45 protein-coding genes and 1 pseudogene are annotated in these 55,648 nt (G+C 69.2%); 19 read left to right on the top strand and 27 right to left on the bottom strand.

Annotated elements, in window-relative coordinates; genetic code table 11:
- Nucleotides 1-185: 185 nt before the first annotated feature.
- From IPV10_RS11970 to rsmA, 8 genes are all read right to left on the bottom strand, one after another.
- A complete protein-coding gene (locus tag IPV10_RS11970; RefSeq protein ID WP_207484152.1) occupies nt 186-1,301 on the bottom strand; it encodes a sugar-binding protein in 1,116 nt (371 codons plus the stop codon).
- A gap of 61 nt (nt 1,302-1,362) precedes the next feature.
- Nucleotides 1,363-2,730: a multiple monosaccharide ABC transporter permease gene (gene mmsB, locus IPV10_RS11975; protein ID WP_207484154.1), complete on the bottom strand. Its 1,368-nt coding sequence runs from the start codon at nt 2,728-2,730 to the stop codon at nt 1,363-1,365.
- Entirely contained in the window at nt 2,727-4,247 is a 1,521-nt protein-coding gene (gene mmsA, locus IPV10_RS11980; protein WP_242684922.1) for a multiple monosaccharide ABC transporter ATP-binding protein, read from the bottom strand. The genes mmsB and mmsA overlap by 4 nt, the downstream gene beginning before the upstream one ends.
- 151 nt (nt 4,248-4,398) lie before the next feature.
- The gene (locus tag IPV10_RS11985; protein ID WP_207484156.1) at nt 4,399-5,412 is read right to left on the bottom strand and encodes a LacI family DNA-binding transcriptional regulator; all 1,014 of its coding nucleotides are present in this window, start codon (nt 5,410-5,412) and stop codon (nt 4,399-4,401) included.
- A gap of 144 nt (nt 5,413-5,556) precedes the next feature.
- Complete coding sequence (locus IPV10_RS11990) at nt 5,557-5,982, bottom strand: hypothetical protein (RefSeq protein WP_207484158.1); 426 nt, start codon at nt 5,980-5,982, stop codon at nt 5,557-5,559.
- Nucleotides 5,983-6,083: 101 nt separating this feature from the next.
- A complete protein-coding gene (locus IPV10_RS11995) occupies nt 6,084-7,016 on the bottom strand; it encodes a 4-(cytidine 5'-diphospho)-2-C-methyl-D-erythritol kinase (protein ID WP_207484160.1) in 933 nt (310 codons plus the stop codon).
- Nucleotides 7,017-7,029: 13 nt separating this feature from the next.
- Complete coding sequence (gene mgrA / locus IPV10_RS12000; protein WP_307861120.1) at nt 7,030-8,097, bottom strand: L-glyceraldehyde 3-phosphate reductase; 1,068 nt, start codon at nt 8,095-8,097, stop codon at nt 7,030-7,032.
- 9 nt (nt 8,098-8,106) lie between these two features.
- Entirely contained in the window at nt 8,107-8,964 is an 858-nt protein-coding gene (gene rsmA, locus IPV10_RS12005; protein ID WP_207484162.1) for a 16S rRNA (adenine(1518)-N(6)/adenine(1519)-N(6))-dimethyltransferase RsmA, read from the bottom strand.
- A 36-nt stretch (nt 8,965-9,000) separates the two neighbouring features.
- Here rsmA and IPV10_RS12010 point away from each other — a divergent pair, with 36 nt between their 5' ends.
- Nucleotides 9,001-10,278, top strand: a complete 1,278-nt coding sequence (locus tag IPV10_RS12010) for an MFS transporter (RefSeq protein WP_207484163.1) — start codon at nt 9,001-9,003, stop codon at nt 10,276-10,278.
- On the opposite strand, the gene IPV10_RS12015 is transcribed toward IPV10_RS12010, so the two are convergent.
- The 5 genes from IPV10_RS12015 to rsmI form a co-directional block, all read right to left on the bottom strand.
- The gene (locus tag IPV10_RS12015; RefSeq protein WP_207484165.1) at nt 10,257-11,153 is read right to left on the bottom strand and encodes a TatD family hydrolase; all 897 of its coding nucleotides are present in this window, start codon (nt 11,151-11,153) and stop codon (nt 10,257-10,259) included. The two genes, IPV10_RS12010 and IPV10_RS12015, sit on opposite strands and share 22 nt — an antisense overlap.
- Nucleotides 11,154-11,184: 31 nt before the next feature.
- Nucleotides 11,185-12,762: a methionine--tRNA ligase gene (gene metG / locus IPV10_RS12020; RefSeq protein ID WP_207484167.1), complete on the bottom strand. Its 1,578-nt coding sequence runs from the start codon at nt 12,760-12,762 to the stop codon at nt 11,185-11,187.
- Nucleotides 12,763-12,828: 66 nt separating this feature from the next.
- Nucleotides 12,829-14,367: a molybdopterin-dependent oxidoreductase gene (locus tag IPV10_RS12025; protein WP_207484169.1), complete on the bottom strand. Its 1,539-nt coding sequence runs from the start codon at nt 14,365-14,367 to the stop codon at nt 12,829-12,831.
- A gap of 47 nt (nt 14,368-14,414) precedes the next feature.
- A complete protein-coding gene (locus IPV10_RS12030; RefSeq protein ID WP_307861121.1) occupies nt 14,415-15,059 on the bottom strand; it encodes a class I SAM-dependent methyltransferase in 645 nt (214 codons plus the stop codon).
- Nucleotides 15,056-15,877 (bottom strand): 16S rRNA (cytidine(1402)-2'-O)-methyltransferase, encoded by an 822-nt coding sequence (gene rsmI / locus IPV10_RS12035; RefSeq protein ID WP_207484171.1) that lies wholly within the window; start codon nt 15,875-15,877, stop codon nt 15,056-15,058. The genes IPV10_RS12030 and rsmI overlap by 4 nt, the downstream gene beginning before the upstream one ends.
- A 48-nt stretch (nt 15,878-15,925) precedes the next feature.
- On the opposite strand from rsmI, the gene IPV10_RS12040 reads away from it, so the two are divergent.
- On the top strand, nt 15,926-17,509 hold the full coding sequence (locus IPV10_RS12040; RefSeq protein ID WP_207484179.1) for a dolichyl-phosphate-mannose--protein mannosyltransferase: 1,584 nt from the start codon (nt 15,926-15,928) through the stop codon (nt 17,507-17,509).
- Nucleotide 17,510: 1 nt separating this feature from the next.
- On the opposite strand, the gene IPV10_RS12045 is transcribed toward IPV10_RS12040, so the two are convergent.
- Genes IPV10_RS12045 through IPV10_RS12055 form a run of 3 tightly spaced genes read right to left on the bottom strand, consistent with a single transcriptional unit; the run spans nt 17,511 to nt 20,512 of the window.
- On the bottom strand, nt 17,511-17,996 hold the full coding sequence (locus IPV10_RS12045; protein ID WP_207484181.1) for an Lrp/AsnC family transcriptional regulator: 486 nt from the start codon (nt 17,994-17,996) through the stop codon (nt 17,511-17,513).
- A gap of 3 nt (nt 17,997-17,999) precedes the next feature.
- Entirely contained in the window at nt 18,000-19,424 is a 1,425-nt protein-coding gene (locus IPV10_RS12050) for an amino acid permease (RefSeq protein WP_207484183.1), read from the bottom strand.
- The gene (locus tag IPV10_RS12055) at nt 19,421-20,512 is read right to left on the bottom strand and encodes a histidinol-phosphate transaminase (protein ID WP_207484185.1); all 1,092 of its coding nucleotides are present in this window, start codon (nt 20,510-20,512) and stop codon (nt 19,421-19,423) included. Before IPV10_RS12055 ends, IPV10_RS12050 begins: the two co-directional genes overlap by 4 nt.
- A 70-nt stretch (nt 20,513-20,582) precedes the next feature.
- Here IPV10_RS12055 and IPV10_RS17205 point away from each other — a divergent pair, with 70 nt between their 5' ends.
- Nucleotides 20,583-20,708, top strand: a complete 126-nt coding sequence (locus IPV10_RS17205; RefSeq protein WP_278249341.1) for a hypothetical protein — start codon at nt 20,583-20,585, stop codon at nt 20,706-20,708.
- Here the strand turns inward: IPV10_RS17205 and IPV10_RS12060 are convergent.
- The 4 genes from IPV10_RS12060 to IPV10_RS12075 form a co-directional block, all read right to left on the bottom strand.
- Nucleotides 20,692-22,491 (bottom strand): thioredoxin domain-containing protein, encoded by a 1,800-nt coding sequence (locus IPV10_RS12060; protein ID WP_207484187.1) that lies wholly within the window; start codon nt 22,489-22,491, stop codon nt 20,692-20,694. The genes IPV10_RS17205 and IPV10_RS12060 overlap by 17 nt on opposite strands.
- A 47-nt stretch (nt 22,492-22,538) precedes the next feature.
- Nucleotides 22,539-23,108, bottom strand: a complete 570-nt coding sequence (gene msuE, locus IPV10_RS12065) for an FMN reductase (RefSeq protein WP_207484189.1) — start codon at nt 23,106-23,108, stop codon at nt 22,539-22,541.
- A 92-nt stretch (nt 23,109-23,200) separates the two neighbouring features.
- A complete protein-coding gene (locus IPV10_RS12070; protein WP_207484191.1) occupies nt 23,201-24,037 on the bottom strand; it encodes an aldo/keto reductase in 837 nt (278 codons plus the stop codon).
- The gene (locus IPV10_RS12075; RefSeq protein WP_207484193.1) at nt 24,034-25,188 is read right to left on the bottom strand and encodes a heparan-alpha-glucosaminide N-acetyltransferase domain-containing protein; all 1,155 of its coding nucleotides are present in this window, start codon (nt 25,186-25,188) and stop codon (nt 24,034-24,036) included. Before IPV10_RS12075 ends, IPV10_RS12070 begins: the two co-directional genes overlap by 4 nt.
- A gap of 52 nt (nt 25,189-25,240) precedes the next feature.
- Here IPV10_RS12075 and hrpA point away from each other — a divergent pair, with 52 nt between their 5' ends.
- From hrpA to IPV10_RS12095, 4 genes are all read left to right on the top strand, one after another.
- Nucleotides 25,241-29,185: an ATP-dependent RNA helicase HrpA gene (hrpA, locus tag IPV10_RS12080; RefSeq protein WP_207484195.1), complete on the top strand. Its 3,945-nt coding sequence runs from the start codon at nt 25,241-25,243 to the stop codon at nt 29,183-29,185.
- Nucleotides 29,182-30,099: an EamA family transporter gene (locus tag IPV10_RS12085; protein ID WP_207484197.1), complete on the top strand. Its 918-nt coding sequence runs from the start codon at nt 29,182-29,184 to the stop codon at nt 30,097-30,099. The genes hrpA and IPV10_RS12085 overlap by 4 nt, the downstream gene beginning before the upstream one ends.
- Nucleotides 30,096-31,040, top strand: coding sequence for an NADP-dependent oxidoreductase (locus IPV10_RS12090; RefSeq protein ID WP_207484199.1), 945 nt, complete (start codon nt 30,096-30,098; stop codon nt 31,038-31,040). The genes IPV10_RS12085 and IPV10_RS12090 overlap by 4 nt, the downstream gene beginning before the upstream one ends.
- Nucleotides 31,041-31,163: 123 nt before the next feature.
- Nucleotides 31,164-32,456 carry an O-acetylhomoserine aminocarboxypropyltransferase/cysteine synthase family protein gene (locus IPV10_RS12095; protein ID WP_207484201.1) on the top strand — a complete coding sequence of 431 codons (1,293 nt, stop codon included), beginning with the start codon at nt 31,164-31,166 and terminating at the stop codon, nt 32,454-32,456.
- 358 nt (nt 32,457-32,814) lie between these two features.
- Here IPV10_RS12095 and IPV10_RS17395 read toward each other — a convergent pair whose 3' ends face one another.
- The 3 genes from IPV10_RS17395 to IPV10_RS12105 form a co-directional block, all read right to left on the bottom strand.
- Nucleotides 32,815-33,324, bottom strand: coding sequence for an Imm26 family immunity protein (locus tag IPV10_RS17395; protein ID WP_374192234.1), 510 nt, complete (start codon nt 33,322-33,324; stop codon nt 32,815-32,817).
- Nucleotides 33,288-40,232 (bottom strand): polymorphic toxin-type HINT domain-containing protein, encoded by a 6,945-nt coding sequence (locus IPV10_RS12100; protein ID WP_207484203.1) that lies wholly within the window; start codon nt 40,230-40,232, stop codon nt 33,288-33,290. The genes IPV10_RS17395 and IPV10_RS12100 overlap by 37 nt, the downstream gene beginning before the upstream one ends.
- A 74-nt stretch (nt 40,233-40,306) precedes the next feature.
- Entirely contained in the window at nt 40,307-42,016 is a 1,710-nt protein-coding gene (locus IPV10_RS12105; protein WP_207484205.1) for a LamG domain-containing protein, read from the bottom strand.
- Here IPV10_RS12105 and IPV10_RS12110 point away from each other — a divergent pair.
- Nucleotides 42,003-42,203 carry a hypothetical protein gene (locus tag IPV10_RS12110; protein WP_207484207.1) on the top strand — a complete coding sequence of 67 codons (201 nt, stop codon included), beginning with the start codon at nt 42,003-42,005 and terminating at the stop codon, nt 42,201-42,203. The two genes, IPV10_RS12105 and IPV10_RS12110, sit on opposite strands and share 14 nt — an antisense overlap.
- A 541-nt stretch (nt 42,204-42,744) precedes the next feature.
- Here the strand turns inward: IPV10_RS12110 and IPV10_RS12115 are convergent.
- On the bottom strand, nt 42,745-43,392 hold the full coding sequence (locus tag IPV10_RS12115; RefSeq protein ID WP_207484209.1) for a hypothetical protein: 648 nt from the start codon (nt 43,390-43,392) through the stop codon (nt 42,745-42,747).
- 273 nt (nt 43,393-43,665) lie between these two features.
- On the opposite strand from IPV10_RS12115, the gene IPV10_RS12120 reads away from it, so the two are divergent.
- Genes IPV10_RS12120 through IPV10_RS12140 form a run of 5 tightly spaced genes read left to right on the top strand, consistent with a single transcriptional unit; the run spans nt 43,666 to nt 47,790 of the window.
- On the top strand, nt 43,666-44,661 hold the full coding sequence (locus IPV10_RS12120; protein ID WP_207484211.1) for a Gfo/Idh/MocA family protein: 996 nt from the start codon (nt 43,666-43,668) through the stop codon (nt 44,659-44,661).
- Nucleotides 44,654-45,700 (top strand): NYN domain-containing protein, encoded by a 1,047-nt coding sequence (locus IPV10_RS12125; protein ID WP_207484213.1) that lies wholly within the window; start codon nt 44,654-44,656, stop codon nt 45,698-45,700. Before IPV10_RS12120 ends, IPV10_RS12125 begins: the two co-directional genes overlap by 8 nt.
- A gap of 19 nt (nt 45,701-45,719) precedes the next feature.
- Nucleotides 45,720-46,196: a heme-degrading domain-containing protein gene (locus IPV10_RS12130; RefSeq protein ID WP_207484215.1), complete on the top strand. Its 477-nt coding sequence runs from the start codon at nt 45,720-45,722 to the stop codon at nt 46,194-46,196.
- The gene (locus IPV10_RS12135; protein WP_207484217.1) at nt 46,193-46,828 is read left to right on the top strand and encodes a DUF4166 domain-containing protein; all 636 of its coding nucleotides are present in this window, start codon (nt 46,193-46,195) and stop codon (nt 46,826-46,828) included. Before IPV10_RS12130 ends, IPV10_RS12135 begins: the two co-directional genes overlap by 4 nt.
- Entirely contained in the window at nt 46,825-47,790 is a 966-nt protein-coding gene (locus IPV10_RS12140) for an epimerase (RefSeq protein ID WP_207484218.1), read from the top strand. Before IPV10_RS12135 ends, IPV10_RS12140 begins: the two co-directional genes overlap by 4 nt.
- Before the next feature lie 14 nt (nt 47,791-47,804).
- Here IPV10_RS12140 and IPV10_RS12145 read toward each other — a convergent pair whose 3' ends face one another.
- Both IPV10_RS12145 and IPV10_RS12150 read right to left on the bottom strand, forming a co-directional pair.
- Entirely contained in the window at nt 47,805-48,212 is a 408-nt protein-coding gene (locus IPV10_RS12145; protein WP_207484220.1) for a PLD nuclease N-terminal domain-containing protein, read from the bottom strand.
- 33 nt (nt 48,213-48,245) lie between these two features.
- Nucleotides 48,246-49,175 (bottom strand): aldo/keto reductase family oxidoreductase, encoded by a 930-nt coding sequence (locus tag IPV10_RS12150; protein WP_207484222.1) that lies wholly within the window; start codon nt 49,173-49,175, stop codon nt 48,246-48,248.
- A 53-nt stretch (nt 49,176-49,228) separates the two neighbouring features.
- Here IPV10_RS12150 and IPV10_RS12155 point away from each other — a divergent pair, with 53 nt between their 5' ends.
- Nucleotides 49,229-49,831 (top strand): GNAT family N-acetyltransferase, encoded by a 603-nt coding sequence (locus IPV10_RS12155; RefSeq protein ID WP_207484224.1) that lies wholly within the window; start codon nt 49,229-49,231, stop codon nt 49,829-49,831.
- A 3-nt stretch (nt 49,832-49,834) separates the two neighbouring features.
- Here IPV10_RS12155 and IPV10_RS12160 read toward each other — a convergent pair whose 3' ends face one another.
- Complete coding sequence (locus IPV10_RS12160; RefSeq protein ID WP_207484226.1) at nt 49,835-50,041, bottom strand: hypothetical protein; 207 nt, start codon at nt 50,039-50,041, stop codon at nt 49,835-49,837.
- Nucleotides 50,042-50,131: 90 nt separating this feature from the next.
- Between IPV10_RS12160 and IPV10_RS12165 the strand changes: the two genes are divergently transcribed.
- The 5 genes and pseudogenes from IPV10_RS12165 to IPV10_RS12185 all read left to right on the top strand — a co-directional run.
- Complete coding sequence (locus IPV10_RS12165) at nt 50,132-50,743, top strand: flavodoxin family protein (RefSeq protein ID WP_207484228.1); 612 nt, start codon at nt 50,132-50,134, stop codon at nt 50,741-50,743.
- A 31-nt stretch (nt 50,744-50,774) separates the two neighbouring features.
- On the top strand, nt 50,775-52,601 hold the full coding sequence (locus IPV10_RS12170) for a S8 family peptidase (RefSeq protein ID WP_207484230.1): 1,827 nt from the start codon (nt 50,775-50,777) through the stop codon (nt 52,599-52,601).
- A gap of 113 nt (nt 52,602-52,714) precedes the next feature.
- Nucleotides 52,715-54,394, top strand: a complete 1,680-nt coding sequence (gene pgi, locus IPV10_RS12175) for a glucose-6-phosphate isomerase (RefSeq protein WP_207484232.1) — start codon at nt 52,715-52,717, stop codon at nt 54,392-54,394.
- A 159-nt stretch (nt 54,395-54,553) separates the two neighbouring features.
- Nucleotides 54,554-55,390, top strand: a complete 837-nt coding sequence (locus IPV10_RS12180) for an MBL fold metallo-hydrolase (protein WP_207484234.1) — start codon at nt 54,554-54,556, stop codon at nt 55,388-55,390.
- Between the two features lie 6 nt (nt 55,391-55,396).
- Nucleotides 55,397-55,648 (top strand): annotated as a pseudogene (locus IPV10_RS12185) (biopolymer transporter Tol); the annotation flags it as partial.

The raw sequence follows: 55,648 nt of genomic DNA on the forward strand, positions 1-55,648 counted from the left end.
AGCCGACGACGAACCGACACATTTCGTCTCGCTCCGCTCGCTCAACGACCAGAGGGCAAGGCGAGCACCCGCGTTTCGTCTCGCTCCGCTCGCTCAGCGACCGGAACGCTCACAACCGGCACGCAACAGAACGAGCCGCCCGGACCAGAAGGTCCGGACGGCTCGTGCATCCCGAGCGGGAAGCGTTACTGGTACGACTTCACGATCTCCAGGAGGCTCGGAACGTTGGCGTACGCCTCTTCCGCGTTCTCCTTGGTGACGATCACCGGGTCGAGCAGGTACGAGTCGACGATCTTCACGCCGTTGTCGTAGGACTCGGTGTCGTTGACGTCGACCTCGTCGCCCTTCTGCAGCTGGCCGACCATCTTGATCGACTGCTCCACGAGCAGCGTCGTGTCCTTGTTGATCGTGGAGTACTGGATGCCCTCCATGATCGACTTCACCGACTCGACCTCGGAGTCCTGACCCGTGACGACCGGAACCGGCTTGCCCGCGCCCTGCACCGAGGTGATGATCGCGCGAGCGAGGGTGTCGTTCGGCGAGAGCACGCCGTCCAGCGTCTCCGAGCTGTAGCTCGCGGTGAGCAGCGAGTCCATGCGGCGCTGAGCGTTCTCCGCCTTCCAGCCCTCGGTCGCCGTCTGGGCGATCTCGGTCTGGCCGGACACGACGTTCAGCGTGCCGTCATCGATCTTCGGCTGCAGCACGCTCATCGCACCGTCGAAGAACACCTTCGAGTTGGCGTCATCCGGCGAACCGGAGAACAGCTCGATGTTGTACGGAGCCTCGTGACCCGCTCGCTCGGCGAGACCCTCGAGGAGCGCTTCGCCCTGGAGCTCGCCGACCCTGAAGTTGTCGAACGCGACGTAATAGTCGACGGCATCCGTGTTCTCGATCAGACGGTCGTACGCGATGACGGTCGCGCCGGCATCCCGAGCCGCCTCGACCTGCGTCGAGAGCTGCTTGCCGTCCTTCGCGCCGATGATGATGACCTTCGCACCACCGGTGACCATGGCCTGGATCTGGTTCTGCTGCTCGGCGACCGTGTTGCTGGCCGGCGCGTACTGCACGTCGGCCTTGAAGCCGGCAGCCTCCAGGCCGTCGGTGAAGAGCTTTCCGGCGAGAACCCAGTTCTCACTGGTCTTGTCGGGAAGGGCGACGCCGATCGTGGCGCCCTCCTCGAAGCCCGAGGCCTCTTCCGCGGCAGGGTCGGTCCCGGTGCCGCCACGCTCCGAAGAGCAGCCCGTGAGGGTGAAGGCAGCCGCCGCGACGAGCGCTGTCGCTGTGACGATGATCTTCTTCATGTGATCTCTTTCTGTGGTGAGAGACGGATGCTGCGCGCGAGCCATGCGCACAGACTCCCGCCTACTTGCCGCGCGCCTCGTCGACGGCGGGGGTCTGGAACGGCTGGTTGGCCTTGAGCTTCTCGTCAGGCGAGAACATGTCGGACTCGGCATCCGATCGGCGGATGAACCGGCGGATGATGAACCCGGTGATGGACGGACGTCCCTGCTGCTTGTTCCACACGTCGACAGCGACGGCGAACAGCAGCACGAGGCCCTTGATCATCGACACCACGTCGGCGCCGGCGCCGAGCAGCGCGAGGCCGTTGTTCAGGAACGCCATCACGAGACCGCCGATGATCGATCCGATCACCGTGCCGATGCCGCCGGAGACGGCCGCACCGCCGATGAAGACAGACGCGATCGCGTCGAGCTCCCACCCGTTGCCGTCCTGCGGACCGGATGCCGTCGCCCTGGCGACGTAGATCATGCCCGCGAGCGAGGCCAGGACCGACATGTTCATCATCACGAAGAAGTCGACCCAGCGGTCCTTCACACCCGACAGACGAGCCGCCTGCCGGTTGCCGCCGACCGCGTAGATGTGGCGTCCGAAGACGGTGTTGTTCGTGACGAACGAGTAGAGGATGACGAGCACCAGCAGGATGACGCCGGAGATCGGGAAGCTCGTACCAGGGCGACCTGTCGCGAACAGCCAGCCGGCGATGAGGATCACCGCGGACAGGACGACGACCTTCACCGCGCTCACCCACACAGGGGCGCTGTCCGAGCCCATCTTCTTCTGCACCCGGCGCGTGCGGATCTCCCAGAACACGATCCAGGCGACGCCGAGCAGCGCGAGGATCATCGTCGGGATGTTGAACGGCAGCGGCAGCGCGATCTCGGGCAGGTAGCCGGCGCCGATCACCTTGAAGCCGGGGTCGACCGGAACGGTCGTGGACTGCCCGATGAACTGGTTGGCACCGCGGAAGAACAGCATGCCCGCCAGCGTCACGATGAACGCCGGAACTCCGACGTACGCGACCCAGAAGCCCTGCCAGGCGCCGACGAGTACGCCCACGCCGAGGCCGAGCAGCAGCGCGAGCGGCCAGGGCAGATTCCCTTCCGACATCGCCTTCGCGACGATGATGCCGGTGAAGGCGGCGACCGATCCGACCGACAGGTCGATGTGCCCCATGATGATGACCATCACCATGCCGATCGCGAGGATCAGGATGTAGGAGTACTGGTTGACGACGTTGATCAGGTTGCCCGACGACAGCGTCAGGCCCTGTCCCTTGATCACGAACGTCAGGATCTGGAAGACCAGCAGGATGACGAGGAGACTGCCGAGGATGCCGAACTGGCGAAGCGTCGACTGGCCGCCGCCGAACATCTTCTTGATGTCGCCGAAGTGGAAGCCGCGCTTCCCGGTGGAGGGATCAGTGCTCATGCTGATGCTTTCTGTGTGGCGGAGGTCATGCTGCGCATGAGCGCCTCCGGAGTGGCCTGATCGGACGGGATGCAGTCGGTGACCCGACCTTCGAACACGGTGTAGATGCGGTCCGAGATGCCGAGCAGCTCGGGAAGCTCACTGGAGATGACGATGACGCCCTTCCCCTGAGCGGCGAGTTCGTTGATGATCGCGTAGATCTCGTACTTCGCGCCCACGTCGATGCCGCGGGTCGGCTCGTCGAGGATCAGCAGGTCGGGGTCGGTGAACATCCACTTCGCCAGCACGACCTTCTGCTGGTTGCCGCCGGAGAGCTTGCCGACGCCCTCCTCCACCGACGGAGTCTTGATGCGCAGCGCCTTGCGGTACTGCTCGGCGACCGCGTACTCCTCGCGGGAGTCGACGACTCCCCGCTTCGAGATCTTCGACAGCTTCGCCGCGACCGTAGATCGCTTGATCGTGTCCAGCAGGTTGAGCCCCAGCACCTTTCGGTCCTCGCTCACGTACGCGAGTCCGTGCCTGATCGCGGTGGCGACGTCGGGCAGCGCGATCTCCTGGCCGTCCTTCGTCAGGGTGCCGGAGAGGAAATTCCCGTACGACCGCCCGAAGATGCTCATCGCGAACTCGGTGCGTCCCGCTCCCATGAGACCTGCGATGCCGACGACCTCGCCGCGGCGCACGTCGATGCTCGAGCCCTTCACGACCATGCGCTCGGAGACGGTCGGATGCTGCACCCACCAGTCCTTGACCTCGAAGAACACCTCGCCGATCTGGGGCGTGCGATCGGGGTACCGGCTCTCGAGCGATCGGCCGACCATGCCGCGGATGATCCGGTCCTCGTTGATCTCGCCACGGGACACGTCGAGGGTCTCGACCGTGCGGCCGTCGCGGATGATCGTGATCTCGTCGGCGATCTGCTCGATCTCGTTGAGCTTGTGGCTGATGATGATCGACGCGATCCCCTTGGCCTTCAGCCCGAGGATCAGGTCGAGCAGGTGCTGCGAATCGTTCTCGTTGAGTGCGGCCGTCGGCTCGTCGAGGATCAGCAGCTTGACGTCCTTGTTGAGCGCCTTCGCGATCTCGATCAGCTGCTGCTTGCCGACGCCGAGGTGCTTGATCGCGACGTCGGGATCCTCGTTGAGGCCGACACGAGCGAGCAGCTCGAGGGTGCGCTGCTTCTGCGCCTGCCAGTCGATGCGGCCGAACCGGCGGATCTCGTTGCCGAGGAAGATGTTCTCGGTGACCGACAGCTCGGGGATGAGCGCGAGCTCCTGGTGGATGATCACGATGCCGGCGTGCTCGCTGGCCGCGATGTCCTTGAACCGCTGCTCCTCGCCGTAGAGCATGATCTCGCCCTCGTAGGTGCCGAACGGGTAGACCCCCGAGAGCACCTTCATCAGAGTCGACTTCCCTGCCCCGTTCTCGCCGCAGATCGCATGGATCTCGCCGGAGCGGACGGTGATCGACACATCGGAGAGCGCCTTGACGCCCGGGAACTCCTTGGTGATGCCGCGCATCTCCAAGATGGGGCCTGACACCACCGGCAACGTTGCTGTTGTGCTCACGGATCTTCCTCGCGACGGGCGGTCACCTTCGATGTGACCGTTCACATTGGATTACATAGTCCTCGCTCGCCGGGCCCGTGTCAAGCCCGCGCGCGAAAACGCGCTAACGGGGCGCGGACGATTCCCGCTCGCGCAGGGTCGTCTGCAGCGCGCCGAACACCGGCACCTGCTCGCCCTTGATCTGCGCGAGGAGGATGCGGACGGCACGACGCCCGAGCTCGGGGAAATCCTGATGCACGGTCGTGAGCGTCGGCGCGACGTGAGCGGCGACCGGGATGTCGTCGAACCCGACGACGCTCACGTCCTCCGGCACCCGGACCCGCGCGTCCCGGAATCCGTGCATGAGGCCGATCGCCATCTGGTCGTTCGCCGCGAACACCGCGGTGAAGTCGCGGCGGCGCGACAGCTCCTGCGCCGCGAAGTACCCGAAGTCCGCCGTCCAGTCGCCTCGGATCGGCGGGAACGTCGGCAGGTCGGCCTCCCGGAGCGCGTCCAGGTAGCCGCGCATCCGAGACTCCGCCTCGATCCAGTCCTGCGGGCCTGCGAGATGCAGGACGTCACTGTGCCCCAGCGCGATCAGGTGCTCCGTGGCCGCCCGTGCACCCGCCACCTGGTCTGCGGAGTGGCTGATGCCGTCAGAGCCCGAGGCGGTTTGCAGCGTGACGAAGGGGATGTCGGCGGCCATGCCGCGGAGGACATGGAAGACCCTCACCTGCGGCGCGAGCACCACGATGCCGTCGACCTGCTCACGGGCGAGCTGGCGCAGGGCGCTGCCGATCGCCTCAGGCGTGGTCGCGGACAGGTTCAGCGTGGAGACCGAGTAGCCCTCCTCTCGGGCGGCATCCTCGATGCCGACGATCGAGGACGTCGGCCCGAACTCCCCCACGGTCGCGGAGAGGATGCCGAGCATGTTCGACTTGCTCGTCACCAGCGCCCTCGCCGCGAGGTTAGGCCGGTAGTCGAGGACGGAGATCGCGTCGAGCACGCGCGCCTTCGTCTCCGGGCGGATGCTCGGATGATCGTTCAGCACCCTGGACACGGTCTGGTGCGAGACGCCGGCCAGACGCGCGACATCGCGGATGCTCGGCAAGCGCGCACGCTCGGAGGCGGTGGACATCACAGCCTCCTTGCATGTGCACGGTCACATCGTCACCCTATTATGTCGCGCAGGACGCCGGAGCGCACCTTGTCTCGCGAGAGGTGCCCCAGGACGTGCGAGAGGCCGGAGCCACCCCGGGCTCCGGCCTCTCCGTCCCGCCCGTCAGGCGCGCGGCGCGAGTCCCGCGTATAGCAGCCCTCCGGTCTGCGGATCGCGCATGATGTGCACCTGCTCCCCGACGCGAGGGATCTCCAGACGCGAGACCAGCGCCTGCACCGCCACCGCCTGCGCTCCCAGCTGCACGGTCGGCACGATGCTCGGGTTGTCGTTGATCGTCTGGCCGGTGTCCTGCAGCGCGAGCACGGTCGCCTCCTCCGCGGGGACCCCGGCGGCGCGCAGAGCGGCGACGTGCTCGGCCTGATGGATCGAAGAGGTGGCCTGCTGCATCGCGTCGGTGAACTCGCTCCCCAGGAACGCCTTGGTCCTCTTGCCCATCAGTCCGCGACCGGCGGCGATGTCATCCGCCATCTGCAGGCCCTCCTCCTGACGCTCCTGCAGCGACTTCCTGTTGATCTTGAACAGTCCCATGATCACTCCCTTTTCGTCGAGATCCTCGGAATCAGGCTAGGAGCGGCCGGCGGCTACCGATCACAGGTCGCCGTGAACTGCGGATGAACTCATGGCTCCGCTCAGGAGATGATGCGTGCGCCCGGCACCGGGCCGTGCACGTGCAGCGGGTCGAGCCCGGATTCGCGAAGGATGGACTGCACCTCCTGCGCGATCTCCGGCCCGGCGCACAGCAGCGCCACGGTCGGGCCTGAGCCCGACACGATGCCGTGCAGGGCACCGGCGCGCACACCGAGGCGGATCGTGTCGGCGAGGTCCGGCCGCTCGTACACGGCCGCGGCCTGGAGGTCGTTGAACAGGGTCTCCGCGAGCTGGTGCGGGTCGCCGGAGCGCAGCGCCTGCAGCACCGGGATCGGCACCTCGAGCGACAGCGGCGGGTCGTCCGCCAGCGCCCCCTCCTCGTCGCGCAGCGCGTCGAGCCGTCCGTAGACGACGGGAGTGGACAGGCCCTCATCGCTGGTCACGAGCACCCAGTCGAAGCGACCCCGCGCGAGCGCGGGGTTCAGCTGATCGCCTCGTCCTGTTCCCACGGCGGTGCCCCCGTGCAGGGCGAACGGCACGTCGGCACCGAGCCGCGCCGCGAGTTCGTGCAGGCGCGCCAGGGAGAACCCGGTGCCCCAGAGCGCGTCACAGGCCACGAGCGCCGCCGCGGCGTCCGCCGAGCCGCCGCCCATGCCGCCGGCCACCGGGACGTTCTTGCGGATCTCGAGCGCGACTCCCCCGCGATACTCGGCAGCTGTGGCCAGCAGCTTCGCCGCGCGCATCGCCAGGTTGCGGTCGTCGAGCGGCACGGCATCCGCGTCATCCACTCCCGACACGGTGATCGAGAAGTCGTCGGCGTGCCGCGCGATGACGTCCTCGTACAGGGACACCGCCTGGAACACCGTCGCGAGCGCGTGGTAGCCGTCTTCGTGCCGCTCTCCGACGCCGAGGAAGACGTTGATCTTTCCCGGCGCCCGCACGTGCACGGACTCGGGCGACGTGGCGAAGATCATCCTGGGCGCTCCGTCACAGCTCCGAGGACTTCGCCCAGAGGTTGACGTCGATGCCGCCGGCCAGCTCGTCGATGCGAGCGAGCTCCTCGGCCGTCAGCGCCGGTCCGTTCACCGCGGCGATGTTCTCGTCCAGCTGCTCCGGTCGCGATGCGCCGATCAGTGCCGAGGCGACCACCGGGTTGCGCAGCGTCCACTGCAACGCGAGCTGGGCGAGCGACTGGCCGCGCTCACGGGCGACCTCATTCAGCGCGCGGAGCGTCTGCACCGCCCCTTCGGTCAGCGGCGCGTCAGGCAGCGAGCCGCGCTTCTGGGCGCGCTGGGCGGTGCCGTCGCCGAGGTACTTGTCGGTGAGCAGCCCCTGCGCGAGCGGCGTGAACGCGATGGCTCCGAGGCCCGACTGCTCGAGCGTGCCCGTCAGCCCGCCCTCGATCCAGCGGTTGAGGATCGAGTACGCCGGCTGATGGATGACCAGCGGCGTGCCGAGCTCCTCGGCGACGGCGACGGCCTCCGCGGTGCGCTCGGCGCTGTACGACGAGATGCCGACGTAGAGCGCCTTGCCCTGGCGCACCAGGGTGTCGAGCGCGCCGACCGTCTCGGCGATCGGCGTCACCGGGTCCGCGCGGTGGGAGTAGAAGATGTCGACGTGGTCGAGGCCCATCCGGGTCAGCGACTGCTCGGCGCTCGCGAGGATGTACTTGCGGCTCCCGAGGTCGCCGTACGGACCGGGCCACATGTCCCATCCGGCCTTCGACGAGATGATCAGCTCGTCGCGGTACGGGCGCAGGTCCTCCGCGAGGATGCGGCCGAAGTTCTTCTCGGCGGAGCCGTACGGCGGTCCGTAGTTGTTGGCCAGGTCGAAGTGCGTGATGCCGCGGTCGAAGGCGTGACGCAGCAGCGCGCGCTGGTTGTCGAGCGGGATGTTGTCGCCGAAGTTCCACCACAGTCCGAGCGAGATCGGCGGCAGGTACAGCCCGGAGGTGCCGACCTGACGGTACTCGAACTGCTGGTAGCGGTTCTCGGCGGCGGCGTACGGGCGGTGCAGCTCGGGGACATCGGGGCGGAAGCGCGGAGACTCGGTCACCGTGCCAGGTTAGCCCTTGACGACCGCCCCGGCATGCTGCGCGATGCGCTGATAGTCGTCCACCGTGAGATCCTCGCCGCGCGCGGTCGGTGCGACCCCGGCGGCGGTCAGGATCTCGGATGCCGCGGCTGAGCTGCCGAAGATCCCCGACAGCGCCTGGCGGAGCATCTTGCGCCGTTGGTTGAATGCGGCATCCACGATCGCGAACGTGCGCCGGCGCTCCTCGACGGGTCCCCGCTCGCCCTCGGCGCGGTCGAAGCCGACCAGCAGGCTGTCGACGTTCGGAACCGGCCAGAACACCTGGCGCGAGACGGTTCCGGCGAGCCGCCACTCGCCGTACCAGGCTGCCTTGACGCTTGGCGCGCCGTAGATCTTCGAGCCGGGCTTCGCCGCGATCCGCTCGGCGACCTCGGCCTGCACCATGACGACGCCGCGCTGGAGGTGGTCGAAGTTCTCGAGGAAGTGCAGCAGCACCGGAACCGACACGTTGTACGGCAGGTTCGCGACGAGCACCGTCGGAGAGCCGGGGAGCTCGGTGATCCGGAGCGCGTCGGCATCCACCACTGTGAGCATCCCGGCGGGGACGCCGTGGTCGGCGGCCGTCTGCGGCAGCCGCGCGGCGAGCCGGTGGTCGATCTCGACCGCGGCGACGGACGCTCCCGCCTCGAGGATCGCGAGCGTGAGGGAGCCGAGCCCGGGGCCGACCTCGACGACGTGCTCCCCCGGCTGGACGCGTGCGGCATGCACGATCTTGCGGACGGTGTTCGCGTCGACGACGAAGTTCTGGCCGAGCTTCTTCGTCGGGGTGACGTCGAGCTCGGCGGCGAGGCGGCGGATCTCGGTGGCGCCGAGCAGGGTGACGGTCATCCGTCCATTGTCCCCTACTGTCGGTAGTCTTCTCGGATGCCCTCCCTCGGTGAACTGATCGCGCCTCGCCGCATGGGGCGAGATTTCCGCTGGCTGCTGGCGTCGTCGTGGACCAGCAACATCGGCGACGGCGTCGCCCTGGCGGCCGCGCCGCTGCTGATCGCCTCGATGACCTCCTCGCCGATCCTGGTGGCATCCGGCGCCATCCTGCAGTTCCTGCCCTGGCTCCTGTTCGGGCTGCACGCCGGCGCGATCGCCGACCGGTTCGACCGCCGCCGCCTCGTGATGTTCGCGAACGCCGCGCGGGGCATCGTGCTGGCCGCGCTCTGCGTCTTCCTGATCACCGGCGTGGCGAACATCTGGATCGTGCTCGCCGTCGCCTTCCTGTACGGCACCGCCGAGGTCTTCGTCGACACCGCGGGGAGCACACTGCTGCCGATGCTCGTGAAGCCCGATGACCTCGGCATCGGCAACGCGCGCCTGCAGACCGGGTACCTGGTCGCGAACCAGTTCGCCGGGCCCCCGCTCGGGGCCTTCCTCTTCGCCGCGGGCACCGCCTGGCCGTTCCTGCTCGAAGTTGTCTGCGTCGGGCTCGCGGTGGTGCTGATCTCGCGGATGGCGCGCACTCCGGTGCCGCCGCGCGACACTTCGTCGGGCTCGGGAGCCGCGCACCCGCCGGTGCACACCGACATCGCCGAAGGACTGCGCTGGCTGTGGCGCAATCCCCCGGTGCGGATGCTGGTGCTGATCATCCTGGTCTTCAACATCACCTGGGCCGCTCCCTGGGGCGTGCTGGTCCTGTACGCAACGGAGCATCTGAACATGGGCGCCGTCGGCTACGGAGCACTCACCACGGCATCCGCCGCCGGCGGGCTCCTCGCCACCGCGAGCTTCGGCTGGCTCGAACGGCACGTGTCGTTCGCGACGCTCATGCGCGTGGTGCTGTCGCTCGAGGTGCTCATGCACCTCGCGTTCGCGCTCACGACGACCGGCTGGGTGGCGCTGGTGATCATGTTCGTGTTCGGCTTCTACGCCTTCATCTGGGGCACCATCTCGACCACCGTGCGTCAGCGGCTGGTGCCCGCGGAGCTGCAGGGCCGCGTGTCCTCGGTCAACATGGTGGGCGTCTTCGGCGGCATGGTGATCGGGCAGGCGCTCGGCGGCGTGATCGCCCAGCTGTGGGGCCTGACGGCGCCGTGGTGGTTCGCCTTCGCCGGCGCCGCGATCACGCTGCTCCTGGTGTGGCGGCCGATCTCGCAGATCGTGAGCGCGAAGCGCGCCGACGAGGCGGTTCAGTCGGCGAACGAGCCGTAGACCCGGAGCGTGTTCGCGGCGATCTGCGCGGAGAGCTCGTCGACGTCGATGCCGAGCTCGGCCGCCATGAAGCGGACGGTGATCGGCACGAGGTACGGAGCGTTCGGACGGCCGCGCAGCGGCGCCGGGGTCAGGAACGGCGCGTCGGTCTCCACCAGGATCCGATCCAGCGGGGTGACCTGCAGCGCGTCGCGCAGGTTCTGCGCGTTCTTGAAGGTGACGTTGCCGGCGAACGACAGGTGGTATCCGGCATCCGCGCAGACCCTCGCCATCGCCTCGTCGCCGGAGAAGCAGTGGAACACGGTCCGCTCCGGCGCCCCGACGCGGCCGAGGGTCTCCAGCACGGCATCGTGCGCGTCGCGGTCGTGGATCTGCATGGCGATGCCGTGCTTCTTCGCGAGGGCGATGTGCGCCTCGAAGGATTCGAACTGGGGCGCCTGGCGCTCGTGCTCGGTGCGGAAGAAGTCGAGCCCGGTCTCGCCGATCGCGCGCGTGCGCGGGTGCGCCGCGAGTTCGTCGATCACCGCGATCGCCTCGTCGAGGCGCCCTGCCTCCGCATAGGCGGGGGCGTCGTTCGGGTGGATCGCGACGGCGGCGAGCACGCGCGCATCGGATGCCGCGGCCTCGACGGCCCAGCGGGAGGACTCGATGTCGCCGGAGGCCTGGATGACGCCGGCGACGCCCACGGCCTCGGCACGGTCGAGCTGCTCGGTGAGCGAGAGCGGCTGCTCGCCGTCGACGATCTCGAGATGCGCGTGATTGTCGTACACCGGGACCGTGAGCGCCTCCGGCGCCGCCGGATACCGCAGGTCCTTGCGCCCCTCCGGCTCGCGAGACTTCACATATGTCATGTTCTCGGCAGGATTTCGTGACATTCGTGAAGTCTCGCGGGCTGGGGGCGGGGCATCAGGCGGCGGACTCCACCCGCGGGAACAGCGGCGCGAGGCCGTTCACGCTGGTGCCGGGGCGCAGCACGCCCCAGGCGCCGGCCTCGCGGATCGGCTGGTCCTGCAGGCGTCCGATCGTCTCGGCGGCGCCGAGTGCGATCCAGAGCTTCTCGGTGGACTGCGGCATCACGGGCGACAGCAGCACGGCGAGCGCACGCAGGCCCTCGGCGCACGTGTACAGCACGGTGCCGAGGCGGCCGCGCTGGGCCTCGTCGCGGGCAAGCGCCCACGGCTCGTTCTCGGTGATGTAGCCGTTCAGCGCGTCGACGATGGTCCAGATCGACGAGATCGCCTCGTCGATGCGGAACTGCTCGATCGCGGCATCCGCGTTCTTCGCCGCATCCGCGACGATCCGCTGGATCTCGAGGTCCTTGTCGGAGTAGTCCGCCGCGGGCGGGACGATCCCCTCGAAGTACTTCTCGATCATCGCGGTGGTGCGCGAGGCGAGGTTGCCGAAGCCGTTCGCGAGCTCGGCCTGATAGCGGGCCGCGAGGTCCTCCCACGAGAACGAGCCGTCCTGCCCGAACGCGATCGCCGACAGGAAGTAGAACCGGTATGCGTCCGAGCCGAAGACGTCGGTGATCTCGGTCGGCGCGATGCCGGTGAGCTTCGACTTCGACATCTTCTCGCCGCCGACCAGCAGCCAGCCGTGCGCGAAGACGCCCTTGGGCACCTCGATGCCCGCAGCCATCAGCATCGCCGGCCAGATCACCGCGTGGAAGCGGAGGATGTCCTTGCCGACCACGTGGTACGCGGGCCAGCGGCGGTCGAAGGTCGCTTCGTCCTCTCCATAGCCGACGGCCGTGGCGTAGTTGAGCAGCGCGTCGACCCACACGTAGATGACGTGCGACTCGTCCCACGGCAGCGGGATGCCCCAGTCGAAGGCGGAGCGCGAGATCGAGAGGTCCTTCAGGCCCTGGCGCACGAACGAGACGACCTCGTTGCGGGCGGACTCCGGGCGGATGAAGTCGGGCTGGGTCTTGTACAGGTCGAGCAGGCGGTCCTGGAACTCGCTGAGCTTGAAGAAGTAGTTCTTCTCCTGCAGCAGCTCGAGCGGCTTCGAGTGGATCGCGCAGACCTTCAGCCCCTCGAAGGGCCCGGTGCCGTCGAGGATCTCCGACTCGGGCTTGAACTCCTCACAGCCGACGCAGTACAGCGCCTCGTACTCGCCCGCGTAGATGTACCCGCGGTCGTAGATGGCCTGCACGAACTTCTTCACGCGATCCTCATGCCGCTCCTGCGTGGTGCGGATGAAGTCGTCGTTCGCGACGTCGAGGGTCTCCAGCAGCGGGAACCAGGCCTCGGTGACGAGCTTGTCGACCCACTCCTGCGGGGTGACGCCGTTCGCCGCGGCGGCGCGCAGCATCTTCTGCCCGTGCTCGTCGGTGCCCGTGAGCATCCACGTGTCGTCCCCGCCCTGACGGTGCCAGCGCGCGAGCGCGTCGACCGCCACCGACGTGTACCCGTGACCGATGTGGGGCACGTCGGAGGGGTAGTAGATGGGCGTGGTGATGTAGAACGATTCGCCTGCGGGCATGCGGTCAATTCTAGGTGGGATGCCGGGACTGGTTACGCCGCCCACCGACCCGCTCAGCCGACCGGCTCAGCCGACCGTGACGCGGATCCGGTGCCAGCCCTGTGCGCCATCGGGCGCGGGCGGACGGATCTCCTCCGTCTGCGTGTCGCCGTCGGCGCCGATCGCGCGGCACTCGACGTCGTGCTCGCCGGCCTCGGCCGTCCACGGGAGACTCCACTGCACCCAGGTGTCGTCGGAGATCGGGGTCGCCAACTCCGCGCGCCGCCACGCACCGCCGTCGACACGCACCTCGACACCGCCGACGCCGACGTGCTGCTGCCACGCCATGCCCGCGATGACGGTCTCACCCGGTTCGGTCCGCCGCCGCCGACTCGGCACGTCGATGCGGGACTGCAGCTTGATCGGCCCGCGCTCCGACCAGCCGCGAGTCGTCCAGTACGCGGTGGCGCGGTCGAAGCGCGTGACCTCGAGCTCGGTGACCCACTTCGTCGCGGAGACGTAGCCGTAGAGCCCCGGCACGACCAGCCGCACGGGGAATCCGTGCTCGATCGGGAGCGGCTCGCCGTTCATGCCGACGGCGAGCAGGGCGTCGCGATCGTCGGTGAGCGCTTCGAGCGGGGTGGATGCTGTGAACCCGTCGACCGACCGAGACAGCACCATGTCGGCATCCGCGTGAATGCCGGCACGAGCGAGCAGCTCGCGCACCGGCAGCCCGAGCCAGCGCGCGTTGCCGATCAGATCGCCGCCGACCGGGTTCGACACGCATGCGAGGGTGACGTCGGCCTCCTGGAGCGGCTCGGCGAGCAGCTCGTCCCAGCTCAGCGTGACCTCCCGCTCGACCATGCCGTGCACGCGCAGGCTCCAGTCGGCGGGGTCCACCCTCGGCACGACGAGCGCCGTGTCGATGCGGTAGAAGTCGCGGTTCGGAGTGACGACAGGCGCGAGCCCCTCGATGCCGAGTTCAGCCGTCTCGGGGACGGATGGTGCGGATGCCGCAGGGGCCGGCAGCCGGAGAGCTGCGCGGACCGCCTCGAGCGACCGTGCGCCGGCCCGGACGACGGACCCCGCGGCGAGCGCGACCACGCCGAGCGCCGCGGTCGCGCCGGTCCAGATCAGGAAGCGGCGCCGGTCATCCCCCGCGCCGACGGGGGACGGTCGCAGCCGAGCGATCAGAGCGCGCAGGACCAGGAATCCGACGCCGCCTGCCACGATCGAGGGCACCCAGGCGAGCGGCCCCATGCCGGTGCGCCCCATCGCGACGGCGGCGCCCACGACGCCGAAGAGCGCGAAGACCGCGGAGCCCGCGTGGGTGCGACGGTGCTCGAGAAGGCCTGCCCCGAAGGCCGCCGCCGCGAGCACGAGTGCGATGCCGGTGAGCAGGGCGGCCTTGTCGTTCGTGCCGAACAGACCGATCGCGAGGTCCTTGGCCCAGCTCGGCGCGAGGTCGATCAGCGCACCGCCGATCGAGGCGAACGGGCTGGCCGCAGGGAGGAGGATCGCGGACGCGAGCTCGCCGAGCCCTGCTCCGAGTGCGACCGCGGCGAGCCCCGAGGCACCCGCCCGCAGCCGGTCCCCGCGCGTCACGCCGCTGCCGCGATCATCCATGAGGTCGAGGCTACGCGCACCCGGGGTCATGGCATTCCCCGCGCCGATTACAGATCGAGGACGGACACGAGGGTCGCCGTGATGTCGGCGTGCGGACGCACGCTGATCTCCCCGACCTCTCGGCCCCGGCGGTGGATGGCGTCCACAGCGAAGCCGGCATCCGCAAGGAGCTCGGCGAGCGCTTCCGGCGACCAGAACCAGGCGGGCGCGACCGCGTGCGCGAAGGGCTCGCGCGGCTCCCCTTCGAAGAACCCGATCAGGATGCTGCCGCCCGGGACGAGCACCCTGGCGAACTCCGCCAGCACGGCGGGGGTGTCAAGAGGCGGCGTGTGAATCAGCGAGTACCAGGCGAGGATGCCTCCGGCCGACGAGTCGTCGAGCGGCAGGTCGCGGAAGCTCCCGACGTCGAACGTCAGATGCGGATGCCGCGACCTCGCCGACGCGATGAACTGCTGAGACAGGTCGACCCCGCGAACCTCACGGCCACCGTGACCCAGCAGGTCGGTCCAGTGGCCGGGTCCGCAGCCGGCATCCAGCAGCAGTCCGGGCGTGACATCGCGCCAGGTCTCGATGAGCGCCCGGTCACGCGCATCCATCTGCGCGAGAGTCCCTGCGACCTCGAGGTACTCGGCAGCCCTGGTGTCGTACGCGGCGGCAGTGTCGACATCCGCTGCGTTCCTGCCAGCTCTCACAGCTTCCGGGCGGCGAGCGCGGCCTGGTACAGGTCGCGGGAGGAGAGCCCGGTGAGGGCGGCGACCTCGGAGGCGGCATCCTTCAGACGGATGCCGGAGGCGACGAGTGTCTGCACCTGCGTCAGCGCGTCGTCCGCCGAGGCCTCGCGATGCGGCGCGCCCTCCACGACGACGACGATCTCGCCCTTGACTCCGGCGGATGCCCACTCGACGAGTTCGGCGGAGGTGCCGCGGCGCACCTCCTCATAGAACTTCGTGAGCTCGCGGCAGACCGCGATGCGCCGGTCGGCGCCGAACGCCTCGCCCATGTCGGCGAGCGTCGAGGCGAGCCGGGCCGGCGACTCGAAGAAGACCATCGTGCGCGGCTCGGAGGCGAGGGCGCGCAGAGACGAGCGCCGCTCCCCCGACTTCCGCGGCAGGAACCCCTCGAACGTGAACCGGTCGGTGGGCAGCCCGGAGATCGCGAGCGCCATCAGGACGGCGCTCGGCCCGGGGATCGCCGTGACCGTGACTCCCTGCGCGACGGCCTCAGCCACGAGCCCGTACCCCGGGTCGCTGATCGCGGGCATCCCGGCGTCGCTCATCACCACGACATCCGTCTCCGCGGCGAGAGCCGCGAGCTCGGCGGCCTTCTGCTTCTCGTTGTGGTCGTGCAGGGCGATCAGCCGGGGCCGGTTCTCGATCAGCAAGGCCTTCATCAGCCGCTGCGTGGTGCGAGTGTCCTCCGCGACGATGATCTCGGCGTTCTCCAGCACCTCCACGAGACGGCGGGAGACATCGCCGAGGTTTCCGATCGGGGTGGCTGCGAGGATGATCACCCGCCCAGCTTAGGCGGGCAGCCGACGCGGGTTGTCTAGTCTGGAGCGGTGACCGATCTACGGCAGGACGACGGGGGGCAGCCGGCATCCGCACCCCTGCTGCCTGCTCTCCAGGACCGCCTGACGCGCTACGGACGGCTGCGCGATCGCATCCTGCTCTCCCCCGACTGGGGCCGGATGCTGCGCTGGTTCGCCCCGCTCGTCGTGAGCCTCATCGCGGCCGTGCTGCGGCTGGTGAACCTCGGCCATCCGCACCAGCTCGCCTTCGACGAGACCTACTACGTCAAGGACGCCTGGTCGCTGTGGACCCTGGGCTACGAGGGCACCTGGGGCGAGAACGCGAACGAGGCCTTCGTCACGCTCCAGCAGCTGCCGCTGGACACGACCGGCGCGTTCGTGGTGCATCCTCCGCTCGGCAAGTGGCTGATCGCGCTCGGCATGGCGATCGGCGGCCCCGACAACAGCGTCGGCTGGCGCCTGGCCACCGCACTGCTCGGCACCGGGATGGTCCTGCTCGTCTATCTGATCGCCCGCAAGCTGACCGGCTCGATCGTGGTCGCCACGGTCACCGGCGCCCTGCTCGCGATCGACGGCCTCGCCATCGTGATGAGCCGGATCGCGCTCCTCGACACCCCGCTGACGTTCTTCATCCTGCTCGGCGCGCTGTTCATCCTGCACGACCGCGGGCAGACGATACCGGCGCTGGAGCGGCGCGACGGGAGCTCACCCGACCCGATGTGGGGGCGTGTGATCTGGCGCCGGCCCTGGCTGATCGCCGCGGGGATCGCGCTCGGCGCGGCCTCGGCGGTGAAATGGTCGGGGCTGTACGCGCTCGCAGCTTTCGGACTGTACATCGTCGTCACGGATGCTCTCGCCCGACGTCGTGCAGGCGTGGTGCTGTGGCCCGCCGACGCCGCGTTCCGGCAGGGCCCCGTGTCGTTCCTGCTGCTGGTGTTCCCCGCGCTCGCGGTCTACCTGATCAGCTGGACGGGCTGGTTCGTCACCGCCGGCGGCTACGACCGCCAGAGCGACGCGAACCCGCTCGTGGCGCTGTGGAAGTACCACCAGTCGATCCTCGGCTTCCACGTCGGGCTGAACCGCGGCCACCCGTACGCGAGCCCCGCCTGGGAGTGGCCGTTCCTGCTTCGCCCGACCGCCGTGTGGGTCGGCACGGACCCTGCGCCGTGCGGCGTCGACCGCTGCATCGCGGTGATCTCCAGCATCCCGAACCCGCTGATCTGGTACGCCGGAGTCGCGGCATCCGTCTACCTGATCTATCGGCTGGTGCGGGGCCTGATCCTCCGGCGGCCCGTCGGACCGGAGCTCAGCTACCCGCTCGTCGGCCTCGCCGCAGCCTACGTGCCGTGGCTGCTGTTCCCGGAGCGCACGATCTTCCAGTTCTACACGGTGGCGATGCTGCCGTTCCTCGTGCTGAGCCTCGCCCTGGCGCTGCGGGAGATCGCCGGCCGCAGGGACGATCCGCTGCATCGCCGCCAGTCCGGCGAGCGGACGGTGCTGATCGTCCTGGGATTCTTCGTGCTCGTCTCGGCGTTCTACTACCCGCTGTGGGCGGGCATCAGCGTGCCGTACGACTTCTGGCTGCTGCACAACTGGCTGCCCGGCTGGGTCTGAGTCAATCCCCCGCCTGAGCGGCGGCGACGTGCGCGACCAGCGGCAGCACCCGGCCGGACAGGTGGGTGCGCATCGCGATCGATGAGGCGGTCCGGGCGACTCCGGGCACCAGCGCGACCCGATCGAGAACCTCCTGCAGCCGGGTGGCGTCGCGTGCGACCAGCCTCAGCTGCATGTCGCTGGCACCCGTGACGGTGTGCATGTCGACGATCTCGGGCACGGCATCCGCGAGCGCCGCGGCCACATCGTCATGCCCCACCTTCTGGTCGATCTCGACCAGGCAGAAGGCGACGACGCCGTAGCCGAAGCCGGCCGGATCGATGCGCGGGACGATCGCCTCGATCACGCCACCCTCGTGCAGCCGGGCGAGCCGGCTGGTCACCGTGCCGCGCGCCACGCCGAGCCGCCGCGCGCACTCGAGGACCGGGAGCTGCGGCGACTCGGTGAGCAGCCGGATGAGGGCGGCGTCGAGGCGATCGATGCGCATCCGTTAGTCCCGCACGGCATCGTTCCGCGCGACGTCCGGCCGCACGACACCGAGGCGAGCCGAGCCGCGCGTCACGCGGGCGATGAGCAGGAGCACGCCGGTGAGCCCCAGTGTCAGCAGCAGCTGGATGCGCGCGGCGGGGTCCACCATCGCCAGCGCGACCACGCCGGCGAGCAGCGCGAGGCACAGCCACGACAGCCACGGGAAGCCCCACATCCTCATCGGCATCTCCTCGCCCGCCCTGTCCGCACGGCGGCGCAGGATGATCTGGGCGACCGCGGTGGAGGTCCAGATGACCAGCAGGGTCGATCCGACGACGTTCAGGAGCGCGGGCAGCACGACATCCGGGAACGCCCAATTGAGCCCGACGGTGACGAAGCCGAAGGCGACGGACGCCAGGACCGCGACGTACGGCACGCCCTTCGCGCTGGTGCGCGTCGCGGCGATCGGTGCGAGACCGCGCTCACCGAGCGAGAACGCCATCCGCGAGGCGCCGTAGATGTTCGCGTTCATCGCGGAGAGCAGCGCGATCACGACGATGAGCGACATCACCAGATCGACGCCAGGCACCCGCACCGTGGCGAGCACGGCCGAGAACGGGCCGTCGAGGACAGCGGGGTCGTTCCACGGCAGCACCGCGACGATCACGAAGATGGACCCCAGGTAGAACACGATGATCCGCACCATCACCTCGCGGACGATGCGGCGGATGTTCCGCGACGGGTCGTCCGACTCGGCGGCGGCGATCGCGACGACCTCGGTGCCGCCGAAGGCGAAGACCACGATCAGGAGCGCGGCCGCGATGCCGGTGATGCCCTGCGGCGCGAACCCGCCCTCGGCGACGAGGTTGCCGATCCCGGTGGCGGGGACCCCCGGCACGAGTCCGACGATCGCGCACGCGCCGACGATCAGGAAGAGGATGATGGCAGCCACCTTGATGGCGGCGAACCAGAACTCGAACCGGCCGTAGTTGCGCACGCCGAACAGGTTCACGGCGGTGAGCGCGACGACGAAGATCAGCACCCACATCCATGCGGGGACGGCGGGCACCCAGCCCGCGACGATCCCGGCGGCGCCGGTGGCCTCGGCCGCGATCACGACCACAAGCTGGATCCAGTACAGCCAGCCGACGGCGCTGCCGGCGCTGCGTCCCATCGCCTTCTGCGCATACGAGCTGAACGCCCCGGAGCTCGGCCGGGCGGCCACCATCTCGGCGAGCATCGCCATCACGAGCACCACGATCGTGCCTGCGACCAGGAACGAGATCAGCACCGCAGGCCCTGCCAGGCCGATCGCCTGACCCGATCCGACGAAGAGCCCCGCGCCGATCGCGCCGCCGAGTCCCATCATCGAGATCTGCCGGCGCGTGAGCCCCGGGTGCAGGCCCTTGGTCGTGGTCGTGGTCGCGGGGACCTCGGTTGCGGTCATACGGTCGCCTCCTTGCGAACGGACAGGTCGGATGCGGTGGCGGATGCCGCGAGTGCGGCCTCCACCCGGTCGATGTCCTCCGATGAGCCGGAGGAGATCCGGACGCCCTCGCCCTGGAAGGCGCGGGTGACCACACCGCCATCCCTGAGCACCGACTCGAGCGCGGCGGTGCGCTCGCCGGCCGGCACCCAGACGAAGTTCGCCTGCGACGCGGCCGCGGGCCAGCCGGCCGCTGTGAGAAGGGCGTTCAGGCGGTCGCGCTGCGCGACCACCTCGTCGATGCGGACGGCCAGCTCGTCCTCGGCGGCGAGCGAGGCGCGGGCGGCGGTCTGCGCGAGGTCGGTCACGCCGAACGGGATAGCGGCCTTGCGCTGATTGCCCGCGACCTCCGCCGGCGCGATGGCGTAGCCGATGCGGAGGCCGGCGAGACCGTAGGCCTTCGAGAACGTGTGCAGCACGGCGACGTGCGGGTGACGGCGGAACAGCTCGATGCCGGCGCCGTAGGAATCGGTGCGGTCGAAGTGCACGTACGCCTCGTCGATCACGACGAGGATGTCATGCGGCACAGCCGCGACGAAGCGCTCGAGTGCGTCCGCGCCGACGACTGTCCCGGTCGGGTTGTTCGGGTTGCACACGAAGATCAGGCGGGTGCGCGGGGTGATCGCGGCGACCAGGGCGTCGAGGTCGTGCGCGTGCTCGGCGTTCAGCGGCACCGCGACCGGCACCGCTCCGGCGATCCGGATCAGTGACGGGTAGGCCTCGAAGGATCGCCACGCGAACATCACCTCGTCGCCGTCTCCGGCGACCGCGTGGATGAGTTGCGCCGCGAGCTCCACGGAGCCCGCCCCGACCGTGACCAGAGCCGCGTCGACCTCGTAGCGGGCCGCGAGCTCGGCACGGAGCGCGGCGGCGCTCATGTCGGGATAGCGGTTGATGCCGCCGAGCCGGTCCTGCACGGCCGCGACGACGGAGGGCAGCGGCGGATGCGGCGACTCGTTGGAGGAGAGCTTCGACGCCCCTGCGGGGGCCGGGAGTCCCTGGCGATAGGCGGGTACGGCCTCGAGTCCGGCACGGGTGGGGAGTGTCATCGTCTGAGCGTCCTTGCTGAGTCGCGGCGTCAGGCCGGGGTCCGTCTGCTGTCGCGCAACACTAGACCGGATGCTCGCCGCTGAGCAATCGGTGCAGCGACAGGTGCGCATCGCGCGCAGTCAACCCCGTGAAATCGTGCGATCACTGCGCAGACTGCACAGCACGGTGCGAATGCTGGTCAGCGCCCTGCCGTGAGCGCCGCGGGATCGGTCGCCGGGAGCCGGCACACGAAGGCACGGCAGTCGTAGGCGCGCTCCGGCACCTCGCCCTTGCCCTTGAAGAGCTCGAGGCCGGCGTCTGCGAAGGCATGCGCCTGCGCAGGTGTGACGACGGCGATCACGTCGGCATCCGCTCGTCTGGCCGCAGCCGCCAGCGCCCCGCCCGGGTCGTCCGTGACCACGACGATCTGCCGCGGCGGCTCCACGACCCCGGCGGCGACCCGTAGCAGACTGCCGTGCGCGAACGGCTGGGCGAGCGCCTGCGCAGCATACTCGCGCACTGACGAGACAGCCGCCTCCCTGTAGCGGTCGCCCGCTCCCAGACGCCAGGCGCTCAGCGCCGCTGCGGCGACGGCCGCGACATCGCTCGGCAGATCGCCGTCCGTCTGATCCGGGGATGCGGCGATGCCCTGCGCCACGAGGAGCGGGTCGCCGTCGACCCCGGCGATCGCCTCGTCGAGCAGCTCACGCCCCCGGAGCGCCCATGCCGCATCACCGGACGCGGCCGCCAGCGCGAACAGCCCCTCGGCCAGCAGCCCGAGGTCCGCCGCGGTCGCGGTCGCGGCGGATGCGACCCCGTCGAGCGACGCTCGGAGCATCCTGCCGTCCGCCGCCCGGTTCACCCGCAGCACCTCGTCCGCCGCCGTCGCGGCGGCAGCCACCCACTCGGGCTCGCCGAGCGTCGTGCCCGCCCGTGCGAGTGCGCCGATCGCCAGTCCGTTCCAGCCGGTGATCACTTTGCCGTCGACCGCGGGCGGCTCGAGCCCGGTCCGTTCCGCGACCGGCCGCAGATAGTAGCCGCCCTCGCTGCGCCGGCCGTCGATCCACGACTCGGAGTCCTGCGCCGCCCCGAGACCGCCGCCCGGCCGGCGCAGCGTGGTCAGCAGGAACCCCGCGATCCCGTGCGCCGCCGTGGTCTGGCCCTCGTCGAGCGCGATCTCCAGCAGCTGCGCGTTGTCCGTCAGCATCCGCTCGTAGTGCGGCACGCTCCAATCGCGCTGCGTGGCGTAGCGGAAGAAGCCGCCGTCCTCGTCTCGCAGCGCAGACCCGGACATGGCGGTGAGCGCCCGCCGCACGGAGGCGGCCGCATCCTGCGCCTCACGTCGCACCAGCGGACTCTGCAGGAATCGCAGCGTCGTCGCGACCGGGAACTTGGGTGCACCGCCGAATCCTCCGAAGACCCGATCCTCGCGTGCGGCGATCGTCTCCGCCGCGGCCGCGAGGGCTGCCGCCTCCGGCAGGTCGGTCGCAGCGGAAGCCGCCGCCCGTCCGAGCGCCTCGGTCACGGCATCCGCCGACTCCTCCGCCTGCGCGCGGCGCACGGTCCACGCCTCGCTGACCGCGGCGAGCACGTCACGGAACGCCGGCAGCGGCGGGCGCACGTCCGGCGGCCAGTACGTCCCGGCGTAGAACGTCCGCCCGCGGGGCGTCGCGAACACCGTGAGCGGCCAGCCGAGATTCTGGGTGAACGCGGATGCCGCGGCCATGTACGCGCCGTCGACGTCCGGATGCTCCTCGCGGTCGACCTTCACCGCGACGAAGCCCTCGTTCATCAGCGCCGCGGTCTCCGGGTCCGCGAACGACTCGCGCGCCATGACGTGGCACCAGTGACAGGTCGAGTAGCCGATCGAGATCAGCATCGGCACATCGCGCCGCTGCGCCTCGTCGAACGCCTCCTGGCCCCACGGATACCAGTCGACGGGGTTGTCGGCATGCGCGCGGAGGTAGGGGCTGAGCGTGTCGGCGAGCCGGTTCGTCATCCCCTCACGCTACGCCGCGGAGCCGGCGCGGTCACCCCGCCGGCGATTCACCCCGCCAGCACCTCGGCCCGGCGCGACGCCGCGTAGCCGATCAGCGGCAGCGCACGCTCGACCGCGAGCGAGATCCGCGAGCGGAGCAGGTCCGACGTGACCGTGTGTCCGTCGAAGTCGGAATCGCTCGCGTATACGCCGACCGGGAGGGTCAGCGCCTGGAAGAACGAGAACAGCGGCCGCAGCTGATGCTCGATGATCAGGGCGTGCCGCTCGCCGCCGCCGGTGGCGGCCAGAAGCACCGGCTTCCCGGCGAGCGCGTACTGGCCGACGAAGTCGAACAGGTGCTTGAACAGTCCGGTGAAGGACGCCCGGTACACCGGGCTCCCGACGATCAGCAGATCGGCGGCCTCGATCGCGACGAGCTGCTCCTCGACGTCCGCCGGAAGGTGGTCGCGACGGAGCGCTCCGGCGAGAGCGGGGCCGATGGCCGTGAGCTCGATGAGCTCGACGTCGACCTCGGCGCGCTCGGCGACAGCTGCGGCGATCGCGCGCACCAGAGCAGTGGTCTTGCTGGGTTCATGCAGTGAGCCGGACACGGCCACGATGCGATAGCGAGCTGTCATGCCTCGACGGTAGCCATGCGGACGCCCCGCGTCGCAGGAGGCGACACGGGGCGTCACGCGAGGTAGCAGAACTCAATCCGCGCGTCGTCGCGTCAGTTCACGTCGTCGGGATGAGAGCCGACCCGGCCCGAGCCGTCGAGGGGGTCGAGGGCGTCGATCGCCGCGATCTCGGCATCCGTGAGCTCGAAGCCGAAGACGTCGAGGTTCTCGCGCAGGCGCTCTGCGCGCACCGACTTCGGGAACACGATGATCCCCTTCTGCAGGTGCCAGCGCAGCACCGCCTGCGCGGGGGTGACTCCGTGGGCGGCAGCCGCATCCGCCACTGCCGGGGTGCCGAAGAGGTCGTACTTGCCCTGACCGAGCGGACCCCACGCCTCGACGCGGATGCCGTGCGCCTCGGACCAGGCGACGACGTCGCGCTGCTGGTAGGCCGGGTGCAGCTCGATCTGGTTCACGGCGGGCGTGACGCCGGTCTCGTCGACCACGCGGTCGAGGTGCGCGACCAGGAAGTTGGAGACGCCGATGCTGCGGGTGAGGCCGGCCTCGCGCAGCTCGATCAGCTTCGCGAAGGCGTGCACGTAGTCGTCCTTCGCCGGTGTCGGCCAGTGCACCAGGTACAGGTCGACCCGATCCAGGCCGAGCTTCTCCAGGCTCTCCGCGATGGCCGCCTGCGGCTCTTCGCCGTGGTGGCGGTCGTTCCACAGCTTGGTGGTGACGAACAGCTCGTCACGCGGGATGCCGGATGCCGCGATCGCCGCACCCACGCCCTCCTCGTTGCCGTAGATCGCCGCGGTGTCGATGTGCCGGTAGCCGATCTCCAGAGCCTCGCTGACCGCGCGCTCGGTCTCGGCCGGCGGCACCTTGAAGACGCCGTAGCCGAGCTGCGGGATGAGGTTGCCGTCGTTCAGTTCGAGTGCAGGAATCGTCATGGTTCCAGCCTAGAAGGTGCTGAGTGAGGCGGGGCGGCAGCTGCCCATGCAGCGGCTCCTCCGACGAGGCGCTCGAGGGGGCCGCGGCCGAACAGCATCGACCACAGAGTCGCGGCGAGCATCAGCGCGATCGCGGTCAGGGCCCAGAACTCGTTGCTGGACAGGAAACCGCCGGGTCCTGCGATCAGGGCGATCGAGAGCACATGCACGCTGTATGCCGACAGCGGCATGGAACCGAGGGCGCCCAGCGGCAGCAGCAGCGGGCGCAGCGGCCTGCTGAGCAGCAGGCAGAGCGCGACGACGGCGAGCGCGAATCCTCCCGACCCGAGGATCTCGGCGGTGCCGCCGGAGTGCGGCTCCACGGCGAAGAAGGCCGCGCGGGTGACGCCGAGCGGGTCGGCCTCGGCGAGGGCATCCGGGTAGGTATCCCAGCCGCCGGCCGGCGACCGCTCGTCGTCCGGCACCGCGAACCCGGCGAGGATGCCGATCGCTCCGAGCCCGTAGCCGACGATCATCAGCCCGATGCCGGTCCCGAGCGCCACCGCGGCGGTGCGCGTGCGCTCGATGTGCAGGCGGCCGAGCGCCATCCCGCCGAGCACGAACGCGAGCCACACGGTGAGGGGATACGAGCCGTACAGCACGAAGTCGATCCCTGCGCCGTAGGGGTTCAGGGTCACCGCGTCGAGGAGCGCGAGCAGCACCGGTCCCGTGAGGGCCAGCAGCCCCGCGGCGATCAGCAGCTGCCAGGGCCGCCAGCGCAGGAACGGGATCACTGCGACGTAGAGCAGCCCGTAGACGGTGAGGATCACCGCGATCGGGGTGTTCAGCATCTCCAGCGCGAGCCCGATCAGGAAGATCACCGCCCCGCGGCCGACGAGGTTCAGCCGGAGACCCGGAACCCGGGAGGGGTCGGGAATCACGCTGCGGCCGGTCATCAGCGCGATCGAGACCCCGGCGAGAACCGCGAACAGGATCGAGGAGCGGCCGTGCACGAGATCGGTCCAGGTGCCGGGGTCGGACAGCACGAACGTCTCCGTCTCGCCGACGTGAGCGCCGGCCATGCCGAGGATCGCGAAACCCCTGGCGACGTCCAGGCCGAGGATGCGCGGCGGACGCCCGAACTCGCGGAACCAGTGCTGCGCAGTCGTCACGGCTGCATCCTAGGCGTCGAAGCACCCTGATCGCGGCATACGATGGAGGGCTATGTCCTCCCCTGTGATCACCTATCCCCCGGAGCTGCCGGTCAGCGCCGCGAGAGACGAGATCGCCGACGCGATCCGCGATCACCAGGTGGTCATCGTCGCCGGGGCGACCGGGTCGGGAAAGACCACGCAGCTTCCCAAGATCTGCCTGGAGCTGGGCCGCGAGCGGATCGCGCACACGCAGCCGCGCCGGCTCGCCGCACGCACCATCGCGGAGCGCGTCGCCGAAGAGCTGCAGGTGGAGCTCGGGACCGCCGTCGGCTACAAGGTCCGCTTCACCGACAAAGTGTCCGCCGACACCCGGATCGCGCTGATGACCGACGGCATCCTGCTCAACGAGATCCACCGCGACCGCCTGCTCACCCGCTACGACACGATCATCATCGACGAGGCGCACGAGCGCTCCCTGAACGTCGACTTCCTGCTCGGGTACCTCGCGCGGGTGCTCCCTGAGCGCCCTGACCTCAAGGTCATCATCACATCGGCGACGATCGACCCGGAGAGCTTCGCTGCGCACTTCGCCGCCCAGGGCGGAACTCCGGTGCCGATCGTCGAGGTGTCCGGGCGCACGTATCCGGTGGAGATCCGGTACCGGCCGCTGGTCGACGAGGCGGATGACGCAGCCGGGTCCCTGAATCTGTCGAAGGGAGGGGACCCGGAGGACGAGGTCTCCGCGATCGTCGCGGCCCTGCGGGAGCTCGACCGCGAGGCGCCGGGCGACGTGCTGGTGTTCCTCCCCGGCGAGGCCGAGATCCGCGACGCCGCGGATGCGGTCCGCGGCGCCTATTCCGACGACCGGTCCCCCACCGAGGTGCTGCCGCTCTACGGGCGCCTGTCCGCGGCCGAGCAGCACCGGGTGTTCGAGCGCAGCCGGGTGGCCGGCGTCCGCCGTCGCGTCGTGCTGGCGACGAACGTGGCCGAGACGAGCCTGACCGTCCCCGGCATCCGCTACGTGATCGACACCGGCAGCGCCCGGATCTCGCGCTACAGCAGCAGGTCGAAGGTGCAGCGGCTGCCGATCGAGGCGATCTCGCAGGCGTCCGCGAACCAGCGGTCAGGACGTGCCGGGCGCACGAGCGACGGCATCGCGATCCGGCTGTACAGCGAGGAGGACTTCGAGAAGCGGCCGGAGTTCACCGAGCCCGAGATCCTGCGCACCTCGCTCGCCTCGGTGATCCTGCAGATGCTGTCGCTGGGCTTCGGCGACATCTCGGCCTTCCCGTTCCTCACCCCGCCCGATTCCCGCGGCGTCAAGGCGGCGTTCGACCTGCTCACCGAGCTCGGGGCGGTGTCCGGCGCCGGCGACGCGCCCCGCCTGACCCGTGTCGGCCGCGACATCTCCCGCATCCCGATCGACCCCCGTTTCGCGCGGATGCTGATCGAGGCAGGGCGCACTTCGACGGGCTCAGGGGCCCACGTCGTCCGCGACGTCCTCGCGATCGTCGCGGGGCTCTCGATCCAGGACGTGCGGGAGCGCCCCTCGCAGGAGGCGCCGCAGAGCGTCCGCGACGAGGCGGATCGCGCGCACGCGCGCTTCGCCGACCCGACCAGCGACTTCCTCTCGATACTCAACCTCTGGAACCACCTGCGCGAGCAGCAGCGCGAACTCGGCTCCAGCGCGTTCCGGCGCCTGTGCCGCGCCGAGCATCTGAACTACGTGCGGGTGCGCGAATGGTTCGACGTGCACCGTCAGCTGCGCACCCTCGTGAAGGGCACGGACTCTTCGAAGGGCGCCTCCGACCCCGACGCGATCCACCGCGCCCTGCTGTCGGGGCTGCTGTCCCAGATCGGCATCCTCGACGAGCGGCAGACCCCGGCCCGCGGCCAGTCGAAGACCTCGCCGAAGGACGCGAAGCGCCGCATCGCGGAGTACCGCGGCGCCCGCGGCATCCGCTTCTCGATCTTCCCCGGCTCGGCGCTGCGCAAGAAGAGCCCGCAGGCGGTGATGGCCGCGGAGATCGTTGAGACATCGCGCACCTTCGCGCGCACTGTCGCCGCGATCGACCCCGCGTGGGCTGAGGCCCTCGCCGGGGACCTCGCCAAGCGCCAGATCACGGAGCCGCACTGGTCGAAGGACGCAGGCGCCGCCGTGGCCTACGAGAAGGTCACGCTGTTCGGCGTCGAGATCATCCCTCGCCGGCGCGTGCAGTTCGCGCGGATCGACAGAGCCGCGTCCCGAGAGCTGTTCCTGCGGCACGCGCTGGTCGAGGGCGAATGGGATCCGGCCAGGATCGACAAGCGTGTGAGCGCGTTCTGGCGCAGCAACGCAGAGCTGCGCAAGCGACTCGAGAAGCTGGAGGAGCGCGAGCGCCGCCGCGACATCCTCGCGGGCGACGAGGCCGTCTTCCGCTTCTACGACGAGCGCATCCCTGCAGACGTCTTCGATGTGCGCTCGTTCGAGAACTGGTGGCGCGAGACTCTGGCAGCGACACCGAAGCTGCTCGTCATGCGCGAGGCGGACCTCCTCGACGACGAGAGCCGTGCAGACCAGAGCGAGTTCCCGACCCGCTGGAGCCAGGGCGACCAGGTGCTGGGGCTCGCATACCGCTTCGAGCCCGGCGCCGCCGACGACGGCGTGAGCGTCGTGGTCCCGCTCGCCCTCCTCGCCCAGATCGAGGACCGCGGCTTCGACTGGCAGGTGCCTGGTCTTCGCGCCGAGCTCATCACCGGGCTTCTGCGTGCGCTGCCGAAGGCGATCAGGCGCCATGTCGTCCCCGCGGCGGACTGGGCGGAGAAGTTCGGCGCAGAGCTCGCAGGGCAGGGCCCCGAGTCGCACGACGGCGTGCCGGTGCGGACTCTCAAGGAGGCGCTGGCGAAGCTCATCCAGCCGCTCGCGAACCAGCTCGTCTCGGCATCCGATTTCGAGGACGAGCGCGTGCCGGCACACCTGCGCATGAACTTCCGCGCCGTCGACGAGAGAGGACGGGTGGCAGGCTCCGGGCGGGACCTCCGCACCCTGCAGGATCAGCTGTCCGACCGGGCGCGTTCCAGCGTCGCCCGCTCGGTCGCGGCGACCGCGCGCCCCGGCGGGGCGGCCGCAGAGCGCGTGGCCGCGGCATCCGCCCGTGGTCCCGTCGAACAGGACGGCCTCACCGCGTGGACGTTCGGCGACCTCCCCGAGGTGCTCGACACCCGGGTCGCCGGCGGCGTGGTGCGCGGCTACCCGGCCGTCGTCGATCAGGGCAAGACGGTCTCGGTGCGGGTCGAGGCGACGGCGGATGCCGCGGCCGCGGCGACCCGCGAGGGCGTCCTGCGCCTCGTGCTCCTCGGTGTCCCGTCGCCCTCGTCGTATGTACAGCAGCACCTCACCAGCCAGGAGAAGCTCGCGCTCGCGGCCTCCCCGTACCAGAACGCCGCCGCTTTGATCGAGGACTGCCGTGCGGCCGTCGCGCGCGCGGTGATCGAGCGCACCGCTCCCGGCGGTCTGATCCGCACCGAGGCGGAGTTCACGCGGGTCCGCGACGCGGTCTCGGCGTCGCTCGTCGACGAGCTGTTCGCGTGCGTCTCGCTGGTCGCGCGCATCCTCACCAAGGCCCGCGAGGTCGAGCGCGGCATCAAGTCGCAGAACTCGCTCGCGCTCCTCGGCCCGCTGAACGACATCCGCACGCAGCTCGCCGGGCTGCTGCATCCCGGCTTCGTCTCGGCCACCGGGATAGAGCGGCTCTCGCACCTGCCGCGGTATCTCGACGGAATGCTCGAACGGCTCAAGACCCTGTCGAGCGAGCCGGGCAAGGACCGGGCGCGGATGAGCGAGTTCGAGCGGATGGCGAAGGCCTTCGAGGACGCGGGCGGCACGATCCCGCTCCCCCGCGACGCGGCCCCGACGCTCGCCGAGAGCCGCTGGCTGCTCGAGGAGTATCGGGTGAGCGTGTTCGCGCAGCGCCTCGGCACCGCCCAGCCGGTCTCGCCGCAGCGCATCGTGAAGGCGCTCGCAGGCCGGGCATGACACGCCGGGACCGCACGCTCGCCCTGATCGCGATCACCATCACGTCGATCCTCTGGGGCACCACCGGCACCGCGGCGACCTTCGCTCCCGCGGCGGGTCCGCTCGCGATCGGGGCCGCGGCTCTCGGCATCGGCGGACTCCTGCAGGCACTGATCGCCCTCCCGGCGCTCCGCGCCGCGGCGCCCCGGCTGCGTCGTCATCCGGTGCTGGTGGTCGTGGGCGCGCTGTCCGTCGCGATCTACCCGCTGGCGTTCTACAGCTCGATGCACCTCGCCGGCGTCGCGATCGGAACCGTCGTGTCGCTGGCATCCGCTCCGCTCGCCTCCGGCCTGCTCGAGCGCTTCGTCGAGGGACGGCGGCTGAGCCGCTGGTGGATGCTCTCCGCCGTGCTCGGGGTCGCCGGCAGCGTGCTGCTGTGCGCGTCGAAGCTCGACGGCGCCGTCGACGATGCGTGGCCCACGCTGCTGGGCATCGTGCTCGGGCTCGTCGCCGGGGCCACGTACGCGGTGTACTCCTGGGCGGCGGCGCGACTGATGTCGCATGGCGCTGGGCGTGCCGCGTCGATGGGCGCGGTGTTCGGCCTCGGCGGGCTGCTGCTGATGCCCGTGCTGCTCGTCACCGGCGCTCCGCTGATCGCGACGCCCGAGGCGTTCTCGGTCGCCGCGTACATGGCGCTCGTGCCGATGTTCCTGGGGTATCTGCTGTTCGGGTACGGCCTGGAGCGGGTATCGGCGAGCACCGCCACCACGATCACGCTGAGCGAGCCGGCGATCGCCGCAATCCTCGCGGTCATGATCGTGGGCGAGCGGCTGAGCGTCGTCGGCTGGATCGGCCTCGGACTCATCGGATTCGTGCTGATGATCCTCGCGTTCGCGCCGACAGAGCGCCGGATCGGCGTTAGCCTGAGTGCATGACTCGCGCGATCGTGTACACCGAGTTCGGCTCCCCCGACGTGCTCCATCTCATGGAGATCCCCGATCCTGTGCCGCTGCACGACGAGGCCGTCGTGCGGATCGAGGCCGCCGGGGTCAACCCGATCGACGCGAAGCTGCGCAGCGGCAGGCGTCCGTCGCCGCCGATCACCGAGCCGCGGCCGGTCGGCTTCGACGGCGCCGGCGTGATCGTGGCCCTCGGCGAGAGCGTGAAGGGCTTCGTCGTCGGCGACCGCGTCGCGATCCACGACACCCGCGGCACCTACGCCTCGGCACTCACGGTTCCGGCGCGCAACCTCGCCGTGCTCCCCGACGCGGTGACGGCCGCTGAGGGAGCCGCGATCGGCATCCCCGCAGCCACCGCCTATCAGTCGCTGCGTTCGCTGAACGTCGGCGACGGCGACGTGCTGCTCGTGCACGCCGGCTCCGGCGCTGTCGGGCAGGCGGCGGTGCAGTTCGCCGTGTCCTGGGGCGCCACGGTCATCGCGACCGGCAGCCCTGCGCGCCACGATCAGCTGCGGGAGCTCGGCGCCATCCCCGTCGCCTACGGCGAAGGCCTGCTCGAGCGCGTGCGCGACGCCGCCCCCTCCCCCGTGACGGTCGCTCTCGACTGCGCAGGTACCGACGAGGCCATCGAGACCTCGCTCGCCCTGGTGGCCGACCGCGACCGCATCGCCACGATCGTGCGCGGACCGGATGCCGCTGACTTCGGCATCCGCGCGTTCTCCGGCGGATCGCCCGTGCCGCTCACCGACCAGGAGAAGGCGTGGCGGGCCGAGGCCGTGGCGAAGACGATCGACCTGATCGCCGCGGGCGATTTCACTGTCGAGCTCGGACCGGAGCTTCCCCTCGCGGAGGCCGCGAGGGCCCACGAGCTCGTCGAGTCGGGCGAGGCCGACGGCAAGATCATCCTCGTCCCGTGAGTCGCCGCCGCGTCAGATGAGGGCAGGCGCGGCCGGTGGCCTGAACCGCACCCCGCACTGCGCTGCACTGCAACAGTTCGACACACGACGGGCCGCGCGCCGCGCGCTCACGACAATGGTCTGATGAGCGAGTTCGCCACCCAGCAGATCCAAGCCGGCTACGTCCCAGGGACGCCGCAGAACAGCGCCGTGCCGCCGATCTACCAGACGGCCGCGTTCCAGTTCGCCTCGCTCGCGGATGCCGCCGACCTGTTCGCGCTGCGCAAGGCCGGCAACCTCTACAGCCGCAACGCCAGCCCGACCCAGCAGGTGCTCGAGGAGCGGGTCGCAGCTCTCGAGGGCGGCGCCTCCGCCGTCGCCGTCGCGTCCGGGCAGGCGGCCGTCGCAGTGACGCTGCTCGCGATCGTCGGCCGCAACGGCCACATCGTCGCGGCGAACCAGCTCTACGGCGGCACCGTCGACCTGTTCCAGGAGACCTTCGACGACTTCGGCATCCCGGTGACCTTCGTCGACCAGGACGACCCCGACGCGTGGCGCGCCGCCATCCGCCCCGACACCCGCGCGCTGTTCGCCGAGTCGGTCGCGAACCCGGTCGCGCAGGTGCTCGACATCCGCCTGGTGGCCGACATCGCGCACGAGGCGGGCGTCCCCCTGGTGATCGACAACACGGTCGGCACCCCGTACCTGGTGCGCCCAGGCGAGCACGGCGCCGACTTCGTGGTGCACTCGGCCACCAAGTTCCTCTCCGGTCACGGCACCTCCCTCGGCGGCGTCGTGGTCGACCAGGGCACCTTCGACTTCGGCGCGGAGCCAGAGCGCTGGCCGCACTTCACCGCCGAGTACAAGCGCGTGCCCGGGCTCGTGCTGTGGGAGCGGTTCGGCATCGGCGCAGCCTTCGCCGCGCTGGTGAAGTCGAAGTACGTGCACGACCTCGGCCCCTCGCTCTCGCCGTTCAACGCCTGGCAGATCCTGCAGGGCATCGAGACGCTCGACCTCCGGGTGTCCCGGCAGAGCGCCACCGCACTCGCGGTCGCGAAGTTCCTCGCACAGCATCCGGCGGTCGCGAAGGTCAACCACCCCGGCCTCGAGGGCAATCCCTGGCACGATCTGGCGGTGCGCTACCTGCCCAAGGGCGTGCCCTCGGTGTTCTCGTTCGACCTCGCCGGCCCCGAGGACGAGGGCACCCAGGAGCGCGTCGCCCGCGTCGTCGACGGCCTCGAGGTCGTGCGCCTGATCGCCAACATCGGCGACGCGCGCAGCATGGTCGCGCACCCCGCCTCGATGACGCACTCGCACCTGAACGCCGAGCAGCGCGCCGCCGCCGGCATCTCGCTGAACACGATCCGGATCTCGCTCGGCCTCGAGGATCCCGCCGACATCATCGCCGACCTCGAGCAGGCGCTCGGGAAGGCCTGATCCGATAGGACGCCCGCGCCCCAGACCGGCACCGCCCCGGCTGCTCACTTCCTGGAATCGCTGTCGAATCTCGCGATGCCGGTCGCAGGTGTCGCGGATGGCCGCGGATCTCGACGAGCACGTCGAGCAGTTCCTACACCGCCCGCTGGGCGATGGGCGCACCGCTCCGGATGCGACCTGCCCGCCCCGAGATGCGAGGGGTTTGAACGCCGACGTCACCGCCGCCGTCAACCGATTCGCGACCGCCAGGAGCACCTTCCCGCGACCGACGCGATCGGGCCCAACGCCCACCCGACCGCGGCAGGTGACGTCCCCGGGGGTGGTCACCTGTCGCCGGTTGTGAACGCACCTTCCCAGATCAGTCCGAGCGCGGGATTCCCAGGGCATCGCTCACATGGTCGTCGATCCACAGATAACTCACTAGCGCCCATGAGCCACAAGGCTCAGACTTCGCCGTAACCCTCCGTCGATTCCCGTCCACGTAAGCCTTCAAGAAAGCGTCCCAGAAACAGAGTTGAGACAGCGTGCCGTCCGGGCCGAGCGGTCGATTCTCTAGATGACGAAAATAGCCCCTAGTCCACCCCATCCGATTCGTGAAGATCGGTGCTAGCAGGAGATCTTCCGGTCGTATTCGAACCATGTCGTCGATTTCGACGCCGGGGCGAAAGACATAGATCAGGTTCGAGGCGGGCATCGGTGCGCGGTTGGAATCTCGTATATCCGCTGCTGCCACACGGCCCAATAGACGCGGACCGCCCGAGATCTGCATCTCGAAGATATCTCCGTCGACAGGGTGGTGTCGACTGCGTTGTAGGAACTCCAGGTTCACGGTTAACCTCCGATTCCACTCAACCAGGCCCGACCCCACTCGACCGCCTGTTCGTAGTAGGAGTGACGGGGCGAGATGCTGTTAACCAAGTTCTGGAACCCAGGATTATCGACAATCAGTGCTTGTTCAATGGCGCGCGATTCGCCGCGTGTCAACGGTGAAGCCGTGAGCTCCTGGAGACCATCAAATCGATCTCCGTGCTGCGCAGTTCTGCGAGTGATGTTGTTCGTGATTCCCGCATATATAGAGTCCCCTGAACGTACACCGAGGTAGACACTGGTGTTCGAGTGTCCGCCCGAGAGTTCGCTTGGCAACTTCGGCGCGCCTGCGCTGTTGCCGCAGTTGTGGGTGAGGACGTCGGTATCCCCAGCGTAGACGCTGTACGTGTGGGTGGTGTCGATGGTGAGGTTGTGGACGGTCTGCTCACGGTGGTCGTGCTGGACGGCGGTGACCTGCACCCAGGTCCCGGACGAGGTCTGCACCCACATCCCCGGCCGCAGGTCCCCTGCGTCGACCCATTCCTCCGTGTCGGGCACCCAGAACGGGTGCCCGTCCGTGGCCGTCACCTGCCCCGACATCCCCGACGGGTCCGTGACCGTCACGGTCACCAGGTCCTTCTCCCCGGTGCCAGTGATCGTCGCGATCACCGGTCGCGGTGCGCTCTTGCCGGTCTCGGGATCGGTCGCGAGAACGAGATCACCGAGCGTGATCTTCTCGATCGGCTTCTTCGCCCCGTCGGCCATCAGCACGCTCGTGCCGGGCACGAAGCTGTTCACTGCACACGACGACATCGGCTTGCTGCCACCGCCCGACGCCGCGGGCTTCGCACCCGACGAGGGACGGATGCTCTGCAGCGGTGTGCTCGGTGGGCGCACCGCCCCCGACGCAACCTGCCCACCCCGGGACGCAAGGGGTTTGAACGCGGACGTGACCGCGGCCGTGAGCCTGTTCGCGACCGCCGGGAGCACCTTACCCGCGACCGAGGCGATCGGGCCCATCGCCCACCCGACCGCGGCACCCATCACCGTGTCCCGGGCGAAGCTGCCGAAATCGAACGGCTTCTTTGACTGCGACTGCTTCCAGATGTTCGTCGTCGCCGCGCCCGCCGCGCCACCCGCGATCGCACAGCCCACGCTGCCCGCCCCGGCGGTCACCACTAGACAGCCCGCCGTGACCAATGTTCCGACGACCGCACCGGCGATCTCTGCCTGGTACTTCTTCACGAATTTCGTCGCGGAGTTCCACAGGTTCCCGAACCAGTTCCGTCCCGACGGGTCGGACCACGTCACCGGGTTGTTGCCGGAATACACGTACGCGTTGAACTGCGCCGGTACACCGGGGCTCAGTTCCGGGTCCGTGCTCAGGAACGTGCCCGTCCCCGGATCGAAGAACCGCGCCCCCAGCAGGGTCAACCCCGAACTGTCCGCCGGCGCGCCCAAGAAGCCACGACCGGCGAGCGTGCCGACTGCATCCGCCCGCGCGGCACCGAACGGATCGGTGCGCACCCGCCGCACCGCCTCAGTCCAGTTCGTGTTGTGCACATACGCCAACGGGGTGCCATGCGCATCCGAGACCACGCTGCTCACACCCGCCATGCCCGTGCCCGTGCGCACCGCGACGTTCGCGCCCCCGAAGGAGTACCACCGGGTCGCGGAGACCGCGGTCGCGCTCGCTCGCACCTCCTGCCCTCCAGGCAGGAACACGGTCACTCCGGAATCGTCGGAACGGAGAAGCCGCACACCGTTCGCGTCGAACACGTTCGACAGGTCCTCGGCGCCGCCCGTCACCGAGACGAGCTCACCCTCCGGGTCCCACGTCTGGGTCTGCAGGTCGGCGTTCACCGTCCTCGACGTCTGGTTGCCAGCGGCATCCCACGTGAAGCCCGTGGTCACCGCGACCCCGGCTTTCGTCTTCGTCATCGACGTCAGCTGGTGCGGCCCCGCCGCCCCGTCCCCATGCTGGTAGGTGGTGACGGTGTTGCCCGACGCGGCATGCTCGGTCATCTTCGTGCGGTTGCCGAGCGGGTCGTACTCGTAGTCCGTCCAGTACGGAGAGGCACCGCCGACCATCGACTGCGTGATCTGCGCCGTTCCGCAGGTCTTGTCGGCAGCCGTCCACGCGGTCTTCAACCGGCGCAGGCTGTCGTAACGGAAGCACTGCGCATCGAACGTCCCCACAACCGATGCGCGTGACGGAGCGTCGACCAGGCCGGTCACGTTCCCTGCGGCGTCGTAGGAGTAGCGCGTGTCGACCTCGGTGCCGTCCACGTTCTGGCGGTCGAGTCGGATCGCGTTCAGCCGGTTCGTGCCGGCCTCCCAGTCGTAGCTGACGCTCGCCCCGTAGGTGTTCCCGAGGTCTTGCGCGAGGGGCTTCCCGTCGTGGGTCCATATCGCGTCGGCGACGTAGACACCCCAGCCGAAACCGCCTCCCATCCACGACGGCTTCGACCGCTCGTCAAAGCGTGTCGTCACGGTTTCGGCGCCCAGGACTGTCGCGGAGCCGTCCTTCACCTGCGGGTAGGTAGTCTGTGCGACCTGACCGTCGGCGGCGTAGGCGTACGCGGTCGTGAACGTCGCCCCCGACAGGGCGTTCAACGCGGTGTCGGCCGGGAGGATCGTGTCCACTTCGAGCGGACGGTAGGCGGAATCGTAGACGGGGAACGCGGTGGTGTACTCCTTCCCGCCGACGACCCGGGTCGAGGAGCTGACCTGTCCGAGCGCCCGGGTCTCGCCACCCTGGAGCAGCGCTGCGTCGTAGGTCCAGCTGGCCCTGACGGCACCGATCGCGTTGCCGTCACGCAGGCTGGTCACTCGCCCGAGCTTGTCGTACGTGTACGCGAGGGTCGCCCCGTTGGCGTCCGTGCGTGTCGAGACCCGCCCGAGGATGTCGTACGTGCTCGCGGAGACGCCGGCGTCCGGGTCCGTGGACGACACCAGCTGACCGGCGGCGTCGTACGTCTTCTTCCAGACGTCGCCGGCAGGGTTCGTCATCGTGAGCAGGCGACCCGCAGCATCGTATGCATACGAGGTCGTCTGCTTCGGCAGCGCCCGCACCGCTGCGGCCGTCACCGCATCAGTCTGCGTGGCAGGGTCACGCAGATACTCGCGGAGCTGGATCGTCCGCCCGAGCGCGTCGACGACGGTTTCGGTCGGGACTCCGCCCTTGGGCGGAATCGTCAGCGTCGCCGCGCCGTCGTAGGAGGTCGTGGTGCGCCACTTCTCGTTAGCGGGGTCCGAATAAGTGCCGATCCAGAACACCTCGTCGGTGATGCGCCCGGCCTTGTCGTAGACGTAGGTCGCCTGAGCGGGAGGCACGGCGATCGGCACGATGGCGTCCCCGTTCGGCCAGCCCTGCGCCGACCACGGTGCGGTCTTTCTGATCGTGCGCCCGGCGGAGTCGTAGTAGACGTGCGACACCGATCGTCCGGGGTTCGCGTCCGTGGCGTCGGCGCTCTCGACCTGTGACTGGAACGGGCGCAGCATGCCGTCGTAGAGCACGACCGATGTGTGCTGGCGTTTCCCGTCGGCGCCGAGCGTGCGGGTGATGACGGCGTTCAGCCCGTTCGTCGCGACGACGTACGCGTACTCGATGGAAGGTTTCGGGGCAGCTGCGTGTTGCGGGTAGACCACGCTGGTGGGGCGACCGAGAGAATCGTACGTGCCCTTCGTCACCTTGCCGTTCTGATCCGTGGTCGAGATCGGCATGCCCGTCAGCGGGTTGAACGCCTGCGTGGAGGTGAACGCGGCGACTTCTCCGATGCCGTCCGGGTCGGGAGACGTGGTGCCGACCTTCGCGAGCTGACCTCCGGCGCCGAGAGTGTACGCCATGGTCGTGACGTTGCCCGCGGCGTCTTCGGTGGTGACGGCACGTCCGGACGCGTCGTAGGTCGACTTGGTGCGTACGATGTCCGCCGCGCCGTTGCCGGGATCGACGGATTTCGTCTCGAGGGTCCGGCCGGCGTCGTCATACGTCGCCGTCTCGCGGGAGATGAGCGTGTCGACCGTGAGCGTGCCGCTGCACGCCGCACCGAAAACCTCCGTCTTCGCGGCGTACGAGAGCTTGTTCGCCTCCGGGTAGCCGCCGTCGCGCCGATACGTGGTTTTCGTGCAGACGTTGTCGCCGTCGGAAGTGAGATCGCCTCGGTCGTCGACCGAGATCGGCAGTCCACTCGTGTCGTTCGTCGTCGTCGCCGAGGTGCGGTAGACGAGACCGCCGGACGCGTTGTACGTGAATCCGAACGTGGTGGTCGACGGGATCCGGGTGGTCTTCAGGCCGGACGCGCCGGTGACGACGACAACAGGGGCGGCGGGCTGGCTGATCGTTTCCGACACCTTCGTCGTGCCGTTGAGCGTCTCGCTGGCGAACACCTGCCCGGTGTACTCGTCACGATCGACGACACTGATCGTGTACCCCGTGGGCCCGGCGGTGAGCGTCGCGCCGCTGCCTCGGAAATAGGTGCTCTTCTCGGCGGTCGTCTGCTCTGTTCCTTCACCGACGACCGTCGCGACCTGCGCGAACCCACGGAAGTCGGAGTAGGTGACCTGGTCCGCGTCGATCATCGGCCCGGTCGGCTTGACCCACTTCGCTCCGCCAAGATAGCTGAACCGGGTGGTCTTCGAGACCGATCCGGTGATGAGGGCGCCGCCACCGGCGACCTCGGGGGCGGCGTCTTCGACGATGCTCTCCACGACATACTTGTGGAACCAGTGGTTCTGGGGGGTGAGTTCACCGTCGGGCTGCCATTTCACCAGGTAGCAGAGCTTGGTGTTCGCCGCCTGCGCGGCATCCGTCGTCGCCGGGAGGCTCGAGGCATCGCATTCCGTTCGATAGGCGGCATTGACCGCCCCACCGGAGTCGGTGCGCACGCGGATGATGCGAGGACGCCACAGACCCGGCTGCCCGTCGCTCGACGAATCGACGCGGTTCGGCATCGACGTGTAGGTGAACTCGACAGGCGGCAAGGCGATGTCGTCGCCCGTCGAGGTGGTTCCGCCCCGCCCGGTGCGGCGGATGCCGTCGAGCCGCAGCACTGCGGCATCGGCGACGTTCATGAGTCCGGCATCGCCCTCGCCGACGTAGCGATGCGTGAACGCCCAGGAATCGATGTCCTGATAGGCGCTGCCGTCCCAGCTCTGCGCGGTGATCTTGACCAGTCGTGTCGTGTCGAAGAACACCGGCGTGACGTTCTTGCATTCCGTGGTCGTCGCGGTGCACTGCAGGTCCGTCGGCGTGTCCAGCCAGCGGCTCTTGTCGGTCTCGACATGTCCGCCTGTGCAGACCGAGGTGCCGTCGGCACGATCGGTGACACAGCGCGCCTCGGTTCCCAGAACGACCCGGTAGGGTGCGCTTCCGGCGGACCCTGTGCGCGTGCCGTACTCGATCTTGGTCAGCCGTCCACCGGACGTGTAGGACGTCGTCTTCCACTCGGTGTTGTTCGCGTAGTCGGCGACGTAGCTGTTTGACTCGGTTGCGTACGAATAGGTCATCGTATTGCCGGAGGGGTCCACGACGTGGTCGAGGTTCCACCGCCACACCTGATTGCACCGCGACGCCGCATATCCGCCGTCTGCGGCGGCTTTGTAGCATGCCTCGCCGCTGTCGTTCCCGTAGACCGGCAGCGACCAGGCGGACTTCAAGTCCGCACCCGTTGACGTGGCCTTACCTCGTCCGAAGAAGTACTGGGTGCCGTCGGCCGTGGTCACCTTCCAGTACTCCGCCGACCCGACCCCGTTCCAGCCGCCGGTGAGCAGTTCGACGCGCGATCCGTCGACGGTTTTCGACGACCACTTCTTCGCGACCGAGTCGTAGACCAGCGGGCTCGCGGCGCCGTTGAACATCAGCGTGGCGTTCGCGGGACCCCAGCACAGATCACCGTTCTCGCGGTCCACGTTGTTGGACCCCGTCTTCGCGTCGTCGGAACAGGGCTTGTACTGGCGCTCGACATAGCTCGAGGTCAGATCGAACCCTTCCCCGATCCACCCGGACTGATTGTTCGCCGACGGCACTCGCCCATCGGAGACAGCCGACGAGTAGGAAAGGGTGAGATCGGGTGAGGGGCCGGTTCCCTCCGGAACGTTCAGAGGGTACGACCAGGTGAACGCACCCGTGTTCCCGGAAGCCCCCCACGTCGACGACGGGGACAGTCCGGTCTGCGACCAGTCCCCGGCCGCGCCTGCGGCGCCGGCCGCCAGCGCGATCGAGCTGCCCTCCATCGTGCTCGTTGCCAGCGCTGCCAACGAGGCGGGCTCGGGGGTGAGTCCCGTCTGCGTGGTCGGCGCCGCCGTCGTGCCTCCCGTCGACGTGGACGAGGACTCCACCGGCACGGTGCCCGTGACCGTCTGCGCGATCGGGTCGTTCGTTGAGGGAATCGGCTCAGGCTGACATTCGGGTGAGTTCGGTGTCTCGCGGGCGCAGTCAGGGACACGAACGAGCCGAAGCCGTGACGCCCAGTCTCCCCCGACCGCACCGGCGAAAGCCGCATACGACAGGGTCAGATCGACCGTCTGCGCACCGGTGGTGTCTCCCGGGGTCGCATCGACGACGTCGAGGAGGACGCCGGTCACACCGACGGCATCCGCGATCGCCTGATCCTCTACCTTCAGCGTCACCGCGTCCGGGGAGGCGCCGCCCGAGGTGCCCACGACTTCGACCGCCATTCCGCCCAGATCCGCAGTCGCCGCAGAGTCGGATAGTTCGACGGTTGCCTCGTCGGAGGCGGGAAGCTCCGTCGCGGGCAGCGGGAGTCCGGCTTCGTCAGCCTGCGGCCAGGAGCCACCCATCGCCGTCACAGGAGCGGCGGGCGTTGCCGGGAGATTGCCCAGGGCATCCGCGAAGTTAGAGGCGCGGTCCTCCGTGACCGTGTCCGCGTACGCGGCACCGGTCGCGACTGTTCCGACACCGACGGGATCCACCGCCATGACCACCGCCAGAGCCGCGGCGATGCACATCGTCGGAAGCTTGGACTTGAGCGCTCGCGCGGCCTGGGTCCTCGAGCGAGGGTGAGTAGTGAGCCGGTCCATGCTCATTCTCCGTTCTCAGTCGTCGGGTCGAGCGCATCGAGACCGGTCGTGAAGTCCTGCGCCTCGGCCCCCTGACACATCCGTCGGATCTTGCCCTCGGAGAGGATCTCGCCGGAGAACACCCGGACGTTGTCGATGCGCCCAGGCCACCAGTTCGTACTCACGCCGTCGGCGAGGCCGCGTCCGAGCACAAACGCGCCCGTCGCAGACCAGGGCGTCGCGGACCGCGCGCTCGAACTCGCGACGGGCGACCCCGCGCCAGGTGCCGACGGGGTCCCGATCTCGCAGACCCACAGTTTCACGCTCTTGGTCGTGAGATCATGAGCCCCCACGAGGTGCACCCACTGGTCGCCCACCACAGGCACGCTCGAGGTCACCGTGGTCGATGCCGCCCCGGTGGCGTCGGCGTTCTTCATCCCGAAAGACCAGCACCCGGTCGTCGTCCCTGTACACGATGGCAGATACGACAGGTGGAACCCGGATTGCGCGACGCCGTCCTGCGACACCGCGGTGTAGGTGCCCGTTGTCAGCTTCTCGGCGTTGAGCCAGACGTACGCCGACACCACGAACGAATCCTTGGCGTCGATGATCGGGCCGGTGCTCGCGAAGTCATCGGAGCCGTCGAAGTCCAGCGCCTGGTCACTGGGGCGCGATCCGAAGAGCGCATGCGGCCCTTCCGTCCACGCGGCTCCCGACACGGTCAGGCTGCGCGCCGTCCCCACGCCACTGGTGTCGGCAGCGGACGCGCCGTCGCCCTCGTCCAGCATCCAGATGCCGTCTTCTTTCGCCGCGCCGACGTCGAATTTGTACGTGGTCTCCGACGTGTTCCCCGCTTCGTCCACGCTGCGAGCTGTCAGAGTGGTTGCCCCCGCCGCGGTGGGCGTGAAGGAGATGACGGCGTTCCCGGACGCATCCGGAACGACGGTCGAAGAGAGCGTCGTGCTGTTGAACGCGTACGAGAACGACTTCACGTCCGTCGAGGTTCCGCGGCTGAGCGTGAACTTTCCGGCGAAACCGACCCCGCCACGTTCGACATCCTCGTCGTAGATCGCGGCCACCCCAGTGCGCACGGGAGTGATGACCGGAGCCACCGGCTTGCTGGTATCGACCGTGAACTCGCAGAGTGCCGTAGACCACCCCGACCACTTGGAGCCGTCCGTCGCGGTGACCCGGTACTGATACGACTGCCCATTGACGAGCTTCCCCGCCGACACCGTCGCGCTGAAAGATGAACCGGATGCCTTCCCCGCCAGCGTCCCGCTGTTCCAGACTTCCGTCGACGTCCCCGCCTGAACGATCTGGAAATGAGCCTGCACCGTTCCACCATCGGGATCCGTGACCACTGCGGTCAGCGTCGGTGTCGTGGAGGCGATCTTCGGTCGGCTCGTACCGGACGCGCATGCGACCGACGGCGAGGAGAGCTTCACACCTGTGGGCTTGTTCGGCGGCCGGTTGTACACGATCGTGAGCCGGGCGTCGTTCTTGTACGTCTTGTACCCGCTGGATGTCGTCTCGTTGTTCGCCTTCAGCCCGAACGTCATCGACCCGTAGTTCGAGTCGGCCGCGACCTTCACCCCCGCCAAGACATTCCAGCCTCGGCGGACGCCGGCGTCCGAACAGGCGTCACCCTGCGGCGCCGTGACGTTCGCCTGATACACGGAGAACCGGAGATTGCTCCAGTTCGAAGCGGATCCCGCGATGGAGTCCGTCATATACGCGTCCGTGCGGGTCGACGTGCAGTTTCCCCTCTGTCCGGGATCTGCCGAGAATTCGGCCGAGACGATGTCGGCGCCCGTGAGGGAGTTCATCCAGGAAGCCAGGGTACTGTCGCCGAACTCCCATACCAGGCGCGACGTGAAAGTCGTCCCGCAGGCAGACGTCCAGCTCGTCGAGCAGTAGCCCATCGACTCCCCCACTCGCGTGGTGGTGTCGGCCCACTTGTAGATCGAAGAGGTGAAGCCTCCGGTGCGGATCGCAATCCACTCCGTGGGTGTTCGCGCGCCGAGAGACGGATCAATCCGAATCGGCCAGACCGAGTCGGGATCCGTCAGCATCGACTCACTCGGCTCCACGACAACGAAGCCGGCGCCACTTTCTGCACCCACGACGTGCACCGGCATATCGAACACGCGATCCCCAGGAACAGGAAACTCGATGCGCTCCACCGGGTTTTCCGAAGTTTCATCGGCTGCAGAGTCCCACATCGACGACTGTGGCGACCAGAACAATGACTGCTCGCCGTCGCCGATGACCTCGAATCCTGCCTCGTCTAGACCACGCAGCGTCAGCCCCTCGGAAGAGTAAACGCGGTACGGCACATCGAATCCGGCCCCGGGCAAACCGGCGACCTCCCGCACCTGCGCGAGCGCCGTACGCAGCCACTCAGCCGCGGCCGGCGAGTCGAGCTCCAAGATCGGACGGAAACCCGAGCCGTCCGCCATCACCGAACGCTCAACCGAACGCCCTCCGTAAGCGGGTAGGTGACGAACCTGCCGTCGATGATCGGTTCCGGCAGTGCGAAGGGAAAACGCAAGGCGACCCACGCGTCATCCCTCTGCACCACGCCCAGAGGCAGACCCTGTCCTGCAACGCCACCCGGGTTGAACCACATCGGATACACGGGGGCCTCGACAGGAAGCATCCGGCTGGTATCCGGAGCGAGCGTCTCATCGACATCGTCAGGAGCCACGTCGAGCGGGGCCGCGGTGGCCGGCTCGGTGGGTTCCGCCGTCGTACCTGCGCTTGCGGGCTCGGTCGCGATCGTGAGATCGATGTCCTCCCACTCGCCGTTGACGCTCGTGCGGCCCGCAACCGAATCCATCGTCATCCGCGAGTTGCCATCCGGCTGTGCGTAGACCGAGACCCACGGCGTCCGCTCGTCCATCACCTCGACATCGGAGCCACACGCCTCCGCCTTGATCGCGGCCTCGTCCGCAGTATCGGAGCGGAGCTCGGAGCAGCCAGCCGCCGTGTAATCCGCAATACGCACCACGACGACGACCGCGGCGACCGCGACAGCGAGCGCCACAGCCCCCGCAACCCACCGCTGCCGCACCGTCGAGCGCTCGATCAGCGACAACACACCCATGAATACCCCCCCGCAGACGCCCGCAACAGAAACTGCTCAGCGCGCGACAAGGATTCACGGTCGATGACGTCGACCCGGCCTCTCAACCATTGAGCGAGGTGATCATATGCTGTGAACTTCCTGAATGCCAAATGCGGGCGGCGGTGACTGATGCCAACGGGTATGTCGGCGCAGTTCAACGCGTAGGTTTAGTCGGGGAACGACCGGGTGATGTGGTCCGATCTCAACCGTCCTGGGATGTCCGGAGGCTTCCGAGCCCCGTACGCTGAGACCATGACTGGTCTTCGTTGGGGAATCCTCGCGACCGGCGGCATCGCCGGCGCCTTCGCATCCGATCTGCGCACCGCAGGACTCGACCTGGTGGCGGTCGGATCGCGCTCGCAGGAGTCGGCCGACGCCTTCGCCTCCCGCTTCGACATCGCGCGCGCCTACGGCGCGTATGAGGCGCTGGTCGCAGACCCCGACGTCGACATCATCTACGTCTCCACCCCGCACCCGATGCACCACGAGAACGCCCGCCTCGCACTGGAGGCCGGCAAGCACGTCCTCGTCGAGAAGGCGTTCACGCTGAACCGCGCCGAGGCCGAGGATCTGCAGAGCCTCGCCGCCGAGCGGGGACTGCTCGCCATGGAGGCCATGTGGACGCGCTACCTGCCGCACATGGTCCGGATCCGCGAGATCATCGCCGACGGGACGCTCGGCGAGATCCGCGCGGTGAGCGCCGACCACACGCAGCTGCTGCCCGCCGACCCCGCGCACCGGCTGAACGCGCTCGAGCTCGGCGGCGGAGCCCTCCTCGACCTCGGCATCTACCCGATCTCGTTCATCTGGGACATCCTCGGCGCGCCGACGAGCATCCGCGCCGTCGGCCGGCTGATCGAGACCGGCGCCGACGCCGAGGTCGCCACCGTCATGACGCACGAGAGCGGAGCGGTGTCGACCAGCCTGTCGTCCTCCCGGGGCGCCGGCCCGAACGCGGCCAGCATCGTCGGCACGGCGGCGCGGATCGACATCGACAGGGTCTGGTACTCCCCCACCACGTTCCGTGTCACGGGGCCCGACGGCACCGTGATCGAGGAGTACGCGTCGGCCGTCGACGGCCGCGGCATGCAGTACCAGGCGTTCGCTGCCGAGCGGCTGGTGCAGGACGGCGTCCTCGAGGGCGACATCCTCCCGGTCGCCGAGAGCGTCGCGATCATGGGGACCCTCGACGAGATCCGCGCCCAGATCGGCGTCCGTTACCCGAGCGAGGAGGCCGACAATGGCTGAGACCACAGACGCCCGCGTCGCCGTATACCTCGACTTCGACAACATCGTCATCTCCTGGTACGACCGGGTGCACGGACGCAACTCCTACGGCAAGGACCGCCAGCGGATCACCGAGCACCCCAACGATCCCGAGGTCGCAGAGCGGCTGAGCCGCGCCATGATCGAGGTCGGCGCGATCATCGACTACGCGGCATCCTTCGGCACCCTGGTGCTCACCCGCGCCTATGCCGACTGGTCGTCGCCCGTCAACGCCGTGTACCGGTCTCAGCTCGTGGCGCGCGCCGTCGACCTCGTGCAGCTGTTCCCCGCCGCGGCCTACGCCAAGAACGGCGCCGACATCCGCCTCGCCGTGGATGCCGTCGAGGACATGTTCCGACTGCCCGATCTCACGCACGTCGTGATCGTCGCGGGCGACAGCGACTACGTCCCGCTCGCACAGCGCTGCAAGCGGCTCGGGCGCTACGTGATCGGCGTCGGCGTCGCCGGCTCCACCGCGAAGTCGCTCGCCGCCGCCTGCGATGAGTTCGAGTCCTACGACTCGCTCCCCGGGGTGGCTCGTCCGCCGAAGCGGCCCACTGCCGCGAATGCCCCGGCGTCGGAAGCCGCCGCAGATGCGACTGCCGGCACTGATGCGACTGCCGGCACTGATGTGACTGAGACGCCCCCGAAGGCCAAGACCGGGACGCGGACCAGGTCGAAGGCCAAGCCGGCGGCGAAGCCCGCCGCCGTCGAAGCACCTGCCGTCGAAGCCAGTGCCGAGGCCACCGTCGAGGAGGACAGCGCCCCCACGACGGAGCAGGAGGAGGCCACCCAGCTGCTGGAGCGGGCGCTGCGCCTCGGACATGACAAGGCGGATGCCGACGAGTGGCTGCACAGCTCGGCAGTGAAGACGCACATGCGCCGGATGGACCCGTCGTTCAGCGAGAAGGCACTCGGCTACCGTTCGTTCTCGGACTTCCTGAAGTCGCGCGACGACATCGCCGAGCTCGAGGAGACCGGCCACGAGCGTCTGGTGAGGCTGCGCGAACCGGCCGCCTGACGCCGATGAGGGGACGATCATGACATCCGAGGAGTTGGCTCACATCATCGCCGAGGTCCGGGCTCAAGAAGCCAGGCTCGTGCTGCCCGGGTTTGCGTTCGAAGACGCCTGGGAGATCGGCACGCTGCTCGTGGAGCTCGGGAGGCAGAGGCATCTGCCCATCACGGTCCGCATCGTCCGCGGCGAGCAGGTGCTGTTCCACGCGGCGCTGCCCGGGACATCCGCCGACAACGACGGCTGGGCGCAGCGGAAGGCCAATGTGGTCCACCGGTTCGGACAGAGCTCATACCTCGTGGGCCTCGCGCATCTCGCTGACGGCGCGGACTTCCTCGACCACCCCTGGAACGATCCGTCTCGCTTCGCGGCGCACGGCGGATCGTTCCCCGCCATAGTGAACGGCGTCGGGGTCGTCGGGAGCATCACGGTCTCGGGATTGCCCCAGGAAGACGATCACGCACTCGTGGTCGAGGTGCTCGAACGTTATCTGGCCGCGTGACGCCGGCGCCGCAGTCTCCCTACGACAGGGCCCTCGGCGACCGCATCGATCTGCTGCATCCGCGCCTGCGGGCGTACTTCTCCGGCGTCCCGGACGGGAGCGTCGGCGTCGGCGAAGGCGTCTTCCACCGAGTCGGCACGCCGAGGCGCTGGCTGTGGCCGCTGCTGCGGCGGCTGGAGCACCGGGGCGTGGTCGCCGCCTGCTGGGAGCAGGACGTGCCGTTCCGCGTGCGGAACCGGATGGTCGCCGGCCGCGTCATCGGCGAGCGCGAGTTCCGTCTCGCGCGCGGCGCCTGGACCATGCGCGACGCGGTGGCGCTGACCCGCCACGGCCGTGTCGTCGACGAGCTCGGCGAGCCGGGGATCGTCGCGGCGTGCTTCGATGTCGACGTCCAGGATGCAGGTCTCCTCCTCACGAGTCGCGCGATCGGCATCCGCCTCGGTCGTCTGCGGCTTCGAGTGCCGCGGCCGCTCTCCCCCGTCGTCCGCCTCTCCGAGCGCTTCGACGACGAGTCCGGCCGCCAGCGGGTCTCCCTGACTGTCGATGCGCCGCTCATCGGGCGCGTGTACGAGTACCGCGGCGACTTCGAGTACCGCATCGAGCAGGATCGACTTCGGGAGGAAGCCGGATGAACGCAGGCAGGGTCGTCATCGGAGGGTCCACCGGTTTCATGGGCCGGTACCTGGTGCCGCGGCTGCGTGCGGCCGGTCGCGAGGTCGTCACGATCTCGCGCTCCGGGGCCGACCTGCGCTGGCGCGACCAGGCCTCGATCGACCGCGCCGTCGACGGGGCGGAGCTGGTGATCGGACTGGCAGGCAAGAGCGTGAACTGCCGCTACACGCCGGAGAACCGGGCCGAGATCTTCCGCTCCCGTCTCGACACCACCGCATCCCTCGGCTCCGCGATCGCCGGGGCCGCGAACCCGCCGGCGCTGTGGGTGAACTCGTCGACCGCGACGATCTACCGGCACGCCGAGGACCGGCCGATGACCGAGTCGACGGGCGAGATCGGCACCGGCTTCTCGGTGGAGGTCGCGAAGGCCTGGGAAAGGGCGCTGTTCGTGGAGGACCTTCCGCACACCCGGCGTGTCGCGCTGCGCAGCACCATCGTGCTCGGCGACGGCGGAGTCCTGGGCCCGCTGCAGGGTCTCGCCCGCCGCGGGCTCGGCGGCGCGCAGCATGACGGCCGCTGGCCGGTGAGCGCGGCGCGGCGCGCGGCCGGGACAGGGCACTTCCCCGGGGCACGCCGAGGTCGTCAGCGCTTCAGCTGGGTGCACGTCGAGGACACCGCGCGCATCATCGAGTTCCTCGAGGACACCCCGTCTCTCGAGGGCCCCGTCAACGCGGCGTCCCCGAACCCGGTCGACAACGCCGAGTTCATGGCGACGGTCCGGCGCGTCCTCGGGGTCGGCTTCGGCCCGCCCATGCCGCGATGGATGCTGGAGCTCGGGGCCATCGGCATCCGCACCGAGACCGAGCTGATCCTGAAGAGCCGGTGGGTGCTGCCGGAGAAGCTCCTGGCTGCCGGCTTCGAGTTCCGTCACCCGCATCTCGAGGCGGCCGTCAGGGAGTCGTACGGGCACGAGCTCGTCTAGCTCGGCTGGTTCGTCTAGCGCGGCTCCGGTCCGGCATCCGGCTGGGTCTCTGACCCGGTCGAGGAGTCGCGCCGGCGCTTCTCGATCTCCTCGCGCAGCCGCCACTCCTCGATCTCACGGTCGAGGTCGGCGAGCTGCTGCTCGGTGGAGCGGGCGTCGGCCGGCGGCATCGGCGGCGGCGACGGTCGCGCGGAGGGTCTGGGAGCCCGTTCGGCCCTCTGCATCCGCGGGATCCGGAGCCCTGCCTCCGAGTACTCGCGGCCGATCGCGAACCAGAGGATGCTGCCGATCAGCGGCAGCAGGATCACGACTATGAGCCATACCAGTTTCGGCATGAACCTCACCTGCGAGTCGTCGCGGGTGATGATGTCGACGAGCGCGACGACCATCAGCAGGACGATGATGATCGACAGGAACGGCATGCCGTAAGCGTAGACGACGTGTGCGGCGAGGGACTACGGCAGCAGGTGCCCGGCCGCGCGGAAGAGCTCGTACCACTCGGCGCGCGTGAGCGCGAGGTCCGCTCCGGCCGCGGCATCGCGCACTCGCCCCGGCGTCGTGGTGCCGAGCACGACCTGCATGTTCGCGGGGTGGCGCGTGATCCAGGCGGTCGCGATCGCGATCGGCTCCACTTCGTAGGTTGCCGCGAGCCGGTCGATCACCGCGTTGAGCTCGGCGTACGCGGGGTCTCCGAGGAAGACGCCGGTGAAGAACCCGCCCTGGAAGGGCGACCAGGCCTGGACGGTGATGCCGTTGATGCGGCAGTACTCGACGATGCCGCCGCCGTCGCGGACGACGCTCTGCTCCTCGCCCGACATGTTCGCCGCGATCGGCTGGGCGATTATCGGCGCATGGGTGATCGACAGCTGCAGCTGGTTCGCGACGAGCGGCTGCCGCACCGCAGTGCGCAGCAGGTCGATCTGCCGCGGCGTGTGGTTCGAGACCCCGAAGGCCAGGACCTTGCCCGACGCCTCGAGCTCGTCGAACGCCCTGGCGACCTCGTCTGGCTCGACGAGCGCGTCGGGGCGGTGCAGCAGGAGCACGTCGATGCGGTCGGTGCGAAGAGCCCGCAGCGAGCCCTCGACCTGGGCGAGAATGTGCTCGTAGGAGAAGTCGAACATCCCCTGCGCCGGCACGATGCCGCACTTCGTCTGCAGCACGATCTCGTCGCGCTCGGCGTCGGTCAGCGCGAGGGCGTCGGCGAATCTTCCCTCGCAGAAGTGCATGCTGCCGCCGTAGATGTCGGCGTGATCGAAGAAGTCGATCCCGGCGGCACGAGCCGTGTCGTAGAGCTCGCGGATCTCCGCGTGCTCCTTCCCGTCGATGCGCATCATGCCTGCGATGACGGCGGGAGCAGTGGTCGTTCCGAACGGCACGGTCTTCATGTGCTCAACGCTAGCGGCAGGAGCATCCGTCCTGCCGCTGATTGAATGTCTTCATGAGCTTCCTCACCACGCCTGCGCCGGTCACCCTCACCGGCCGTCTCGTCGAGTTGCGTCCGCTGGAGCACTCGCACCACGACGGCCTGCTCGAGGCCCTGCAGGAAGGCGACCTCTGGCAGAACGCGTGGTACACCTCCGTGCCGTCGCCTGAGGGGCTGGCGGCCGAGATCGAGCGCCGGATCGGGCTGATCGAGAAGGGCGAGATGGTGCCGTTCACGGCGTTCGACGCCGCCGGCCGAGTGCTCGGCCTGACCTCGTACTACGAACTCGCCGCCGAGGTGCCGCGGCTGCACATCGGATACACCTGGAACCGCCCGTCGGCGCACGGCACCGGCACGAACGCCGAGTCGAAGCTGCTGCTCCTGCAGCACGCCTTCGAGACGCTCGGGGTGTTCCGGGTCGGGCTGACGACCCAGTGGGTGAACTTCCAGTCGCGCGCGGCGATCGAGCGTCTCGGCGCGAAGCAGGACGGCGTGATGCGCGCGATCAGCCGCTACCGCAACGGCGCGCTGCGCGACAGCGTCGAGTACTCGATCATCGAGCCGGAGTGGCCCGCGGTGAAGGCGAACCTCGAACAGCGCCTCGCGAAGAGGCGCTGAGCCTCACTCGGTGGCGTTGCCCGACCAGTTGTCGGAGCGACGGGTGGCGCCGCTGCGCCCGGCGCGCATCATGTACGCGAGCGACAGGCACATCAGCAGCAGGCCGCCGACGAACACCAGCGCCTGGAAGTCGGGAAGCTCGTGCGCGATGCCCATCATCCCGATCCCTCCGAGGAAGAGGATCATGAAGAGGAGGAAGCTGAGGATCACGGGATCTCCTGTCGTCGGTGCCGCCTAACAGAATACCGCCGACGAGGAAACCCCCGTGCATCCACGCGATCCTTCTGGTTTCGTCGCAGGATGAGCACCCCGCTGACAGCACTCGCGATCACGTGCACGCTGAAGCCCTCACCCGCGGCCTCCAGTTCCGATCTGCTCGCCACGCAGATGCTCGGCGCGCTGGCTGGCCACGGCGTGAGCGGAGACCTGATGAGGGCGGTCGATCATCAGATCAGCCCCGGCGTCGAGACCGACATGGGAGGCCCTGACGAGTGGCCGGCGATGCGACAGCGGGTCCTGGATGCCGACATCCTTCTGCTCGTCACGCCGACCTGGCTCGGGCAGCATTCCAGCGTCGCGCAGAGCGTGCTCGAGCGTCTGGACGCCGAGCTCGCCGAGACGGATGCCCAGGGGCGGCCGATCCTGTTCGACAGGGTCGCGATCGTCGGCATCGTGGGCAATGAGGACGGGGCGCACCACATCGCGGCGGTGCTCTTCCAGGCGCTCGACGACGTCGGCTTCACGGTCCCGGCGCAGGGGTCGGTGTACTGGAACGGCGAGGCCATGCAGACCACCGACTACAAGGATCTCGACCGCACGCCGGAGAAGGTCTCGGCATCCATCGCGACGACCGTCCGCAATGCCGCACATCTCGCGCGCTCGCTGCGCGAGGACGGCTATCCCGCCGGCTGAGACCGCGCCATCGGCGTATCGATTCTGGACATTGTTCAAGAAGACCCCGTGGCGCAACGCCGCGTCACGAGGAGCCGCCACAGCGGCAGCACTCCTCACCTGTACGGCCATCATCCTGACCCCATCGTTCGCCGGCGCGAACACCGACTCGACCGGTGACCCCGAGATCGTCGGCGCCAGCTCCGCGAACGCCATCCCGGGCGAGTACATCGTCGTACTGAAGCCCTCCGGCGCGATCGGCACCGCCGATGACGTCTCCGCCACCCTCACCGACGAGGTCGGCGGTCAGGTGCTCAGCACCTTCAACACCGTGCTCAACGGCTACTCCGCCCTTCTCACCGAGGACGAGGCGCTCACGCTCTCGGGCGACGACCGCGTCGACTACGTCGAGCAGTCGCAGACGTTCTACGCACTCGACGAGCAGGTCAGCCCGCCGAACTGGGGCGATGACCGCATCGACCAGCGCGACCTTCCGCTCGACCAGAGCTACACCTACCCCGGCTCGGCGGGCGAAGGCGTCCACGTATACATCGTCGACACGGGCGTCCGTGCGTCGCACGCCGATTTCGCAGGCCGCATGGGCCCGGGCTTCGACGCGGTCACGCCCGGCGGGAGCGCGAACGACTGCAACGGTCATGGCACTCACGTCGCCGGCACCGCCGCCGGCACCAAGTACGGCGTCGCGAAGAAGGCGACGATCCACCCGGTGCGCATCCTCAACTGCGAGGGCTCGGGGTCGAGCACCGACATCATCGAGGCGATCGAGTGGCTCACCGAGAACGCGCAGAAGCCTGCCACGGCGAACTACAGCGTCGGCTGCCGCACCGCGTGCTCCAGCCCCGCGACCGACCAGGCCGTGAAGAACCTGGTCGCCTCCGGCGTCACCTGGGTGCAGGCAGCGGGCAACAGCAACGACGACGCCTGCCGCTACAGCCCGCAGCTGGTCCCTGAGGGCATCACGGTCGGCAACTCCACGCGCACCGACGGCAAGGCCGCGTCGAGCAGCTGGGGCTCCTGCCTCGACGTCTGGGCACCGGGCACCGACATCGTGTCGGCCTGGTACACGGCAGACGACGCGACCCGGTCGGCGACCGGCACCTCGATGGCCTCGCCGCACACCACGGGCGCGACCGCGCTCTACCTCGGTGAGAACCCCGACGCGACGCCCGCCCAGGTGCAGGCAGCGATCAAGGAGAACGCCACGACCGGCACGCTGACGGGTCTCGACGCCGCATCGCCGAACCGCCTGCTGTACACCGGGTTCCTGAACTCCGACGACCCCGCCCCGGTCGCGGTCGACCTCGCCGCGATCGGAAACCAGTCCGGCAAGGTCGGCCAGGCCGTCAACCTCGCCGTCAGCGCGACCGGCGGCACCGCACCGTACGCGTTCTCCGCGACCGGTCTTCCGGCGGGGCTCGCGATCAGCGCCTCGACCGGCGCGATCACCGGCACCCCGACGGCCGCGGCCACGTCGAACGTCACCGTCACGGTGAAGGACGCCGGCACCCCGGTGACCACCGACTCGGCATCGTTCACGTTCACGATCACGGCCGTCAGCACGAGCAGCTGCGACGGGACGCCCGTCTCGTCGGGTTCGCTGACGAACGGCCAGCAGGTCGTGTCGCCGACGTTCACCTGTGCGTCCGGTGCGGTCGAGGTCTGCCTCGACGGACCGACCGGAGCCGACTTCGACGTGTACCTCCAGAAGAACTACTCCTGGTTCGGCTGGATCACCGTCGCGGAGGGCACGTCCGCCGACGCCGACGAGAAGTTCACTTACAACGCCGGAGCCGGAAGCTACCGCGTAGTGGTGAAGTCGTACTCCGGATCGGGCGCGTACACCGCGACCGTGAAGTGACGACCCGGCAGGAATGAGAGAGCGGATGCCGCGGGGCTGAGCCCCGCGGCATCCGTCATCCGGCATCCGTCATCGAAAGCTGACAGCCCTCACCGTGGCGGTACCGTTTACGCATGACTCCCCCGATCGATCCCACCAGCACCCCGGCCTGGGCTGAGCTCAGCGCCCTGCACGCCTCAATCACTCCGGACCTCCGCGGCTGGTTCGCCACCGATCCGTCCCGGGCCGAGCGGCTGTCGCTGCCGCTCGCCGACCTGCACGTCGACCTGTCGAAGAACCTCGTGACCGACGAGGTGCTGGCGGCCCTCCTCCGCCTCGCCGAGCAGACCGGCGTCGCCGAGCGCTACGCCGCGATGCTCGCGGGCGATCACATCAACACCACCGAGGATCGCGCCGTGCTGCACACCGCGCTGCGCCGCCCGGCCGGCGCCGCGCCGGCACTGGTCGTGGACGGGCAGGACGTGGATGCCGATGTGCACTCGGTGCTCGACGCCCTCTCCGCGTTCGCCGAGCGGGTGCGTTCGGGCGACTGGCTGGGCGTGACCGGCAAGAAGGTCACCCACGTCGTGAACATCGGCATCGGCGGATCCGACCTCGGCCCGGTCATGGTCTACGAGGCGCTCAAGCCCTACGCGGATGCCGGGATCGAGGCGCTGTTCGTCTCCAACATCGACCCGACCGACCTCGCGCAGAAGACCGCAGGGCTCGACCCCGAGACCACGCTGTTCATCGTGGCGTCGAAGACCTTCACGACACTCGAGACCCTCACCAACGCGCGGCTCGCACGTGACTGGCTGTGGGCGGGGCTCACGGCATCCGGTGCCATCGCCGGCGACGAGGCATCCCGCACCGACGCGGTGGCGCACCACTTCGTCGCCGTCTCGACCGCGCTCGACAAGGTCGCAGCCTTCGGCATCGACCCGGCGAACGCCTTCGGGTTCTGGGACTGGGTCGGCGGCCGCTACTCGGTCGACTCGGCGATCGGCCTCTCGCTCGCGATCGCTCTCGGCCCCCAGGTGTTCCGCGACCTGCTGGCCGGCTTCCACGCCGTCGACGAGCACGTGCGCGCCACTGAGCTGTCGCGCAACGTGCCAGTGCTGATGGGGCTGCTGAACGTCTGGTACGTGAACTTCTTCGGCGCGCAGTCGCACGCCGTGCTCCCCTATGCACAGCAGCTGAGCCGCTTCCCCGCCTACCTGCAGCAGCTGACCATGGAGTCGAACGGCAAGTCGGTGCGCTGGGACGGCTCCCCCGTCACCACCGACACCGGCGAGGTGTTCTGGGGTGAGCCGGGAACGAACGGCCAGCACGCGTTCTACCAGCTGATCCACCAGGGCACCCGGCTGATCCCGGCGGACTTCATCGCGTTCGTGAACCCCGCGTATCCCCTCGCCGACGACGGCCAGGACGTGCACGCGCTGTTCCTCGCGAACTTCCTCGCGCAGACCAAGGCGCTCGCGTTCGGGAAGAGCGCAGCCGAGGTCGAGGCCGAGGGCACCACCGGTGCGCTGGTCGCCGCGCGCACTTTCGCCGGGAACCGCCCGACGACGTCGATCTTCGCGCCGGCTCTGACTCCGCAGGTGCTCGGCCAGCTCATCGCACTGTACGAGCACATCACGTTCACGCAGGGCACGATCTGGGGCATCAACTCCTTCGATCAATGGGGCGTCGAGCTCGGCAAGCAGCTGGCCATGCAGATCGCCCCGGCGATCGAAGGCGACGCGGATGCGGTCGAGTCGCAGGATGCGTCGACGAAGGCGCTGCTGGCCTACTACGCGGCGAACCGGAAGTAGGCGCGAAGAGGGAGGGGTGTATGCGCGTCGAGGCCGTCCTAGGCACCGGCTCGGCGAAGAAGATCACCGAGCTGCTCTGACGGCAGGCGCGCTGCACCCGCTAGCATCATCCAAAACCGAAACGCTTTCCGGATTCGGTGCCGCCCGCAAGGAGGCGTCATGAGCTCACCCCGTACTCCCCTGACCCGGAGCGCCCACGGACAGGCGGTCGCGCCGACCAGCGTGCCGATCGGACCAGACGCGTTCAGCGACGACGCCGGCACCGTGCTGCGCTGGCTGGGCATGGCCGGGTTCCTCGTCAACTCACGAGGGATCCTGCTGGCCATCGACCCGCTCCTGCAGGACTTCGACATGCCGGTGCTGATCGACTTCCCCCTCGCAAGCGGCGATGTGCCGCGACTCGACGCGGTGCTGGTCACGCATGCGGACAACGACCATTTCAGCGCCCCGACCTGCCGGGCCCTCGCCCCGGTCACGACGCGCTTCCATTCGACGCGCTACGTCGCCGGCCTCATGCAGAACGACGGGATGCCCGCGATCGGCCACGACATCGGGGATGCCTTCGAGGTCGGCGCCGTGCGCGTGCAGGTGACGCCGGCGGATCACGCCTGGCAGAACGCGGCCCCCGGGTCCGCGGATCGGGTGTTCCTCGACGAGGACTCCTGCGGGTTCTGGCTCGACACTCCGGACGGCACGATCTGGGCACCAGGGGACTCCCGACTGATCCGCGACCACCACCTGACGATGCCCGCGCCCGATGCGCTGATCTTCGACTTCTCCGACAGCGACTGGCATTTCGGATTCGCCGGCGCCGTCGAGATGGCCAACGCATACCCGGATGCCGACCTGCTCCTGCACCACTGGGGCTCCGTCGACGCCGCCGACTTCTCGCCGTTCAACGCCGACCCGGACGAGCTCTGGGACGTCGTCGTGAACCCCGAGCGGATCCACGTGCTGGCGCCCGGAGAGCTTTTCCGACTCCGGCGCCGCGGGTAGGCTCGCATGCCCCGCATGCTCGCATCCGGGCAGCTCTCCCGCATCCTGACGCTCGATGTCGACAGCGGAGACGTGCATGTCGTCCACGAATCCGCCGAGGTGCTGTACGAGGCGCCCAACTGGTCGCGCGACGGCACCGCTCTGTACGTCAACGGCGACGGCCACCTGTTCCGGTTGGGGCTGACGGAGGCCGAGCCCCCTGAGCGGATCGAATTGGGCGACTTCCCGGCGCTCAACAACGACCACGTGCTCGATCCC

It is taken from the genome of Microbacterium sp. SD291 (assembly GCF_017355365.1).
Taxonomy (GTDB): Bacteria; Actinomycetota; Actinomycetes; order Actinomycetales; family Microbacteriaceae; genus Microbacterium.

Coding starts and splice junctions, on each gene's coding strand:
- IPV10_RS11970 (WP_207484152.1), bottom strand. CDS start 1,301: ATGAAGAAGATCATCGTCACAGCGACAGCGCTCGTCGCGGCGGCTGCC.
- mmsB (WP_207484154.1), bottom strand. CDS start 2,730: ATGAGCACTGATCCCTCCACCGGGAAGCGCGGCTTCCACTTCGGCGAC.
- mmsA (WP_242684922.1), bottom strand. CDS start 4,247: ATGCGCGGCATCACCAAGGAGTTCCCGGGCGTCAAGGCGCTCTCCGAT.
- IPV10_RS11985 (WP_207484156.1), bottom strand. CDS start 5,412: ATGTCCACCGCCTCCGAGCGTGCGCGCTTGCCGAGCATCCGCGATGTC.
- IPV10_RS11990 (WP_207484158.1), bottom strand. CDS start 5,982: ATGGGACTGTTCAAGATCAACAGGAAGTCGCTGCAGGAGCGTCAGGAG.
- IPV10_RS11995 (WP_207484160.1), bottom strand. CDS start 7,016: ATGATCTTCGCCACGTCGCCCGAGTCCGTGCACGTGCGGGCGCCGGGA.
- rsmA (WP_207484162.1), bottom strand. CDS start 8,964: ATGACCGTCACCCTGCTCGGCGCCACCGAGATCCGCCGCCTCGCCGCC.
- IPV10_RS12010 (WP_207484163.1), top strand. CDS start 9,001: ATGCCCTCCCTCGGTGAACTGATCGCGCCTCGCCGCATGGGGCGAGAT.
- IPV10_RS12015 (WP_207484165.1), bottom strand. CDS start 11,153: ATGTCACGAAATCCTGCCGAGAACATGACATATGTGAAGTCTCGCGAG.
- metG (WP_207484167.1), bottom strand. CDS start 12,762: ATGCCCGCAGGCGAATCGTTCTACATCACCACGCCCATCTACTACCCC.
- IPV10_RS12025 (WP_207484169.1), bottom strand. CDS start 14,367: ATGGATGATCGCGGCAGCGGCGTGACGCGCGGGGACCGGCTGCGGGCG.
- IPV10_RS12045 (WP_207484181.1), bottom strand. CDS start 17,996: ATGCGCATCGATCGCCTCGACGCCGCCCTCATCCGGCTGCTCACCGAG.
- IPV10_RS12050 (WP_207484183.1), bottom strand. CDS start 19,424: ATGACCGCAACCGAGGTCCCCGCGACCACGACCACGACCAAGGGCCTG.
- IPV10_RS12055 (WP_207484185.1), bottom strand. CDS start 20,512: ATGACACTCCCCACCCGTGCCGGACTCGAGGCCGTACCCGCCTATCGC.
- IPV10_RS17205 (WP_278249341.1), top strand. CDS start 20,583: ATGCTCGCCGCTGAGCAATCGGTGCAGCGACAGGTGCGCATCGCGCGC.
- IPV10_RS12060 (WP_207484187.1), bottom strand. CDS start 22,491: ATGACGAACCGGCTCGCCGACACGCTCAGCCCCTACCTCCGCGCGCAT.
- msuE (WP_207484189.1), bottom strand. CDS start 23,108: ATGACAGCTCGCTATCGCATCGTGGCCGTGTCCGGCTCACTGCATGAA.
- IPV10_RS12070 (WP_207484191.1), bottom strand. CDS start 24,037: ATGACGATTCCTGCACTCGAACTGAACGACGGCAACCTCATCCCGCAG.
- hrpA (WP_207484195.1), top strand. CDS start 25,241: ATGTCCTCCCCTGTGATCACCTATCCCCCGGAGCTGCCGGTCAGCGCC.
- IPV10_RS12085 (WP_207484197.1), top strand. CDS start 29,182: ATGACACGCCGGGACCGCACGCTCGCCCTGATCGCGATCACCATCACG.
- IPV10_RS12090 (WP_207484199.1), top strand. CDS start 30,096: ATGACTCGCGCGATCGTGTACACCGAGTTCGGCTCCCCCGACGTGCTC.
- IPV10_RS12095 (WP_207484201.1), top strand. CDS start 31,164: ATGAGCGAGTTCGCCACCCAGCAGATCCAAGCCGGCTACGTCCCAGGG.
- IPV10_RS12100 (WP_207484203.1), bottom strand. CDS start 40,232: ATGTGCATCGCCGCGGCTCTGGCGGTGGTCATGGCGGTGGATCCCGTC.
- IPV10_RS12110 (WP_207484207.1), top strand. CDS start 42,003: ATGGAGTCCGTCATATACGCGTCCGTGCGGGTCGACGTGCAGTTTCCC.
- IPV10_RS12105 (WP_207484205.1), bottom strand. CDS start 42,016: ATGACGGACTCCATCGCGGGATCCGCTTCGAACTGGAGCAATCTCCGG.
- IPV10_RS12115 (WP_207484209.1), bottom strand. CDS start 43,392: ATGGGTGTGTTGTCGCTGATCGAGCGCTCGACGGTGCGGCAGCGGTGG.
- IPV10_RS12120 (WP_207484211.1), top strand. CDS start 43,666: ATGACTGGTCTTCGTTGGGGAATCCTCGCGACCGGCGGCATCGCCGGC.
- IPV10_RS12125 (WP_207484213.1), top strand. CDS start 44,654: ATGGCTGAGACCACAGACGCCCGCGTCGCCGTATACCTCGACTTCGAC.
- IPV10_RS12130 (WP_207484215.1), top strand. CDS start 45,720: ATGACATCCGAGGAGTTGGCTCACATCATCGCCGAGGTCCGGGCTCAA.
- IPV10_RS12140 (WP_207484218.1), top strand. CDS start 46,825: ATGAACGCAGGCAGGGTCGTCATCGGAGGGTCCACCGGTTTCATGGGC.
- IPV10_RS12145 (WP_207484220.1), bottom strand. CDS start 48,212: ATGCCGTTCCTGTCGATCATCATCGTCCTGCTGATGGTCGTCGCGCTC.
- IPV10_RS12150 (WP_207484222.1), bottom strand. CDS start 49,175: ATGAAGACCGTGCCGTTCGGAACGACCACTGCTCCCGCCGTCATCGCA.
- IPV10_RS12155 (WP_207484224.1), top strand. CDS start 49,229: ATGAGCTTCCTCACCACGCCTGCGCCGGTCACCCTCACCGGCCGTCTC.
- IPV10_RS12165 (WP_207484228.1), top strand. CDS start 50,132: ATGAGCACCCCGCTGACAGCACTCGCGATCACGTGCACGCTGAAGCCC.
- pgi (WP_207484232.1), top strand. CDS start 52,715: ATGACTCCCCCGATCGATCCCACCAGCACCCCGGCCTGGGCTGAGCTC.
- IPV10_RS12180 (WP_207484234.1), top strand. CDS start 54,554: ATGAGCTCACCCCGTACTCCCCTGACCCGGAGCGCCCACGGACAGGCG.